This window comes from Methylobacterium sp. J-043, from assembly GCF_022829505.1.
Lineage (GTDB): Bacteria > Pseudomonadota > Alphaproteobacteria > Rhizobiales > Beijerinckiaceae > Methylobacterium > Methylobacterium extorquens_A.
Map to the genome: position 1 here is coordinate 1 of NZ_JAKSYB010000058.1, position 54,201 is coordinate 54,201.

64 protein-coding genes, 1 tRNA gene and 1 pseudogene (1 of these 66 only partly in view) are annotated in these 54,201 nt (G+C 62.1%); 36 read left to right on the plus strand and 30 right to left on the minus strand.

Annotated elements, in window-relative coordinates; translation table 11 throughout:
* Positions 1-816: pseudogene (locus MKK50_RS15065) on the minus strand (IS3 family transposase); the annotation flags it as partial.
* A gap of 177 nt (positions 817-993) precedes the next feature.
* On the opposite strand from MKK50_RS15065, the gene MKK50_RS15070 reads away from it, so the two are divergent.
* Entirely contained in the window at positions 994-1,899 is a 906-nt protein-coding gene (locus tag MKK50_RS15070; RefSeq protein ID WP_499023492.1) for an IS5 family transposase, read from the plus strand.
* A 52-nt stretch (positions 1,900-1,951) separates the two neighbouring features.
* Here MKK50_RS15070 and MKK50_RS15075 read toward each other — a convergent pair whose 3' ends face one another.
* From MKK50_RS15075 to MKK50_RS15090, 4 genes are all read right to left on the minus strand, one after another.
* Entirely contained in the window at positions 1,952-2,464 is a 513-nt protein-coding gene (locus MKK50_RS15075; RefSeq protein ID WP_499023495.1) for a YcxB family protein, read from the minus strand.
* Between the two features lie 136 nt (positions 2,465-2,600).
* Positions 2,601-3,032: a hypothetical protein gene (locus MKK50_RS15080; protein ID WP_499023497.1), complete on the minus strand. Its 432-nt coding sequence runs from the start codon at positions 3,030-3,032 to the stop codon at positions 2,601-2,603.
* Between the two features lie 255 nt (positions 3,033-3,287).
* Positions 3,288-3,458, minus strand: coding sequence for a hypothetical protein (locus MKK50_RS15085; protein ID WP_499023499.1), 171 nt, complete (start codon positions 3,456-3,458; stop codon positions 3,288-3,290).
* Positions 3,458-3,667 (minus strand): hypothetical protein, encoded by a 210-nt coding sequence (locus tag MKK50_RS15090; protein WP_499023501.1) that lies wholly within the window; start codon positions 3,665-3,667, stop codon positions 3,458-3,460. Before MKK50_RS15090 ends, MKK50_RS15085 begins: the two co-directional genes overlap by 1 nt.
* Positions 3,668-3,771: 104 nt before the next feature.
* Between MKK50_RS15090 and MKK50_RS15095 the strand changes: the two genes are divergently transcribed.
* The 4 genes from MKK50_RS15095 (at position 3,772) to MKK50_RS15110 (ending at position 5,225) form a co-directional block, all read left to right on the plus strand.
* Positions 3,772-3,960 (plus strand): hypothetical protein, encoded by a 189-nt coding sequence (locus MKK50_RS15095; protein WP_499023503.1) that lies wholly within the window; start codon positions 3,772-3,774, stop codon positions 3,958-3,960.
* A gap of 93 nt (positions 3,961-4,053) precedes the next feature.
* Positions 4,054-4,539 carry a hypothetical protein gene (locus MKK50_RS15100; protein ID WP_499023506.1) on the plus strand — a complete coding sequence of 162 codons (486 nt, stop codon included), beginning with the start codon at positions 4,054-4,056 and terminating at the stop codon, positions 4,537-4,539.
* A 163-nt stretch (positions 4,540-4,702) separates the two neighbouring features.
* The gene (locus tag MKK50_RS15105; protein WP_499023508.1) at positions 4,703-4,936 is read left to right on the plus strand and encodes a hypothetical protein; all 234 of its coding nucleotides are present in this window, start codon (positions 4,703-4,705) and stop codon (positions 4,934-4,936) included.
* A gap of 160 nt (positions 4,937-5,096) precedes the next feature.
* On the plus strand, positions 5,097-5,225 hold the full coding sequence (locus MKK50_RS15110) for a hypothetical protein (RefSeq protein WP_499023510.1): 129 nt from the start codon (positions 5,097-5,099) through the stop codon (positions 5,223-5,225).
* Positions 5,226-5,494: 269 nt separating this feature from the next.
* On the opposite strand, the gene MKK50_RS15115 is transcribed toward MKK50_RS15110, so the two are convergent.
* Positions 5,495-6,202, minus strand: coding sequence for an HAD family hydrolase (locus tag MKK50_RS15115; RefSeq protein ID WP_499023513.1), 708 nt, complete (start codon positions 6,200-6,202; stop codon positions 5,495-5,497).
* Between the two features lie 83 nt (positions 6,203-6,285).
* Here MKK50_RS15115 and MKK50_RS15120 point away from each other — a divergent pair, with 83 nt between their 5' ends.
* The 6 genes from MKK50_RS15120 to MKK50_RS15145 all read left to right on the plus strand — a co-directional run bounded on the left by MKK50_RS15120 (position 6,286) and on the right by MKK50_RS15145 (position 10,816).
* Positions 6,286-6,945, plus strand: coding sequence for an SOS response-associated peptidase (locus tag MKK50_RS15120; protein ID WP_499023515.1), 660 nt, complete (start codon positions 6,286-6,288; stop codon positions 6,943-6,945).
* A gap of 295 nt (positions 6,946-7,240) precedes the next feature.
* A complete protein-coding gene (locus MKK50_RS15125; protein WP_499023518.1) occupies positions 7,241-8,629 on the plus strand; it encodes a tyrosine-type recombinase/integrase in 1,389 nt (462 codons plus the stop codon).
* 186 nt (positions 8,630-8,815) lie between these two features.
* Positions 8,816-9,487: a division plane positioning ATPase MipZ gene (locus MKK50_RS15130; protein ID WP_499023521.1), complete on the plus strand. Its 672-nt coding sequence runs from the start codon at positions 8,816-8,818 to the stop codon at positions 9,485-9,487.
* Positions 9,488-9,499: 12 nt separating this feature from the next.
* Positions 9,500-9,784 carry a hypothetical protein gene (locus MKK50_RS15135; RefSeq protein WP_499023523.1) on the plus strand — a complete coding sequence of 95 codons (285 nt, stop codon included), beginning with the start codon at positions 9,500-9,502 and terminating at the stop codon, positions 9,782-9,784.
* Positions 9,785-9,920: 136 nt separating this feature from the next.
* Positions 9,921-10,295 carry a hypothetical protein gene (locus MKK50_RS15140; protein ID WP_499023527.1) on the plus strand — a complete coding sequence of 125 codons (375 nt, stop codon included), beginning with the start codon at positions 9,921-9,923 and terminating at the stop codon, positions 10,293-10,295.
* A gap of 203 nt (positions 10,296-10,498) precedes the next feature.
* Entirely contained in the window at positions 10,499-10,816 is a 318-nt protein-coding gene (locus MKK50_RS15145) for a hypothetical protein (RefSeq protein ID WP_499023530.1), read from the plus strand.
* Positions 10,817-11,055: 239 nt separating this feature from the next.
* Here the strand turns inward: MKK50_RS15145 and MKK50_RS15150 are convergent, their stop codons facing one another.
* The 8 genes from MKK50_RS15150 to MKK50_RS15185 all read right to left on the minus strand — a co-directional run bounded on the left by MKK50_RS15150 (position 11,056) and on the right by MKK50_RS15185 (position 22,637).
* On the minus strand, positions 11,056-11,448 hold the full coding sequence (locus MKK50_RS15150) for a hypothetical protein (RefSeq protein WP_499023533.1): 393 nt from the start codon (positions 11,446-11,448) through the stop codon (positions 11,056-11,058).
* Complete coding sequence (locus MKK50_RS15155; protein ID WP_499023534.1) at positions 11,445-11,837, minus strand: 3TM-type holin; 393 nt, start codon at positions 11,835-11,837, stop codon at positions 11,445-11,447. The genes MKK50_RS15150 and MKK50_RS15155 overlap by 4 nt, the downstream gene beginning before the upstream one ends.
* The gene (locus tag MKK50_RS15160; RefSeq protein ID WP_499023535.1) at positions 11,837-12,382 is read right to left on the minus strand and encodes a lysozyme; all 546 of its coding nucleotides are present in this window, start codon (positions 12,380-12,382) and stop codon (positions 11,837-11,839) included. The genes MKK50_RS15155 and MKK50_RS15160 overlap by 1 nt, the downstream gene beginning before the upstream one ends.
* A gap of 65 nt (positions 12,383-12,447) precedes the next feature.
* Positions 12,448-13,038, minus strand: coding sequence for a hypothetical protein (locus MKK50_RS15165; protein ID WP_499023537.1), 591 nt, complete (start codon positions 13,036-13,038; stop codon positions 12,448-12,450).
* A gap of 4 nt (positions 13,039-13,042) precedes the next feature.
* Positions 13,043-15,625 carry a hypothetical protein gene (locus tag MKK50_RS15170; protein WP_499023539.1) on the minus strand — a complete coding sequence of 861 codons (2,583 nt, stop codon included), beginning with the start codon at positions 15,623-15,625 and terminating at the stop codon, positions 13,043-13,045.
* A gap of 61 nt (positions 15,626-15,686) precedes the next feature.
* The gene (locus MKK50_RS15175) at positions 15,687-18,587 is read right to left on the minus strand and encodes a phage tail tip lysozyme (RefSeq protein ID WP_499023541.1); all 2,901 of its coding nucleotides are present in this window, start codon (positions 18,585-18,587) and stop codon (positions 15,687-15,689) included.
* 37 nt (positions 18,588-18,624) lie between these two features.
* Positions 18,625-20,313 carry a hypothetical protein gene (locus MKK50_RS15180; protein ID WP_499023543.1) on the minus strand — a complete coding sequence of 563 codons (1,689 nt, stop codon included), beginning with the start codon at positions 20,311-20,313 and terminating at the stop codon, positions 18,625-18,627.
* 11 nt (positions 20,314-20,324) lie between these two features.
* On the minus strand, positions 20,325-22,637 hold the full coding sequence (locus MKK50_RS15185; RefSeq protein ID WP_499023545.1) for a beta strand repeat-containing protein: 2,313 nt from the start codon (positions 22,635-22,637) through the stop codon (positions 20,325-20,327).
* A 175-nt stretch (positions 22,638-22,812) separates the two neighbouring features.
* Here MKK50_RS15185 and MKK50_RS15190 point away from each other — a divergent pair, with 175 nt between their 5' ends.
* Positions 22,813-23,106 (plus strand): hypothetical protein, encoded by a 294-nt coding sequence (locus MKK50_RS15190; RefSeq protein ID WP_499023547.1) that lies wholly within the window; start codon positions 22,813-22,815, stop codon positions 23,104-23,106.
* Here MKK50_RS15190 and MKK50_RS15195 read toward each other — a convergent pair.
* Genes MKK50_RS15195 through MKK50_RS15205 form a run of 3 tightly spaced genes read right to left on the minus strand, consistent with a single transcriptional unit; the run spans position 23,067 to position 25,452 of the window.
* On the minus strand, positions 23,067-23,366 hold the full coding sequence (locus MKK50_RS15195; RefSeq protein WP_499023549.1) for a hypothetical protein: 300 nt from the start codon (positions 23,364-23,366) through the stop codon (positions 23,067-23,069). The two genes, MKK50_RS15190 and MKK50_RS15195, sit on opposite strands and share 40 nt — an antisense overlap.
* 8 nt (positions 23,367-23,374) lie before the next feature.
* Positions 23,375-24,877, minus strand: coding sequence for a hypothetical protein (locus tag MKK50_RS15200; protein ID WP_499023551.1), 1,503 nt, complete (start codon positions 24,875-24,877; stop codon positions 23,375-23,377).
* Complete coding sequence (locus tag MKK50_RS15205; protein ID WP_499023554.1) at positions 24,877-25,452, minus strand: phage adaptor protein; 576 nt, start codon at positions 25,450-25,452, stop codon at positions 24,877-24,879. Before MKK50_RS15205 ends, MKK50_RS15200 begins: the two co-directional genes overlap by 1 nt.
* A gap of 135 nt (positions 25,453-25,587) precedes the next feature.
* Here MKK50_RS15205 and MKK50_RS15210 point away from each other — a divergent pair, with 135 nt between their 5' ends.
* The gene (locus MKK50_RS15210; RefSeq protein ID WP_499023556.1) at positions 25,588-25,848 is read left to right on the plus strand and encodes a hypothetical protein; all 261 of its coding nucleotides are present in this window, start codon (positions 25,588-25,590) and stop codon (positions 25,846-25,848) included.
* Positions 25,849-25,853: 5 nt separating this feature from the next.
* Here MKK50_RS15210 and MKK50_RS15215 read toward each other — a convergent pair whose 3' ends face one another.
* From MKK50_RS15215 to MKK50_RS15235, 5 genes are all read right to left on the minus strand, one after another.
* Positions 25,854-26,798, minus strand: coding sequence for an SU10 major capsid protein (locus MKK50_RS15215; RefSeq protein ID WP_499023558.1), 945 nt, complete (start codon positions 26,796-26,798; stop codon positions 25,854-25,856).
* A gap of 192 nt (positions 26,799-26,990) precedes the next feature.
* Entirely contained in the window at positions 26,991-27,833 is an 843-nt protein-coding gene (locus tag MKK50_RS15220; protein WP_499023561.1) for a hypothetical protein, read from the minus strand.
* Positions 27,834-27,863: 30 nt separating this feature from the next.
* The gene (locus tag MKK50_RS15225) at positions 27,864-28,145 is read right to left on the minus strand and encodes a hypothetical protein (RefSeq protein ID WP_499023563.1); all 282 of its coding nucleotides are present in this window, start codon (positions 28,143-28,145) and stop codon (positions 27,864-27,866) included.
* Positions 28,146-28,153: 8 nt separating this feature from the next.
* Complete coding sequence (locus MKK50_RS15230; RefSeq protein ID WP_499023566.1) at positions 28,154-30,250, minus strand: portal protein; 2,097 nt, start codon at positions 30,248-30,250, stop codon at positions 28,154-28,156.
* 50 nt (positions 30,251-30,300) lie between these two features.
* Positions 30,301-31,707: a hypothetical protein gene (locus MKK50_RS15235; protein WP_499023569.1), complete on the minus strand. Its 1,407-nt coding sequence runs from the start codon at positions 31,705-31,707 to the stop codon at positions 30,301-30,303.
* Between the two features lie 147 nt (positions 31,708-31,854).
* On the opposite strand from MKK50_RS15235, the gene MKK50_RS15240 reads away from it, so the two are divergent.
* From MKK50_RS15240 to MKK50_RS15250, 3 genes are all read left to right on the plus strand, one after another.
* Positions 31,855-32,130, plus strand: a complete 276-nt coding sequence (locus MKK50_RS15240; RefSeq protein ID WP_499023572.1) for a hypothetical protein — start codon at positions 31,855-31,857, stop codon at positions 32,128-32,130.
* Complete coding sequence (locus MKK50_RS15245; protein WP_499023575.1) at positions 32,114-32,581, plus strand: DUF5681 domain-containing protein; 468 nt, start codon at positions 32,114-32,116, stop codon at positions 32,579-32,581. Before MKK50_RS15240 ends, MKK50_RS15245 begins: the two co-directional genes overlap by 17 nt.
* A gap of 945 nt (positions 32,582-33,526) precedes the next feature.
* Complete coding sequence (locus tag MKK50_RS15250; protein WP_499023576.1) at positions 33,527-34,231, plus strand: hypothetical protein; 705 nt, start codon at positions 33,527-33,529, stop codon at positions 34,229-34,231.
* A 247-nt stretch (positions 34,232-34,478) separates the two neighbouring features.
* On the opposite strand, the gene MKK50_RS15255 is transcribed toward MKK50_RS15250, so the two are convergent.
* Complete coding sequence (locus MKK50_RS15255) at positions 34,479-35,039, minus strand: recombinase family protein (RefSeq protein ID WP_499023578.1); 561 nt, start codon at positions 35,037-35,039, stop codon at positions 34,479-34,481.
* A gap of 296 nt (positions 35,040-35,335) precedes the next feature.
* Between MKK50_RS15255 and MKK50_RS15260 the strand changes: the two genes are divergently transcribed.
* A complete protein-coding gene (locus MKK50_RS15260) occupies positions 35,336-35,605 on the plus strand; it encodes a hypothetical protein (protein WP_499023579.1) in 270 nt (89 codons plus the stop codon).
* Between the two features lie 655 nt (positions 35,606-36,260).
* Here MKK50_RS15260 and MKK50_RS15265 read toward each other — a convergent pair.
* Both MKK50_RS15265 and MKK50_RS15270 read right to left on the minus strand, forming a co-directional pair.
* Complete coding sequence (locus tag MKK50_RS15265) at positions 36,261-36,677, minus strand: hypothetical protein (protein WP_499023580.1); 417 nt, start codon at positions 36,675-36,677, stop codon at positions 36,261-36,263.
* A gap of 1,055 nt (positions 36,678-37,732) precedes the next feature.
* A complete protein-coding gene (locus MKK50_RS15270) occupies positions 37,733-38,248 on the minus strand; it encodes a hypothetical protein (protein WP_499023582.1) in 516 nt (171 codons plus the stop codon).
* Between the two features lie 250 nt (positions 38,249-38,498).
* On the opposite strand from MKK50_RS15270, the gene MKK50_RS15275 reads away from it, so the two are divergent.
* From MKK50_RS15275 to MKK50_RS15325, 11 genes are all read left to right on the plus strand, one after another.
* Positions 38,499-39,056 carry a hypothetical protein gene (locus tag MKK50_RS15275; RefSeq protein WP_499023583.1) on the plus strand — a complete coding sequence of 186 codons (558 nt, stop codon included), beginning with the start codon at positions 38,499-38,501 and terminating at the stop codon, positions 39,054-39,056.
* Positions 39,057-39,136: 80 nt separating this feature from the next.
* Positions 39,137-39,640 (plus strand): hypothetical protein, encoded by a 504-nt coding sequence (locus MKK50_RS15280; RefSeq protein WP_499023586.1) that lies wholly within the window; start codon positions 39,137-39,139, stop codon positions 39,638-39,640.
* A complete protein-coding gene (locus MKK50_RS15285; protein WP_499023587.1) occupies positions 39,640-40,116 on the plus strand; it encodes a hypothetical protein in 477 nt (158 codons plus the stop codon). The genes MKK50_RS15280 and MKK50_RS15285 overlap by 1 nt, the downstream gene beginning before the upstream one ends.
* Positions 40,113-40,337 (plus strand): hypothetical protein, encoded by a 225-nt coding sequence (locus tag MKK50_RS15290; RefSeq protein ID WP_499023589.1) that lies wholly within the window; start codon positions 40,113-40,115, stop codon positions 40,335-40,337. Before MKK50_RS15285 ends, MKK50_RS15290 begins: the two co-directional genes overlap by 4 nt.
* On the plus strand, positions 40,334-40,516 hold the full coding sequence (locus tag MKK50_RS15295; RefSeq protein ID WP_499023591.1) for a hypothetical protein: 183 nt from the start codon (positions 40,334-40,336) through the stop codon (positions 40,514-40,516). Before MKK50_RS15290 ends, MKK50_RS15295 begins: the two co-directional genes overlap by 4 nt.
* Positions 40,513-41,037 (plus strand): hypothetical protein, encoded by a 525-nt coding sequence (locus tag MKK50_RS15300; protein ID WP_499023593.1) that lies wholly within the window; start codon positions 40,513-40,515, stop codon positions 41,035-41,037. The genes MKK50_RS15295 and MKK50_RS15300 overlap by 4 nt, the downstream gene beginning before the upstream one ends.
* Positions 41,034-41,210 (plus strand): hypothetical protein, encoded by a 177-nt coding sequence (locus tag MKK50_RS15305; protein WP_499023595.1) that lies wholly within the window; start codon positions 41,034-41,036, stop codon positions 41,208-41,210. The genes MKK50_RS15300 and MKK50_RS15305 overlap by 4 nt, the downstream gene beginning before the upstream one ends.
* 404 nt (positions 41,211-41,614) lie before the next feature.
* Positions 41,615-41,812, plus strand: a complete 198-nt coding sequence (locus MKK50_RS15310; protein ID WP_499023596.1) for a hypothetical protein — start codon at positions 41,615-41,617, stop codon at positions 41,810-41,812.
* 3 nt (positions 41,813-41,815) lie between these two features.
* Complete coding sequence (locus tag MKK50_RS15315) at positions 41,816-42,172, plus strand: hypothetical protein (protein WP_499023598.1); 357 nt, start codon at positions 41,816-41,818, stop codon at positions 42,170-42,172.
* Entirely contained in the window at positions 42,172-42,348 is a 177-nt protein-coding gene (locus MKK50_RS15320) for a hypothetical protein (protein WP_499023599.1), read from the plus strand. The genes MKK50_RS15315 and MKK50_RS15320 overlap by 1 nt, the downstream gene beginning before the upstream one ends.
* 174 nt (positions 42,349-42,522) lie before the next feature.
* Entirely contained in the window at positions 42,523-43,083 is a 561-nt protein-coding gene (locus tag MKK50_RS15325) for a hypothetical protein (RefSeq protein ID WP_499023600.1), read from the plus strand.
* Between the two features lie 38 nt (positions 43,084-43,121).
* Here MKK50_RS15325 and MKK50_RS15330 read toward each other — a convergent pair whose 3' ends face one another.
* From MKK50_RS15330 to MKK50_RS15350, 5 genes are all read right to left on the minus strand, one after another.
* Positions 43,122-43,523, minus strand: coding sequence for a hypothetical protein (locus MKK50_RS15330; RefSeq protein ID WP_499023603.1), 402 nt, complete (start codon positions 43,521-43,523; stop codon positions 43,122-43,124).
* Between the two features lie 21 nt (positions 43,524-43,544).
* Positions 43,545-43,709, minus strand: a complete 165-nt coding sequence (locus MKK50_RS15335) for a hypothetical protein (protein ID WP_499023605.1) — start codon at positions 43,707-43,709, stop codon at positions 43,545-43,547.
* 628 nt (positions 43,710-44,337) lie between these two features.
* The gene (locus tag MKK50_RS15340; RefSeq protein ID WP_499023606.1) at positions 44,338-44,808 is read right to left on the minus strand and encodes a hypothetical protein; all 471 of its coding nucleotides are present in this window, start codon (positions 44,806-44,808) and stop codon (positions 44,338-44,340) included.
* 269 nt (positions 44,809-45,077) lie between these two features.
* The gene (locus MKK50_RS15345) at positions 45,078-46,133 is read right to left on the minus strand and encodes a hypothetical protein (RefSeq protein WP_499023608.1); all 1,056 of its coding nucleotides are present in this window, start codon (positions 46,131-46,133) and stop codon (positions 45,078-45,080) included.
* A gap of 530 nt (positions 46,134-46,663) precedes the next feature.
* Positions 46,664-46,738, minus strand: a tRNA-Glu gene (locus MKK50_RS15350).
* Positions 46,739-46,885: 147 nt separating this feature from the next.
* On the opposite strand from MKK50_RS15350, the gene rlmB reads away from it, so the two are divergent.
* From rlmB to trpB, 8 genes are all read left to right on the plus strand, one after another.
* Positions 46,886-47,692, plus strand: a complete 807-nt coding sequence (gene rlmB, locus MKK50_RS15355) for a 23S rRNA (guanosine(2251)-2'-O)-methyltransferase RlmB (protein WP_499023609.1) — start codon at positions 46,886-46,888, stop codon at positions 47,690-47,692.
* 414 nt (positions 47,693-48,106) lie between these two features.
* Entirely contained in the window at positions 48,107-49,819 is a 1,713-nt protein-coding gene (rpsA, locus tag MKK50_RS15360; RefSeq protein WP_135299677.1) for a 30S ribosomal protein S1, read from the plus strand.
* A gap of 224 nt (positions 49,820-50,043) precedes the next feature.
* On the plus strand, positions 50,044-51,237 hold the full coding sequence (locus tag MKK50_RS15365; protein WP_499023612.1) for a putative sugar O-methyltransferase: 1,194 nt from the start codon (positions 50,044-50,046) through the stop codon (positions 51,235-51,237).
* Between the two features lie 247 nt (positions 51,238-51,484).
* Entirely contained in the window at positions 51,485-52,450 is a 966-nt protein-coding gene (sppA, locus tag MKK50_RS15370) for a signal peptide peptidase SppA (RefSeq protein WP_499023613.1), read from the plus strand.
* Between the two features lie 41 nt (positions 52,451-52,491).
* Positions 52,492-52,800 (plus strand): integration host factor subunit beta, encoded by a 309-nt coding sequence (gene ihfB, locus MKK50_RS15375; RefSeq protein WP_253368098.1) that lies wholly within the window; start codon positions 52,492-52,494, stop codon positions 52,798-52,800.
* 198 nt (positions 52,801-52,998) lie between these two features.
* A complete protein-coding gene (locus MKK50_RS15380) occupies positions 52,999-53,367 on the plus strand; it encodes a LapA family protein (protein ID WP_253368100.1) in 369 nt (122 codons plus the stop codon).
* A 23-nt stretch (positions 53,368-53,390) separates the two neighbouring features.
* Positions 53,391-54,038, plus strand: coding sequence for a phosphoribosylanthranilate isomerase (locus MKK50_RS15385; protein ID WP_499023615.1), 648 nt, complete (start codon positions 53,391-53,393; stop codon positions 54,036-54,038).
* A gap of 123 nt (positions 54,039-54,161) precedes the next feature.
* Positions 54,162-54,201, plus strand: the beginning of a protein-coding gene (gene trpB, locus MKK50_RS15390; protein ID WP_253368104.1) for a tryptophan synthase subunit beta. It continues 1,202 nt past the right edge of the window; only the first 40 of its 1,242 coding nucleotides appear in the window; it begins with the start codon at positions 54,162-54,164; its stop codon lies off the right edge, out of view.

The window sequence follows — 54,201 nt, forward strand, 5'->3', positions numbered from 1 at the left end:
GCCCGGCACACCGCGTAGGATGAGCAGGTCGGACAGCACGTCGATGACGTCCGCCGCCTTGAGTTTGCGCGCCACCCGGATCGCCAGGCACTCACGCGTGAACGCATCGACCACGTTGAGCATCCGGAACTTGCGCCCGTCATGGGTGCGAGCCTCGACGAAGTCGTAAGGACCAGACGTGATCGCGATGCTGCGCTCGCAGTCGCAGGCAGGAGCCATCCCCGTCCCAGATGCGGTCACGCTGGGGCTGCTTGGCCGGGACCTTCAGGCCTTCCTGCCGCCAGATCCGCTCCACGCGCTTGTCGTTGACTAGCCAACCGGCGGCCTTCAGCAATGCGCTGATCTTCCGATAGCAGTAGCGGCCCTACCGCGCCGCCAGCTCGACGAGATCGGCTGTCAGGGCGGCCTCGTCGTCTCTGCCCCGCGGCGCCTTGCGCTGCGTCGAGCGATGCTGCCCGAACGCCCGGCAGGCCCGGCGCTCGGACACCTCCATCGTCTTCACGATGGGCTCGACATAGGCGCGGCGGCGCGCGGGGCTCGGAAGTTTCCCCGAGCCGCCTCCTGCAGGATCAGCTTGTCCAGCGTCAGGTCGGCAATCGCCTTGCGCAGCCGCTGGTTCTCGACCTCCAGGTCCTTCATCCGTCACACCTGATCCGTCTTCAGGCCGCCGAACTCCTTGCGCCAACGGTCGTACGTCACCTCCGTCACACCGAGGGCGCGGATCACCGCGCCCACGCTCTGGCCCTGCGCAATCAGCACGTCCGCCTGCCGCAGCTTGGCGACCACATCCTCCGGCTTGTGCCGGTTCGTTCCCATCCGTCCGTCCTCGTCCTGGCCCGCAGGCCGCCTAAGAGCCTGTTTGAGGTCCTCCGCCGGCCGTCCCCATCTGTCTCGTGTCACCAACACACGATCCGTCTGGCTGGACGGAGGAGAGAGCAGATGTGGACGCACCGGCATCGGACGCGTCATGAGACGCGCCTGAAGGATGTAGTGATGCAGGCGGGCCTGGATGAGGTGACCCGCTTCCTCGAACGAGCGGACCCGCCGACCCGGCCGAACGCCAATTCGGCGCGTGCGGTGATGGCGGCCGTTGCTTGGCACTTGCGTACAGGCGGCGGATGGCGGGCACTACCTGACGGTTTCCTGCCGTGGCGTACGGTCTATGGCTGGTTCCGACGCTGGGTGGACAGAGGTCTGTTCGAGACTCTGATGCGGGCGCTGGCACGCCGTCAGCGCCGTCGCTGCGGGCGGCGGCCGACGCCGACCCTGGCGATCATCGACACACAAAGCGTCAAGTGCATCTGTGAGCGCAGGCCGCGTGGCTACGACGGCGCCAAGAAGGTCATCGGCCGCAAACGCGTGCTGATGGTCGATGCCGAAGGGCACATCCTGGCACTCGCCGTGGTGCCAGCCGACGTGCAGGATTGCGATACGTTGCCGACGCTGGATCAGGCTAAGCCGCTCTGGCCGAACGTGCGCCGGGCCGTTCTCGACGGCGTCTTTCGGGCCAAGCGCTGCGAGGAGTGGTGTCACGTCCACGGCATGCGCTGCGAAGTCGTCAAGAAGGACCCCGATCAGACGGGCTTCGTCGTGCTGAAGCGCCGCTGGGTCGTGGAGCGGACCTTCGGCTGGTTCAGCCACTGGGGCGGCCTATTGCGCGAGCGGGCCGGCCGCCTCGATGTCGCGACCGGCCGTCTTGCCTGCGTCGCCTGCCTGATGGCCGCCAACGCCCTCAACAATCCAGCCTCAGGTTTCGTCCTCAAACAGGCTCTGAGCGCGAACCACTTCAATGGGGGCGGATCACGGTCGTGCTGCCGGTGCCTCGCGTGCGAGAGCCGATCGAGGAACCTCAGCGCGCGGAGATCGAGCCGGGCGACGATGCGGCTGCGCTGGGGTTAAACGAGATACGCCGCCCTGGTGGGGCGGCGCTTCACGAAACAGTTAGGCCGGGTCAAGTTGTCTGCTTCGAGAGAATATCCTGACGCTGCTCCTCCGTCAGAGCCCGCGTCGGGATGTAGTTCATACAGTACTTACTTTGTACCAAAATCAAAACATGCTGATCGTCGAGAATTTTGCTATAATCGCTCCATTCGTGCGTCATACGTCCTTTGATATTATTATATGTCACAGAATTTTGGTCCCACTCGACATCAACAGGGTACTGAAGGTGCTTATTCCTGCTCCAAATTAACCGTGTCTGTAGTGGTAGTACGGCGTAACCCATTACGAGGAATGCCAGCAGCCCTAGTAGTGCGCAGGAGGCAAACATCAGCATAGCGATCAGCGCAGTCAGCACTGATGCGTTTGAGCCATTGGAATACAGGACATAAACAACGACTACGACAATGATTGCGGCCCAAATAGATAGAAATTTTTTAGAGTAAGTGGTTCGGCAAAAATAGAGGCGGCTACACGCCAGCGCGTCATTGAGCGTAGGCTCATAAGAAGTCTGGTAGGTCGTCATTTACATTCTTGCTCGACCGAATTTCTCGCGGCAACGAGCATAGCTTGCACCTACCGATTGTGAAAGGTCGGCTAAGCAGAAACGAAAAACGCCGCCCTGATGGGGGCGGCGCTTCACCAAACAGTTCCTGGGAGGTTCAGGCGGCGATCACCGTCCCCGCCGTCACACGTGGGCGGTGGATGTGTAGGATCGCGACGCAGACGTACAATCCCACGAGGATGTCCCGGCACCGGAGCCGCCACGCCCCATCGAGATCGGCCCACGCCCAATCGCGTTCGAGGATGTCGCGGAACGCGCCCTTCAGGTGCTCGACCGAATTGTTTTCCAGGGCCGTCGCCATCGGGGCGAACATGCCCTCGCTCAGGATTTGGCTCGCATCGAGCGCCCGGCCGCAGAGGCTGGAGTCTGCGCCAACGATCTCCGCCAGATCGTCCGCCGCCGCCTGACAGACGGCGAACATGAGGGGGGAGATCGCAGGGCGCTCGACCCATGAGAACCGCTTGCCGCGATTGCGCACCCGGAGTTTGAGGGCGACGACCCGCTCGCGCCAGCTTACGTCGAAGAACATCGCCTCAAACGAGGATACAAACATGAGGTGGCAATGCAATTGTTTCATTATTCTAAATAAAATTGTAGGGAAATATCGAAGCGATTTGGTTTATTAGATTAATATCCCGGAGCGGTACAGTCCGATGGCTGTGGCGGCGACGATCGCGAGGAAGATGAACTCTGGCATTATTCGCTCCTCAGGTCTTTGCGGAAGAGACGGAGAAGGGCGACGACGATGAGCAGCGGCGCGAGGTAGGCGGCGAGGCGTAGGAGATCACTCATCGCGATCCTCCCGCTGTTGGGCGTCCCGCTTGAGACCGAGGCCGATGAGGTAGGCGGCGAGGAGGGCGGTGAGGGTGACCGCGACAAAGAAGGCGGTCGGGATGTAGCCCGGAGTGAGCCACCCAAGGCCGATGCCGATGATGACGATGAGGATGTACGCCATCAGGCGGCTTTCGCCGCGTTCTCAAGCTCCGCCATGTCCACGCAGTCGTGGAAGGCGAGGTAAGAAGCGTCGGGGGAGAAGCCCCACTCGCCCATCTGGCGAAAGGACCGGGCGCGAGCGGTCGTGATGACGACTGCCGCGCGGCGACCCTGGGGGAGAGCTTTGCGGAAGGTAGCGACGGTGCGGGTTTCGAGGCGGTGGCGGTTCATGTCTGGCGGCTCCGTGAGCGAGCTAGACAGTGATAATCGTCCCCGTTCCACCGTGCCCGGAGAGCCTTTTTGACACAGCCTCGCCCCTCGCTAAGCGGAGCCGTATGGGACGCCCCCCGCTCAACATCGAAGAGACCAAGGTCCGGCTGAGCACGGCCACGAAGGCGCGCATCGCCGCGATGGTGGGCACCTACGGGATGGCGCAGTACATTCGCACGGCCGTCGAAGTGAAGCTGGCCCGCGATGAGAAGCGTCCCGCGCCCAAGGCTTCCAACGATTCCGCCGACGCCTGAAAACCGAGCGATCGGCGCAACGGTCGCGCAACCGTTGGGGGGTATGGTCCGACATCCTCGCAAATGGTCGCCATGCCCCTACGGTCACGCCAGATGCTCGCCGTCGCGGTGATGTTAATCGTGACCGCCTGTGGAGAGAAGCCGCCGGAGTACGTCTCTCCTACGGGCTTCCGGCCGTTCGTCTTCCGCGAGGAAGGAATGCGAATCACCTACTACATGCTTGACGTGATTGAGGAAGATGGCCCCCACGTGCGATTTGTGACGAAGCTGTGGGCCGATCTTCGCGGACCGGCGAGCCAGTCGATCACCTACGCTACTCGCCGCGCTGACTGTGATCGGCTCCGCTATCAAACGATCGGCGTGGGCAAAACAGTTGCAGAGATGGAGCGGGACCGTCGCGACGAACGGTGGGTAGAGCCTGCATTCGATCCCGGTGAAGCCGCCGCGATGATGACGGCGTGCCGAGTGGCGAAGAAGCTAAAGTCGGCGATCGATCCCGCCCAAGGGTCTGAGCGGGATCGTCGGGGAGATGTTGGCCTTGGACGGTCAGGGACGGCATCACCGTCACATCCGTCATAAGCTGATCCGCCCCCATCGAAGTGGTCCGCCTTACAGCCGCGAATGAGTTTGAGACGGGCGAGGCCGCTGCGGTGAGCCGAACCCAGCCGTGGTTGACACCTTGACCGAACCATCCCGCCTGCTGCGCGTTCCCTCTTCGTTCTGGTCGGGAGACTCGAAGGGTATGCGCCAAGACGCTCTGCCGAACGCGCCGTTGCGTGCCACTCGTAGCGGTCTCGTCGAGGGCATCGCACGGGCCTACCTCGTGACCGCTCAAGGCGACGCTGAGGCCGCGCTTCACGCCGCCATCGCGGACGCACTGGCCGACCTCTGCGAAGCCGAACGCCGAACGCGTCGCCAGGATCGGCTCATCTCCCGTGGCTACGTGCGGGCGGCCCTTCACGGGCCCGTTCGGTAGCACCGTCATGCGCGCGCCTATCCGGCCTGACGTCCCCTGCCTCGCGGCTTATCCTTACGGCATTGTGCGCGCGGCGTGCCCGCATTGTCCGAACCGCAAGGGCAGCTACCGGCTCGCTCGCTTGGCCGCTCGGCTTGGCCCTGAGACCCCGCAGGAGGATGTGCTTCAGCGCATCGCCTTCGACTGCCCATGGCTCGATGAGCGCCACCCCAGGGCCAAGAGCCAGTACGTGCCGAAGTGCAAGGCCCACTTCCCCGACCTCGAAGCGGCCAGCCCGCGGCCCCCCTGACATACCGCCTAGGCTGATGAAGCTCCGAGTGGTCCAGAGAGGGAAGGCGTAGCTGTGCCAAAAATTCCGCCTTCAGAGTGCCTTCCGCTTGGCCGTCGTCCGGCGCCGCTGGGTTCTCCGCTTCGGCTTGCTCAGCGTGCCCGTAACGGGCTTCAACATTTCCGTGAGCGCCGCACGTTGCTGGCGGCGCACCGCGTTGGCAGCGTGGCCTCCCCACCATCCGAGCGCCCCGTTGACGGACGAAAGCCATAGGCTGAGTGCGGGGTTCTTCATGGTGCGACCTCCGAGGGGGCAACGGGCTCGGCGGGGATCGAGTTCACCAACTCTAGAACCTCCGACAGGTGATCGAGGCTGGGGCCGGGGTTCGAAGCGGCACCTTCCGGCCACTGAGCGCACCCTCGGAACCAAGCCGTCTGCATTCCAACTGCGTGAGCGCCGAGAACGTCCGCGGTGGGGTTGTCACCCACGAACAGGCATCGAGATGGCTGGGTCCGGCAGAGGTTCGCCGCGCGGAGAAAGAGTGCCGCGTCGGGCTTCCGTAGCCCCTCCCTCTCCGAGATAAGGACGGCATCAACCAGCCGGTCGAGTTCGAGCGCTTCGATATGCTTCGACTGAAACGCCGTTTCACCGTTCGTAACGATGCCGAGCGAGAGCCCTCGCGCGCGCAGCGCTGTTAAAAGCTCTCTCATCCCGTCAAAGGGTTGGGCGAACCGTGAACAGCGGGAGCGATAATCAGCCAACAGCGCGTCAGCGTGGTCCGTACGCCCGCCGAACTCACTCAGGATGGCCGGGTAAACGACCGACTTGTGGACGTGCCCCCGTCGATCCAGCACGAGAAAGCGCGCGCACCACTCGTCAGACTGAACGTCGCCCAGGTGTTCGGCGTGCCACTCGAACTGTTCCCGTAGAAACGCCTTCAAGGAGTTGGTGCGATCCAGCAGCGTTTCGTCCAGATCGAAGAGAACGGCGTTGATCACGGTATCGAAGCGCCCCCGCACGGCACATGCCAGCCACCTAGAGGCGCGTGTCCGCCTGCCCATACGACCATCAAGCTGGCCCCATGTGCAACCTCTACAGCCTCACCCGGCCCCAGGATGAGATACGGCGCTGGTTCGACGTGAGCCACGACAGCGTCGGCAACCTCCCTCCCATGCCCGGCATCTTCCCGGACCAGATGGCCCCCGTGGTCTTCGCGGGTAGAGAGGGCCATGAGCTGACCATGATGCGGTGGGGCATCCCTGGTCCGAAGACTTACGGGGAGCATCCCGTCACCAACGTCCGCAACGTGAAGAGCCCGCATTGGCGCCCGTGGCTCAAGCCTGAGTTCCGCTGCCTCGTGCCTGTCTCATCGTTTAGCGAGTACGCCGACACGAAGCCTCGTAAGACCCCCGTGTGGTTTGCCCTGGACGATGACCGGCAACTGTTCGCCTTCGCGGGTATCTGGCGTCCCTGGACGGGCGTGAGGGGGACCAAGAAGGAGAACCCCGACAGGATCGAGGAGAAGCACTGTCTGTTCTCCTTCCTCACGACGGAGGCCAATGGCGTGGTCGGACCCGTGCATCCGAAGGCCATGCCCGTGCTGCTTACGACGAAGGAGGAGTGCGGAACGTGGCTTGAGTCGCCCACGGAGGAGGCGCTGGGGCTGCAACGTCCGCTGTCTGATGGGCTGATGAAGGAGGTAGCGCGCGGCGAGCGTCACGATGGAGAGGCCGCCGCATAGATGCGTCGTGCGCTTCGCGGTGACGCGAGAGGACAAAAAGTTGTTGGCCCGGCGGCTCCGAGCTGGGGTTCATATCAACGCAATTTTGGGGTTCACGGCCAGAAACCATGAGCCATAAGGCGTTGCAAATGAATGTGGTTTTCGTGCCAGAGGGGAATGGCGCGCCCTGCGGGAGGGCTTTCCAAACAACCTGTGGAGCAAAAAAGTAAACGAAATCAGTCATCTAGCTTGTGGCTAAAACGGGGTGCATAGTTGTGGCTAAACCCCACGGCTAAACGCGACCGGAGCCCTGCCAATGCGCCCGCCTGGACGTCCCGGCAACTATGTATTCCTGCCGCCTAAATCGACCGTCTATCACATCCGTTTCCAGTATCCGGCCACGGATAGCCATCCGAAGGCTGAGAAAGTCGTGATGTCCCTGGGTACGCGGGATCATCGTGAAGCAATCCGTAAGTCGCAGAGCTTCATTGACGCTCATATTGCCGCTTTGGCCGAACGTAAGCGTGGGCCCGCGACCAGTGAGAAGCGCGCCCAAATGACGATCCAGCGGCAGCGCTACAACTTAGGGGTCAACATTCTCGAAGATGGCCGCTGCGTCATCGTGGCGCAGGACAACCCCACTGTGGCCGAGATCGTGGACAAGACGGGGAAAAGGACCTTCGAAGCAAACGTAGTCGATGAGCCTATTCCGGGGGCAACAATATCGGAGCCCGAGTATTGGGCGGCGATCGAGGTTGACCAGCTTGTAGTCGAAGACCCAGAAACCGGGCTCGACATTGATGCAGACTGCCCAGAGTGGCGCGACAGAGCCAAGGCGAAGAAGGAAGTCCGTCCGCCGGTCGTCAAGCGCGGCGACGATCCCGACTTAGAGCTACTGGAGCTATGGGTAAAGAACCAGTCGGTGACCCCGCATATCGAGCGGGAAGCCCGGTTGGTGTTCGAGACCTTCAAGCGGCTGACCAACAACAAGCGCTTCGAACAGTGCGGCTACGTCGATGGCGTGGCGCTCGCCGATCACCTGTTTCTCACGAACCGCTGGCCGACCGTCCGGAAGAAGGTCGGGCACATGCGGGCGATCGTGAACTTCGCCGAGAAGCGCGGTCTCTTCGACGGCCGGAACCCATTCGCGAATGTGATGCGTAAAGAACGCCCCGGAGACATCCGGAAGCGCTTCGCGCTTACAGACGATGACATGAAGCTGATGCGCGATCTTGGCCCTACGCTGCTGAAGGCTGACGAATGGCTGCTCTGGGTGCTGTTGGCGACCACCGGGATGCGCCTCAGCGAGGCAATCCAGATCAGTGGCGAGCGGGTAGAGAAAGGAATTCGTTACATCGAAATCGCAGACGGGAAGACGGCACAATCCCAGCGGCGTGTGCCGCTTCCGAAAGATGTCCTTCCTCTACTCCCGCCGAAGATCACCGGGCGGATGTTTTCGGGCAGGACGATACCAGCTTGGTCGAAGCACCTGAATCGGATGATGAACACCATCGGCATCGAAGACACGTCGAAGGTGGTCCACTCACTGCGTCACCGGGCCAAGGACCGCCTTCGGGCAGAGGGTGTCGGGATAGTGGATCAGTACGAAATCCTGGGCCACGAAAAGAAGACGGTGGCGGCAGGCTATGGACACGGGTCACCGCTGACGCTGCTGAAGCCCATGATAGACAGGATCGGCTACTGACAACGGTGCGATACCCGGCACCCAATGTGGCGCCCCGGTAGTAATTCGTTTACGAAAATGACTCACGCGTAGAGCCGTGGGTTTGCCCACTCGTGAGAAGGTGGAACAGTCCACTTTCTTGTTCGTGGGGGCGTGATCTCGTGTTCGAGCCCACGCGTAGATTCGTTGGATGGTGGGGCGCGTAGCATGAAAACGGTAGCGGTGATTGGCCTGAAGGGCGGCTCCTCCAAGAGCACCGCCGTCCTACATCTCGCAGTCTGCGCAGAGGCCGCCGGGCTATCGGTGGCGGTGATCGATGCCGATCCGCAGGCATCGGCGCACAAGTGGTTCGAGCGGCGCGAGGCGGAGTCGCCTTCCATCATTCGCGAGATCGATGGGGACGCCTTCCCCCGGCTTCAGGGGATCGCGAAGAAGAACGGCACCGACCTCCTACTGATCGACACGGCGGGTAAGGCGGAAACGACAGCACTTGCGGCCTGCGAGATCGCCGACCTCGTTCTGGTGCCGATCCGGCCCACACAGTTCGATCTGGAGACGCTGGGGACGGTGAAGCGGACCGTGCGCATCGCCGAGCGCTTGAACAACACCTGGGTGATGCTGGCCCAGGTGCCCACCGGTAGCAACGCCCGCCGCATGATCGAGGAAGGGGAAGCGGCAATCCATGCCTATGGCCTGCAATGTGCCCCGGTCCGTATGGCAACGCGCGCTGACTTCGCCTACGCGATGTCGGCCGGTCTGACCGCCACCGAGTTCGAGGCATCGGGTAAGGCCGCCGCCGAAGCCGACGCGGTGTACGCGTGGGTAAGTGAGCTTTTAGACTTCTCCACGAAACCGGTCCGTGAACTCGTGGGCGCGTAAGGGAGTACACCCGTGGCAAAGAAGGCGACGGCATTCGACATTCCGGACGACGAGCGCGACGACGGTGCAGCCCAGGGGACTGCGACGCTCGATGTCGCTGAACAGACGGCAAAGGCTGCCGCTGCGCGTCCTGCCTACCGCGAAGGTCGGAAGAACCTCTCGTTCTGGATCGATGAGAAGGCGTTCCGCGCGTTCAAGGCGATGGTCGCTGAGGAAGGCGGCACGATGCAGGACTACCTGATCAAGATGATCAACACGGAGTTCGCAAGGAAGGGTCGCCCGCAGATTGCCAAGTGAAAGGGGACGGGTCCGCCCGTCCTCTGTCAAAAAGTCCACTCTCCCACGCGTGGAGTAGTGAGTTGGTGCACGGAGCCACTAGCTCACTCGCACGCACTGCGCTAGGGTTCGCTGGCGGATCAGACGAGGGATGTTGATGGCATATCAGGTCACGGGGGGAGGGCGTCCAGCCACCCTGTACGCCAGCGCCGACGCGGCGGTGGTCGAGGCACTGGTGCGGATCGAGGGCGAGCCGGTCGCCTGGGGGGACGGTAACACCGCGACGGATGCGCGCCGCCGGTCCAGCCACAAGCGCGGCTCGCCCCGCATTCGTGTCGATAGCGGGCACATCTGGGCCTACAATGAGGCGTATGGGCGGTGGGTGCTCACGGCGCCGGTCGCCAAGCTGCTGGGCGTCCTGGGCCAGGGCGCGGGAATGAACGGGGTGCGGATCATCAGCACCGCGCCGCCGAAATCCTCAATGGCGATTCGGCCCGCATATCACGACGTCCGTCAGGACCTCACGCACTGAAGACGTTTTATGCTCGAAGCATAAAAACATGTATTTCGCGAGTGCTTGCCGGGGACCTCACTGAGAATTTCGATCTCCAAGTATAAAGTTTATTACTCCGTTATATTTGCGAAGATAAGAATGGCGTTGATTGCCTTTCAGACTGCGATATATTCATGGGAGGAAGATTTAGGGGTATCGCAGTGAGTGAATCTGGAAACGAAATGCGTGGAGCAACCGGCATCAGAAAGAGCGGCAACGCAGTTCTCCTGACGGGCTCGTCAATGAGCACCGGGCCCGTCGATCCCAGCCGCGATATTAGTAAGCTGGTATCGGTGACGATGAAGGAAACGGATCGCGCGGACATTGTTAGGCGTGCGGTCGCGCTGAAAGAGTTTACGAAATACAACCTTCAGGATGGATCGCGGCCGACTAAGCGGCAGGCAGCAGAATTGCTGACTGAACTCAATAGCTACGCGTCTCGCATAGTGAGCATTCTCGGTAGTACCGAAAATGTTTCGAAGCCGACGATCAAGAACTAACTAAATACACAGAGCGACCATCCTCAATAAGTGTCGCCTCGCGGTCGCGCCATCAGGCCGCCGTTACCTAGCCGCCGGTTGAGCATGTCTCCTGGCGGCTTTCTTCAAGGGCGGGCTCGATAGCTGAGAACGGAAAAGGCCGACCCCTACGGATCGGCCTTTTCTGTGTGCGGCAACCTTTATCGAACAAAGGCTGTACCTTGCTACGGAAGCTGCGATAGGTTCCGCAGAAGTATTTATCAACCGATGTTGAACGCCTTGCTGACGATACCCCAGATCATCGCAACCAGACCGATTCCGCTCGACGCAGCAAGACCAATTGCCCACCGCCCATAGTGGCGGATACCTTCCTCGATAGACTTGACCCGATCGGACAGAGCTTCGCGGTTCGAGTCGCAGTGCGACCGGATGAGTTCAAGCTTCTGTTCGATCTCTTTGGCGGGCATGAACGTCTGTTGGACCGCCTTCACGTTGTTGAGCTTATGGTCGTACTCGTCGCGGAAAGTGCTGAACTGGAGGGTGACGGACTCCTTCAGCCCGGCAATTTCCTTCGATGAGGATACCTGCCGCTCTTCGATGCGGGCGAGGGCCACCTTCACGTCGGTGGCGAAATTGCTGTCGAGGTCGCTCACTTGCGCACCGCCTTGGCGATATCAACGCCCGACTTGCCCAGGATATACGCGCCGATGCCGTAAGTCGTCAGGTCCCAAAGCTGCTGCGGGATGCCCTTGAACGCGGTGGTGAGATCGGGCCCAGCGCCGAACAGCGACGCGACCATGAAGCCGGTGATCATGGTGAGAGACCAGAAGACGACGGTCGGCCGGGCATTGCGGGTCATCCACGATTCGGATGCGGCGTCGGCCTTCATGACGTCGGCCATCGAGCCCATGATCGCGGATTGGCTCTCGGAGACGGCTTTGATGAGTTCGGCCTGGGCTTCCGCCTGCGCCTTCGGATCAGGGATCACGCGCGCGAGGATCGGGCCAACGGCCTGGAGCAGGATCGGGATGAGGGAGAGCATCAGGCTTTGCGGAACAGGCCCAGCAGGGCCGCTAGAAGCCCCGTGGGGGCGCGTGAGGTCGTCGGGGCCACCGAAGTGGCCGGATTGGTCGAGGCGCCTGCGACAGGCCGCCTGAAGAGATCGGCTTCAGCAGCACGGCGGCGGGTGAGCCCGGTCAGCACCTTCCCCTTGGCCTTGTTCCATCGGGCGAACTGGTCGGCAGCACCGTCGTAGTCGCCTGCGTTGAGCTTCTTCAGTAGGGTCGAAGAGCCGAGATTGCCTTCGCCCAGGTTGAACGCGAAACTGACCAGCGCGTCGAATTGGTTCTGGGTGACCGGCACCCGAACCAGCCGGGCGACCGCGTCTTCGAAGCGCACGAGATCGCGGGCCAGGATGTCGTCGGCTTCCGCCTGGGTGATCCGCATCCCAGCCTTCACAGCGGGTTTGCCCGCCGCCGAAGTATGTCCGATGCCGATAGTCCAGATACCCGCTGGGCACTTGTAGGCGGAGAGTTCACAGCCTTCGAAATCGGTGATCAGGCGCTTGCCGGTTGTGGAAGTTCGCATCCACTATTTAGACGGAGGACTTATACAGCCTTAATCCCGCCTGATCTCTACGTTCCCACCGCACGTCAAGATGCGGCGAGAAGTTCTTCCGCCCGTTTCTTGCCGAACGCAGAGACAAACCCGGCTTTCAACTCCACGAAGAACGGGTCTGCGTGGTCGAGGTAGGTCGCCTCGTTGAAGATGCGCTGCTTCCGGGTGGTCTGCTGCGCCAGCACGACTTCAATGGTCTCGGCCTCCGGGTCAGTGGCGCGAACCCAGATGTCTTTCTTGAAGGTGACGATCGGTTGCGGGGCCACCGGGATGTCGGTGAAAGTCTTCGCAACAGGATCGAAGATTTTCATTCCGAACTCGTTGTGCGGCTTCTCGCCTTCCCAGCCCTGCAACTCAATGAGCATCTGGTTCTGGGGGAACATTCGGCCGAAGTCCGCGAAGACACCCTGCGTGATCCAGCCGAGATCGGTCTTAAGGCAGGCAACGAGTACGCTACCAGGGGCGAACGAGTCCTCAGCACGCGAGAAGTCGTACCAGTCAACGTCGTCGCTCTCCCGTTTGCAGAACATCGTTCCAGCCGGGACGAGCGGGTAACCCTCCGGGCTAACGACGGCTTCGCGTGTATAGGGCACCCACGTGCCATGATCGATAATAGTGTAGGTCATAATCTTAGACGTATCCAACCGTGTACCAATTTCCATATGAGTCTTGCTTCTGAAGATACCTCCAGCGACCACCCTTCCATGAGTCAATAATGAACTGGTTGGACTGCACGTAGCGCGAGGTCAGAACACCACCACCGTAAGGTTCGGCGTAGGACTGATCTTTGTTCCAATCGTTCGACAGGTCGCCCGCATAAGCGAGGCGCACGTCGATAATCGGATTGATCCAGTTGCGCGTGAGGATGCGTTCAAGCTGAAGGTCATCGACCTGAAGGCGGCACGCACCGGCTGGGCCGTCCCATCCGATACGGATTTTGTTGCCGCTCATGTAGTGACCACCACCCTGTTCGACCGGGGTGAAGCCAAGGTTTGCCTGACGGGTTGCAGCCCAAGCATACGAGCGATCTTCGATGCGCTGGTTCAGGTCTCCGAGTTGCTTGGTCCAGACTGCACCACCGGGAGAAATGCGAAACTGGTCGCCGTCGCCTTCATTGTGCGAGTAACGAAAGACACCATCATTGCCGACCCAGAGACGACTGGCATACACTCCGCTATAGAAGAAGTTGAGCGAGGGGTTGGCCTTGCTGATGGTGAGATCGCCCGTCATCGTGTCGCCGGTCTTGGCGATACGCTGGTTTGCCCAATGCTGACCCCAAGCCGAACCACGATCCTCAATGCGAGTGTTCAGCCAACCAAATTCTTTTGTCCAGATGCCGCCACTTGTGTTGACGTACATGAAGTTATCGCCAGTATCACCATTCTGAAGAATGGTATTGCCGAGGCTATCGACCACCCAACGCGCGCGAAGCACACCACCGCGCACAATGTCGATAGCGCTTGCATTGAACGATGGAATGTTGTTGACGATTTGCTGCGTGCCGGTCGCCTTGTTGAAGTAGTTGTTGGCCGTGTTGGTGTTGGCTTCGTCTCTACGCGTTGCGCTCCAAGCGTTTGCGCGATCTTCGATGCGGGTGTTGAGATCACCCAACTGGCGCGTCTGCACATCGCCACCAGGGCCGATGTAGACGTTCCACGTGCCTGCGGTGTGATCCCACAAGTAGGTGCCGCCGTTTTCACGGACTTGCCACTCAACATCTCGCACGCCCGGATAGAGCATACGAACACCTGGGTATGCCTTCGTGATCTGAAGGTTACCGCTCATTGTATCGCCGGTCTTGGCAACACGAGCGCCCGCTTCCTGCCGTGCCCATGCGGCACCGCGTTCGTCACCGTGTGCGTAGGCGCGGTTTTCTATACGGGTATTCAGATCGCCAAGCTGCTTGCTCCAAATTGTGCCGTCATCGGCGACCTGCATCACCCAATCGCCGCCCTTGCCGAGGAAGCCGATGCGGTTGCTGTTGTTGTGAACGTAACGGGTGCCTTCGTCGCCGTCGCGCATTTGGATAGTTGAAGCGTTCTTGCCCTCGCCCACGATCAGGTCGGCCGTGGTGCGGAGATTGCCGTCCGCGAGAATATCGGCGCTGTAGGTACGGAACACATCGCCCTGGAGCGCTGCGTACCTGTAGGGGGTAGCACTTTCTCCGGTTCCGGAACGCATGACGACGTTGTGAGCGCCAGGGTCGCTGTAAATGTAGCCCTGTCCGTTGCCGAGAAGCGTACCAGCGAAGCGAACGGTCGAGTTGAGCGTCGCCTTCAGGTCAGGATTAAAATTGCCCGCGTGCCAGATTTGGTTGCCGCTAATTTTCGGCGTTCCGTTGACGAAGTTGTAGTCACCCCTTTCCGCAGCGATATCAATCGTGGTTCCATTACCCCAGCCGATGTAGCCGTGACGCGCGCCGTCCTTGTCTCGAAATTCGACGTAGCCGGACCGGTCAGCACTTCCCCCCACCAGCGCGGACTGCCCAATACCGGCGGCAGTCTTGACCGTGACGCTACCCGTGAACACGGACCCCGCGAGATCGGCCTTTAGCGCCGGATTGAAGTTGCCGGTCGTCCAGATCGTGCCGCCCGTGCCGCTCTTGAGAACGAAGTCTTCTGAAGCGCCATCGCTAGGACGAAACTGGCGGAATAGCCAATCGTTGCCGCCGCCGACGTTGCGGCTGCTGTAAATCGCCTTGCGTCGGAACGAGGTGGAAGGCGCACCAACATCTTCGATTGAAACGATCGCGTCGCCATTCAGTCCCACGTTTATGTGTGACTTGAAGTCTTTACCGATAATGTTCTGCGCCAGGAAGTTCGTGCCGTCGAACGCGACCGTGATGACTTGTCCGATGACGACTTCACCCGCAGCGACGGCGGAGCCATCGGCGCGCAGCAGAGCACGGTTGCCCAGGTCATTGATGTTGAGCGTGGATGCACCCGTGTTCGTGAAGTTGGCGAAGAACCGGAAGACTTCGCCCTTGGCGTAGGCGGTAGGGCCCACGCTGTAGGCGATGGCGTAGGCGTTGGCCGATCCGGTGCTGGTCACCATCACGTTGCTGCGCGAGTGGGCCCGCTTCACCGCACCCATGACGGCGCGCATGGAGCCGCCGAGTTCGGTGGGCAGGATGCCCGGCGGGACACCGTTCGGGCTGGGCTGCGTGTTGTTGGCATCGGCTTCACTCCACGCGGAGTTCGTAATATCGGCCATCGTTCTCCGTTTTATTCTTGTCGTTGGAGGCTCCGGTATTTATCGTCGGAGCCTCGGCGGCTTATCTCTTCTTCGTCTTGATCTGTGCTTCTTCGATGTCGCGCGCCAGTTCGGTCACGCTCTGACGGAAGCCTGCTTCAAGACCGGGGGTTGCCGCGTACTCAAGCAGCCCTTCGACAGTCCGCCGAACGCCACCCCGCTGCACCTGGGCGCGCGGAAGTCCCGCGAGGTATCCAACCACCGTGGGCGAGGTCAGCAGGATGTCGGCTGTCTTTGTCGCTGCGGCCGATCCTGCCGCGCCACCTGCCACCAGCGCGGCTGACGTGAACTGCGCGGCTCCGACCGCGCCGCCGAAGAGCCCGACCGTGTTCAGCACCTTTTGCATCCCGGAGACATTGGCGGTGTTCGAGTGATTGGCCGAGCGCGCATACCGCTTGGTCTGCGCGGCGATCCGCGCGAGCCGGTCGAGATCGGCGCGGTACGTCTCGTTGGCGGTGCCGGAGAACAGAGCGTTCTTCGCCTCGTCCGACATTCCCTGCCAGCCCTTCAGGAACTTGTTCGAGTTGAAGCCCTCCGGGGTCGAGCCCAGCCGTTCAACGGCCGCCGTCTGAAAGGCGTCCCACGCCTCGTTGCCTTGGCCCTGGACGATCTGGCGACGAGCCGACGCGATGCGGGTGCCGCCCTTCTCCACGCCCTTCAGCATGTTCGTCAGCACGTCTTCATCGACCTTGGCCGTGAGGATGGGGGCAAGATTTTCGTTGACGTTGACCGGGGAGCCCTTGGCGACGCCTGCGCGGTAGGCAGAGTCAGCCGTCTCCCACGCCGCCCGTGCGCCACCACCGGCAGCATCCGCCGCCTGCCCCATCTCGGCCGAAAGGGCATCGTACATCCGGCCAAGGTAGCCCTGTTCGGCGCGGTTCGTCGTCTCGCGCAGCATCGCACCGATTTGGGTCCGGGCCTGCTTCATCGCCTCGAAGGTCGCGCCCCCCGTGATGTCGGTGTTGAGTGCCTGGACCATGCCCACCGCCTCATTCAACTGCGACCCATAGGTGCGCTGACCGAAGGCCGAGATGCCCGCCAGTTCCTGGGCGAGTTCGGCACCGAGTGCACCCATAGCGTTGCCGGGCACCGGCTGGTCGCCAGTGAGCGAACCGACCGCGCCGTAATTGGCTTCGGCCGTCTGCCGGAATCGATCCTGTGCTTCGCCCGCCGCACCCTTCAGGGCCGCGCCGACTTCCTGCGCCGTGCCGGGGGTCGCGGTCGGGGTCGAGGCGGAAGCCATGCCCGCCAGGATGCGGTCATTCTCCGCCGTCATCGCGGCGAAGGCGCGGTCACCCGCTGCTGCCGTGCGCGATCCCGCGACCGGAACGGCACTGACCGCCCGTTCGAGAAACTGCGTCGGGGCGTTGCCGGTGACCATGCCCAGCGTCGGGTCGATGCCGATCGCGCGCATGTCGGTGGCCGCCGCCTCAGTGGCCTGCGTGCCGAAGCCGAGACCGCGACCGGCGGCGCCGATGCCCTTCGCTACAAGACGACCCGCACCTTCACCGACTGCGTTGGCGCCTGCGGTGATCGCCGCGTCCGTAAGCTGCTCACCCGTGGATCGCGTATCTGCGTTTCCGTACCACCAGTTGATACCGCGCTGCGCCGCCTCACGAGCGGCCGTGCCGCCGATCCCCGCGCCTGCCATCGCTCCGGCCGGAACCGCCGCCGGAGCGGCCGGGCCAGCAAGTGCGCCGAGAGCGCCGCCGCCCAGGGCACCGAGACCACCGCCGACCGCTTCGACCAACGAGGGGGCGGCACCAGCGACGTCACTCCACGAGGGCACCCAGCCCTTGTTGTTGTACTTCTGCCACTCGCCCTGTTCGTTCTGGTAGACGAAGTTGTCGCCATCGTACGGCATCGCCGTGGGGTAGTGGCGGCGGAGAGCCGTCAACTGGTCCTCCGGCTTGTTCAGGGCATCGACCTCGAACCGAAGGCGAGCGGGCGCTTCAGCGGTGTCATTGAAACGGTACTGCGCCGTTGCCGAAGGCGTAGCGCCACTCTGACCGGTGACGATCGCCGGTGTTGCGACGCCAGCGTAGGGGTTCGAGGTCTCGGCCTGGACAGGCGCGGCCTGGATCACGGGCGTAGCGAGCCCCGCATAGGGGTTGCCACCCGGAGTCGTGGTGCTGGCTTCGGCGGTCTGAACAGGCGTCGGCGGGGCAGCCTGGATCGGCGCGCCAGGAACCTGGGTCACACCCGAGATGGCGCGCACCGTCAGCGCGTCGGCCTGCCGGGGATCGGCTGCCGCCAACTGCGCGACAGGCTTGGTCGCATCTGAGGACCCGAGGCCGCCGAGCGCGATCATTCCGCCCAACGGATCGGATGGCAGTCCGAAGTTGCCCGCCGATGTCATCTCTCGAACGGAGGGGGAAGGGCCGCCGCTGCCGCGCCCTGAACTGGTCCGGGGCTCCGGCGGCGCCGTGGGGGTCGCGGCGGTGATCGCCGAAATCTGCTCCGGGCTCATCGCGCCGATCTGTTGAGCAAACGAGAGACCGCCGCCCAGACGCTTGCGGGCTTCCGCCCCGGCATTGGCCGGGACTTCATACTGCCGTGTCCAGATGTCGTTACCCGCTCGAACATCATCGCCCGCCGCAAGCAACGCCTTCAGCACGTGGCGGTGACTGCCCTGCAACTCATTGCCAATGTGGGCCACCTGAGCGCGCGGGTCGGTCCACGGTAGGCCCATCTCAGCAGCAGTTCGCTTCAGGGCCGTCGCACGACCCTGGTTCCACTGCCCCATGCCGATACTGTCGCTGCCGTCCGCACCGTCGCCACGGTTCACCGCAGCGGTATTCAGTCCAGCACCGGATTCACCCATGAGGGACCCGATCATTCCAGACGCGGTGCCGCTTGGAATGCCCAATTCATTGAACTTGTTGAGCAGAAGCAGGGCGGTCGGATTGGTCTTCGTAGCCATTCTTGTGCGTGGCCTTTCGGTCTTTTCTTTCTTCTAGTTAGTTGATCGTGTAGACCTGACCGTCCGTCCCCATGAACTGGTCACCCTTCTTCATGCTGCGAAGCTTGGGATCATTCGGGGCCAGCGTCGGCAGGCGCGGAGTGCCGCCACCGAGGCCCGCCGGAGCGTCGGCCGGACGGCGACCGCCACCCAGAACCGGGTTACGGGCAGCCGCAGCCTGGGCGGCGCGCTCCGCCTCCAGTTCCTGCGGCGACTTCCACGGTGCGTGCAGTTCGGCGATATCCGGGATGACCATGGTCGGATCGATGCCGCCGATCTTCCCAGCAAGCGTCCGCTGGTTGTCGCGCTGCTTCTCGTATGTCTTACGCTGATCCTGATACTTGCCGTCCATGTTCTTGAGCAGCTTAGCCTTGTTCTCGGCGGACATGCCGCCGCCGCCGAGTGCCTGATTGACGGAGGCAACCAGTCCTTCGCTCAAGCTCTGGGTCTTCACGCTCAGGGTTTGCATCTCGTTCTGCGAGACGACCGAACCCGGATCGTTGAGCTTGTACCAGTCGAGCACAAGCTGAGCGGTCGCGAGGCCGCTGTTGTCGGCATAGGCTCGCTCGAAACCCGCACGGATGTTTGTCGCCTTAAGAAACTGCTTGTTATACTCGTTGGCGTTCCACGTAGCATTCATCGACTGCGCGCGTTCATCGAACTTTGACTTGTCGCCAGACTGGTCCTTCAACGCCTGCTCTTCACGGCGAAGCTCGCTTTCCTTCTCCATCTTCAGCAGATCGGTCGGAAGCTGGCCCCCTGCCTTGCCCGCAGCTTCGGCCTGAGCCGTGGCGCCGATGCCTGCGGCGTAGCCGGGTACGTTCGAGAACGTCCCATCCGGGTTCATGTACATGCCCTTGCCTGCGGCATGCTTCTCGTATTCCAGGGCCTGGGCGCTGTACTGGCGTGCCTCTTCCTCGTAGCCAGCAGCGCGCGCCTGCCGAGCCTTGGCGTTCAGTTCGGCGATCCGGGCGATCAGCGGGCTGTTCGGCTGGGCGTTCGGCGCGGCGACGGGCGGACTGCCCTGCTGCGGAGCCGTAGGGGCAGCCTGCGGTGATCCGGCTGGGGCCGGGGGACGAGCAACCGGGGGACGGATGTCGAGCGGCTGACCCGGAGCCTTGAGCGGCGCCGGAGGCTGACCGGGACCGCCGAGACCTGCCGGGGCGCCCATAGGCGCGCCAGGGACGCCAGGGGCACCAGCAGGCACGCCCGGACCTCCAAGACCTGCCGGAGCGCCAGGACCTGCCGGAGTGCCAGGGATGAGCGGACCGGTGCCCGGCGGGGGCGTGGTGCCGTTGTACGCGGCGCGAGCCTGGGCTTGGGCCTGAGCCTGGGCAGCCTGAATCTGGTGAAGCTGAGTGTTGGCGCCCATGTTGCCGATCTGCGCCTTCAGGTACTGGCGCTTCAGCGCATCGTCGTCACCGCCCGCGTAGACCTTAGCGAAGCTCTGCATGCCGTCGCCGAGAGCGCCGAGGAAGTTGTTCGGGGTGTACGAGGGGCCGCCTGCCTTCATCATCGATCCACCAAGCGCGATGAGGCTCTGACCGAGACGGCTCCGCTTGTCGGGATCATCGAGGCCAAGACGGCTGAGAAAGCCGCCGGTCTGGTTTGGCGCGCCGCCGGGCGCGGCAGTGCCGTTCGGTGACGCTCCGCCGCCGGTCAGGCCGAGTAGGTCAAGGAAGCTCATAGGTTACTCCGTTACTTCGCCATGAGGCCAGCAATGGAGCCAATCGCACCCGTCGCCTGCGCCATGTTGTTCGTGTAGATCGGCTTCGTCTGCGTGCCGCTCATGTTGCTGAAGTTGCCACCGTTGAGGATGTTGGCCTGATTGATAAGACCCTGCCACACGGCATTTTGTTCTGCGTTGTGCTTATTGATGTCATCCTGAAGGAATGCACCGTCACGGTTCTGGTAAGCTTGACCAACGCCAAGCAAAGCGTTCGCATCAGCGTAGTCATTGGCGCGCAAACCAGGGGCCATACCTGCTGCCTGAAGCTGCTGGGCAACCTGATTGTTGTTGGCGGCAGTCTGACCATTCGCCGCGTTCAACTGAAGGCCCGCGTTCGAGAGACGGTTCGCAAAATCCTGGTTTGCCAGGGTCGCGCCGTTGTTCATCGCATTGATGCGGTTCGTCGTATCGAACTTGTACTGATCACCGAGGGCATTAAGGTAGTTCAGATTGTTGGTCTGTTGCGCCGCCGACTGGTTGCCCAACTGGTTAGCGGCATTGAGCCAAAGGTTCGAAGCGTTGTTCGACAGGTTGCCCGCGTTGAGAAGGGCGTTGTTATTCGTGGTCTGCTGCTGGGCGTCGATGTTCGCGATGTTCTGTGAGGCGTTAATCGAGTTCTTCGCAACGTTGTCGGCGATGTTGCCGACGCCCGCCCAAGCGTTCAGACGCTGCTGCTGCTCCGTGTTCGACAGATTGCCGAGGTTCTGGTTCGCGGCGATGGCGTTCTTTGTGGCGCTGTCGGAGAAGTTCCCCACACCAGTTAGAGCCGCGAGACGCTGGGCCTGCTGCGCCTGATCAATATTGCCCACGTTCTGGCTGGCATTGATCGAGTTCTTCGCGATGCTGTCGGCTGTGTTGCCCATACCGGTGATCGCGTTGAGACGGGCCTGCTGCTGCTGCGCATCGATCGAGGCGGCATTCTGGTTGGCCGCGATCTGGTTCTTCGTCGCCGCGTCGTTCGCGCTCGACAGGCCGGACAGACCCGCAAGGCGCGCGGCCTGCTGCGCTTGATCGGTGCTCGAAACACTGTTGAGGGCGTTCTGCGTGTTCGTAACGTTGGTGTTGTACAGATTCCCGATTGCGTTCTGCGCGTTCAACTGGTTCGTGCGCTCGGCCGCATAGTTGTTGTACTGCATGTTACCAGCGTTCTGAGCCATGGCGTTGGCCGTGGTCTTCTCAGCGCTGTTGCGGAGGGCAGCATAGGCACCGGAGCCGAGACGCCCCGCCGCCGCCATCTGTGAGTCGATGCCCGGCGCGATGGTCGAGTTGAACTGATCGGTGAAGCTCTTGTTGGCGTTCTGGATCGCCTGATCGAGATACGGGTTCGAGTTCAGGAAGTCACCGTTGGCCGTGCTCTGAAGCGTCCCAGCCGCAGGGTTGCCATTTGTCGCCAGATACTTGGCGAACTCCTGCTGAGCACCGAGGGCGCTGTTGTTGTAGTTCGCGGCATTCTGGAAGCCGGGGATCGCCGAGTTCTGCCCAGCCGTGGCCGCGATCTGGCGAGCCTGATCGAGAGAACCGTTGGTGTAGCCGGTCTGACCCTTGAACGCATCGAGCGCCGGGTTGTTCTGGGCGAGGGTGTTCGCCTGCTTCGCGAGATCGAGACCGCTGTTGGTATAGCCGGTCTGACCGGCGAAGCCGTCCACCGCTGGGTTCGTCCCCGCCGTCCGTGCGAGGTCGGCCGCGCCGGGCGTCGCCGCGTTGGTGAATCCTGTCTGGCCCTGGTAGCCTGCGAGCGCGGGGTTCGAGCCCGCCATCTGCGCGGCCAACTGCGCCCAGGACATCCCGGCATTGGTGCCGTTGAGACCGTTCTGCATGAGCGCGTTGCCCGCGCCGTTGTTGATCGTGCCTGCGGCGCCCGCCGTCGCAGCGACGCCCGGATTATGCCAGTTCGAGCCCGCGATCAGCGCGTTGGTGCCGCCGAAGCCGTTGGCGAGCGCGCCGTTCGCCACCGAACTCATCATCGCCGAGTAGGGGTTCGACGTGGGGCTCAGGCCCTGCTGAAGGTTCTCGAAGGTGTTCTTCGGGGTGCCGTTGTAGGCGCCGCCGGTCATCACTCCGTTCGCGACGTTCTGGGCATTGCCGTTCAGCGACGATCCAGCGCGAGCCGTCGCCTCCATCTGCCCGTAGGCATCCTGGGTCGGCTTGCTCCAGTCGATGACCGTGCTGTTCGGGTACGGCGACGGGGTGCCGCTCTTCCGGGCATCCTCAGCCGACTTGTACAGGTCCGCATAGTACGGCTGTGCGCCCGCCCAAGGTTCGGTCTTCTGGTTTGTGGTCACGGTCTCCGTACGCGTCTGGCTTGCCATAGTAAACTCACAACTTTTTAATCAAATTAGTTGAATCAAAACCGTAGCCGAGGGGTCTCAGCGCGCGTTCCCAGCCTCGACGGCCACTCAAGATGATGCTGGTGCAGCCCATATCGGCTGCCCATCGTTCGACTACGGGACCAGCAATGTGTTCGATCTCGTTGAGATCGCCCCCCGCCAAGAAAATGAAGAGCGTCTTGCTGCACGAATTTTCGTTGATCTGCGTGACGCCTGCGCTATTGTCAGTCCGCCAGAGTTGGTAGTTTCCGCGAACAAGCTGCGCGACGAGAAACGCCTCATTCACTCGACCATCGCCATGCGCGAGAGCTTCGAGGAGGATCGGGCGGCATTCGAAATAGTTCGTCAGGACTTCTTCGACGCTGGAGCTACAGAACCGGACGCTCAAACCGCCACCATGAACGCGAAGGTGCGATCGGTCTGACCCAGGTTGCGATGCGTGATTGTGAAGGTTCCAGAGCCGTAGGCGCTCACGAAGCAGGCGCCTGAGACGAGTTCCGCCGCCGCCGTCGCCGTCATGGGACTGAGAACGGCGGTCGCGTCGAAGCCACCCTGAAGAACCGTGACGACCGTCTGAGTCGTTCCGGGGGAAAGTGTGACCCTTCCTTTGATGTTGGTCTTGCGCTCAAGACGGTTCGACTGATCGATCACCTGCTTGAGCGTGCCATCTGCACGCGTAGACATGCAGGTATTTATCTGTACCCGGTCACCACCGCGTCGATTTCCAGACCCATGGCCTGGGTCCAGCCTCCGGACAGGTTCACCCGGTAGCGGTGATACCGAGCGTCGTTGCGCTGCGGGCACCAACCGTTGGCGTTGACCGGGGTGGCGGGACCGAACTGCACCATCGCCTGCGGGGTCACTCGGCCGCTCACCTGCACGGTGATGGAACCGGCACCGTGCACCTTCGGGCTAACTGAGCGGATGAGGGCGCGGTCGCCCGTAATCTGCTGGGTCATCTCTGCAACCTGCATCGCCGTGGGGTATTCCCCCGTCTCGATGGTGGCGGGCATGCTGGCACCCGAGAATGAGAACACCCGGCCGGAGTCATCCATTCCTGCGAGGAAGGCGCGACCGCCGGTCCAAACAGGGGAATCGAGCGAGGCCGGTACGTTCTCCAGGCTGCCGTAGCGGTCCAGGGCGCGCAGCGTGATCGGTAGGGAAAGTGCGTTGAATAGGAAGGTCGCTGGGCTTGTGCCGGTGCTCCAGGCGCCCGTGTCGTAGTTGTAGATCAGCAGCGTGTCGGGGGTCAGGTTCGTGCTATCGACGCTGGCAAAGGACCAGATCACCAGCTTGTTCAGCGGGTCGATGCTGACGGTCATCCGTCCGTGCGCCGCCTGATTGCATTTCGCCGCGAACCAGTTGTCTACCTTGCCCTTGCCGATCGCGGTGAGCCGGTCGTTCTCAAGCTGGTAGAAGCCGTCTTCGCCGTAGAAGAAAATCTTGCCGTCAGCCGTGATGACGCTCTGCGGGATGGCGCAGCCCTTGTTCTGATAGATCGTCTTGAACTCGAAGATCGCGGGCGATCCGACGTAGACCATCTTCACGATCTGGCTTTTGAGCAGGATGGTGCCTTCCTCACCGCCAACGACCGCCTGGACGGCTCCACCGCCCAGGATGTCCTGAAAGTCGGCTTGGGTGGTCGCGGAGAAGTTCCAATCCTTCGGGTTGCCGATCGCGCTCCACCGGACACGATAGGGCACTGCGCCATCGAACTGGTCGAAGGTGTTTCCCAGCAGCACGAAGTCACGCAGCGTGGCGATGTAGCGCCCCTTCACCAGGGTGGTGAGATCGCCGAACCGGGTGCCACGCGTGGTGTCGATGTACTGCAAATTGTCGCTGTAGTTGGTCCCGATCGCCATGCCGTACGCCTCGGTAAAGCGCCAGCCTTCGAGATCGCTGGTGGTGTAGGGGGTGGCACGGCCGATGTCGGTCCAGTTCCGGGTATCCGGGTCCTGGGTGAAGAGCTTGCGCTGGGCCGCCGCATAAACGTGCGCGTTCCCGCCGTTGTCGAGCATGCTGATGGCCGCATAGGGGCGGCTGGGCAGCGAGGTCGCGGCGTACGGTTCGGCGGAGGGGAACGGCTTGTAGAACTTGCCGGAGCCAGGAACGACGTTGATGGCGCGGGTGATGCCGGGATTGTTCAGGGCGGGCTGGTCAGGCAGCCATTCGCCGAACGGAAGCGGGAGGCTCATCAGAACCTCCGCGTTTGGAGGGTCGAGCCGGAGAACGCGCTGCGGGTGTGATCGGCCGACAGGTTGCCCAGGGCAACGCCTAGAAGCGCGGCGTAGCTGGCCTGCTTTTCCTTGTCCTGGGCCCAGATAGCGTACTCGACCAGCGCGGCGTAAAGGTAGACGTCGGGGAAGGTGGCGCTGAGCCAGTTCGAGGGCGCGGCCTCGGTGAGGGCCGGAACGCGGGCATAGTAGGTCAGCGCGATCTTCGCCGACTCGGCCGGGCGGCTCTGAAGGTGAACGTCGGTGCCGACGATGGCGTATCGATCAGTGCAGCCGGGGGCATTGTCGAGGTCGTCGATGCTGGCGAGGGTCAGGGGACGGCCGTCGAGCTTGATCGAGCGCGCCTCACGGAAGTCGGCCGGGAGCGGGAAGGATCGCGCGCTCTTGGCGACGGCAATCTCGACCTGACGCTCGCCAAGACGATGCTTCACGCTGGAGGCAAACTTGCTCTCAGCGAGGGAAATCAGGGTGGTGATGGGAAGGTCGCTGCGGGCAGTGTAGTCCGCGAGAGCGGTGCGAAGCTCAAGCAGGTTCATACCTTACACCCGCAGGCTGTTAGTGCGCAGGTGACGATAATCGCTGTCGTTAAGTAGTCGGTCGAAGGCTACATCGTCGTCTAGGATGCCCTTCGCGTGCCAGTCCCAATAGATACCCTGCGGAATCTCGGCTACTTGGACAAGCTCACCAACACCCGAGTTGCGGCTGAAATCAGCCTGAGCCGACTTGTTGGCGTCAAGCACAAGATCAACCTTGAGCCATTCCGTTTCGATGATAAGGTTCTCTCCCTCTCGGATGAGGTAGACTCGCTTATCGGCTGTTTCTTCCCAAAGAACCCTGTTACTCACACCGAACCCAACCAAGAAAACACGAACTGCATGCGCAACAAGGCGACGCCAACGAAGATGTGGGGCGGAATTTTCCGCCCCACATAAGACTATTAAGAAGCCTTCAGATCGGCGATCTTGGCGTTGCCGCGCTCATTCTTGCTGACCAGGGTCCATTCGGTGAGAATGGCCTTGCGATCACCGTCAGCGGTCTTGGCAAGGTCCTCAGTCTTGAAGTTACGACCCGGAGCCGTGGCGATCGCCCAGAGGTCCGGGTCGAAGCCGATCACAGTACGGGTGCGCATGTACGGGTGCGGCATGAACTCGTGCCGACCGAAGTCAGAGACATAGATGCCGACACCAGCGTTGACAGTGCTGTCCTTCGCATCAACGTACTTGGTAGCGTTGCCAGTGAAGGTAGACATGACCTGCTTCAGAGCGGGCGGGGCAATCCACTTCTTCAAGTTGGCGTTGTTCGTGTAGCCCTGCTGCACCGATTCCTTGAACATGGTCTCAGTGAAGACGCGGGTCGTGCCGTCCACCGGAGCCGGGGTAACAGCGGCATTGAAACCAGCCGTCGAGCCGTTGGTCCCGTGCGAAGCATTGGTCTTGATCCAGGCTTCCATACCAGCCGAACGACGGGCGACGGAGCCGCTACCAGCGTTGCTGGCCGAGTTGCCGACGATCGCAGACTCGATGTCGCGACGAATCTCGACACCAGCCTTCTTCACCTGCCGAACGAACTCGTTCTTCGAACCAGCAGTATTGAACGCCTGAAGCGAACCAGCGACGTTGACGACCTTCTGCGAAATCTGGGTGTAGTTTGCCAGACGCTCCGGCTTCGTCATGTCGCTGTCGGTGAAGGTAGCGTTTTCGACGAATGCGTTGTCCGGATTCGGGGTATTGAGCGTTTCCGTCATGAATTCATGACGGGCATTCGTAGCCGTCGTCTTTTCGAGCATCGAATAAACCGGGGTGGTTTCCCGATCGATGATGTTGATGACGTCGGCGAGGTCTTCACGAATGTGAACGACCTGATTGGTGGTAAGCGCGGCCAATTTATGGCTCCTTTTTGTTGGGCTTCTCTTTCGTTACTTGTTGAAGAGAATACCTGCGATGAGACTGTCGGCGTCTTCTGAACGCCCGGTTCGTTTGAGACGCGCCATCTGATTCTTGAAGTCGGTCTGTGCGGTCGTGGCCTTGCTCTGGGTAACACCCGGCTTAGCCAGCGGAGGCTTGTTCGCTACGGCCTAAATAGTCTTGCTCTTCTGCGCTTCCTGGCGACGATACCGCATGGCATCGTAGAGGATGGAGAAAATACGAGCGTCGTCTACCTGATGAAGCAGTTGTTCGGACAGACCCACCTCTTGAATGGCGAAGCTGACCAAGTCCGTTGCAACGGTAGAGATTTTTCCTTCGGCGTTACGAGCGAATTCCGGGTGCATCTGCACCAGATCGTCGAATGCCCTGGCCTGAGCCTGAGCAGCGGCAGCCTGCTGGTATGCCTGCTGTGTCTGCTCCTGCTGTTGCCGCATGTGCCGAACTCCATTGAGATCAGCGTGGCGCTTGTTCCAGGCTTCCCGCTCAACCGCGTACTGCGCAGGGTTGTCCTGGGCGAGTTCGAGCCAGTTGGGTTCCTGGGGGAAGTGGTCAATCAGCTTCTGCTCTACTTGAGCGAGATACTGAGTGGCCTGCGCAGTGAGTTCGTAACGAACCTGACTTTCGGTTTGCTGGCGCTGCTGCGCCAGTTCCTGAGTCTTGCGCGTGTAGTCGGCATGACGCATGTAGCCAGCTTCAAGGTCTTTGCCCTTGATACGCTCGCCCTTCACCAAATATTCGGCTTCTTCACTAAGCGTGAGTTCGCTCGAAACTTCCGACTCTACATCCTCGGTGGGCTGCTCTTCCTCCGTGGAGTCCGTTTCCGGGTGTTCCTCGGTGGCTTCTGCTTCCTCGTGGGACGGTACTTCAGCCTCAACGGCCGGTGCAGTCTCACCGTCATCAGGTTCGAAACCCAAAAGAGCGGCGATCTTGCTGTCTGCTTCTTCAGCAGAAAGACTCGCAGTTCCCTCGACGGGATTGTTGCTGTCTGTCATCGATTTCCTCGATTTGTTGTTGTAATTTATTTAGTCTAGCGCGTCGTTGCCGCGCTCGTTCTGTAGCTTGACCATCGCTTCGAAGCGGGCCTTGTCGATCTCACCGCTGGCGATGACGTTCGCGACAAAGGCGTCGAGCTTGTCCATCAGGCCGAGATAGCGAAAAATCGTCTCTCGGACCTCGTACTCGCCCGGCTGCGTTGTCTGCCAGCGGGCGACGAAGGCGGCACGCACCTTGTCCCAGGGCTCCCGAAACGTCGGGTCTTCGGTGTAGAGTTTGTACGTGTTCGCCTTGCGGATGTTGTCGTTCATACGTCTACTTATTCAACGTCCCGGATTTGGGGCTGAACGTTCTGCTGCGACATGATCTGCATGCCCTTTAGCTGGGTCTCGGCACCGATTTCCTGCTGACGCATGGCCTGCTGAGCCTCGAACTTCGCCCACTCAAGCTGCATTTTCTGGTCGTGGCGCTCCTGCTCCATCCTTAACGCGGCCTGATGGCGGGCCTGCTCCATCTGCAACTCGATCTGCATCTTCTGCATCTCCATCTGCATCTTGGCCTGAGCCGCCTGCGCCTCCGGATCGGGCTGCTGGCCCTGCGGCGGCCCTTCAGGCTGCTGCATCTTGGCCGGGTCGTTCCAGAACCGTTCGGGGTTCTTGAAGCCGCTGTTCTCGGTGATGAGCGCCAGGGTGTTGTAGACCTTGTCGATGCCGGTGATCGGGGCGCCACGCTCCATGGCGAACATCTGCTGTTCGAGGATGCCACGGGCAGCCGCCAGCTTCTGAGGCTTGTCGGTGATGCCGAAGGTGATGTTCGTCTTGATGTCGAGATCGGGGTCCCACTGGTCCGTACCGTAGGGCACCCAATTGCCGCGCAGCTTCATGGTCATGCTCTGGGTGTCGGCCAAGTTCGCCATCAGCAGGCTGGTCACCACCCGGAACAGGTAGCGGTAGCCGGTCTCAGCGAACAGGCGGGCCATCAACTCGACCCGCAACCCGCTCATCGTCTGGCGCTGGGACGCGGCGGTCGCCGTGGTGTTCTGAAGCTGGCTGGCGTCCACACCCATCAGGTTCGGGCCGACGCCAGTCCGGTGCTCGATGCCCTGGTCCAGCATCTGGAGCATGCCGAACGCCTGCTGGCCCACGAACGGGGTGGTGGCGAACGAGAGAGCGTCCTTGTCCTTGACCCTGATGATGCTGTCGGGACCGCTGTTGAGGAGGTCGTCGAGGTTGACGCCTTCCACGTCCGCGATGCGCTGTGGACGAAGAACCTGCTGGAGGTTGTCGTTGATGCCGCGCACGAACATGCTCTTGAGCCGCTGGTCCTTTCCGACCAGATCACCCACCGACATGCCGTTGAGGCTGTTCGGCATCATGTAAGGCACGAACGCCGCGAGAGGGGCGTATTCCACCTCTTCGTGGCCCAGCAGCACGGAACCGCCTGAGGGGGCGCCGCCGATCGTCAGGTGAAGAAGCTCCCGCACCCCGTCGCCGTTGGCGTCCAGGCGCATGAAGACCTCGTAGACCTCGACCTCTTCCTCAACGTCTCCAGTGCCATCCGTGTGGCCCTGGTCGCGGTTGCGTTCCTGGCTGTAGTCGGACGGGTCAGAGGCAGCAGCGGGGATTTTCTCGACCTTGGCCGCCTCATAGCCCATCTCCAGTAGCTCGGCGCGGGGGAGGGTGCGCTTGTAGCCCTGAAGGGCGGCGGTGATGCCGCCGGTCTGATAGTCGAAGTGGGCATCCTTCGAGACGAGGAAGTCTTCGAGCGGCAGGGTGCTGATACGGACGCGGCTGCTGGTGCGGGCCTGCCGCACCTTCAGATCGCGCAGTTCCATGCCAGGAATGGCTTCCATGCCCGGTGCCGGGTACGGCTCGCCAGCCTCAACGATCTCTTCGTTCTCGGAAGTCGCCAGTTCCATCAACTGGTTCATGCCGACGCCTTCGAGAAGACGAGCGGGTTTCCAAGACTTCTCGCGGTAGTATGCAGCCGTGACGATGCCAAGACCAGCGATGAGGCCGTTCTTGAGCCAGTCGTGCAGAACGAGGGCGTGGTTGTTGCCCTGGGTGACCACGAAGTTCACAACGTCGGTCTGCTGCTCTGCTAGGGCTTCGTCCTCCGGACCGCTGGGCGAGAACTGAACGACCCGCTCTTGCGCATCGAAAAGCTGCATCAGGTTGGCAAGCAGCCATTCTACATTGTCGAAGGTGTCGCTGGTGACGTAGGTGCTCCGGCCCTCAACGCGCTTGTCGCCAGGAAACGGGTCGCGGTTGTAGAGACGAAGACCGGCAACCCGCTTCTGCTCGATGTCGCTGATCGTGAAGTTCTGGCTCTTGCTCAGCCCCACCGTTGCGCGGTTGAGTATATCCTGCTCACTCAGGCCCTTGGGAGCCTTTTTCTTCTTCTCGGGTTCGTCCATGGGCCTTTCGCGGGGGTCTTGTTTCGTGTATTTATTTGACCGTCCCGGTTTCAGATGATGGACCAGCCCCGATTCATCTCGATGGGTTTGCTCCAGGCGTACTTTCCGAACTGCGTGTGTCGGGCATCACTCGCGAAGGTCAGGCAGAGCGCATCGGCCAAGTCGGGGCTCTTCCGGCCCTGCTTGCGTATATCTTTCTTGCTCTGAACCTTATACTTCGCGCCCACGAACTCGTACGATGGCAGGCAGAGTTCAGTGACCAGCACCGGGTTGTTCGGGATGCTGACGTTGCCGGTCGCGAACCAGTCCTTCGCCTTGAACCAAAGCTCGTCTCGAAGACTGTAGAACCGGTCCGGGTTCCGCGCCTTGTTCGAGACAACGACGTCCTTCACGGGCAGGCCCATCACGCGCAGCAGGCCCGCGATGCCGTGGCCCACGCCCAGGGCATCGACGCAAATCTCGGCCGGGCGGTCCGCTTTCGGGGTGCGGTCGAACTCATCCCGGATGCGGGCAGCCAACGACTCCGGGTCCATCGTCCCGTAGACGATCGGATCGCCAAGCAACTGGTTGTCGCGGCGCTTCACCAGCACGCTGCGATCTTTACCGGTGCCGGAGGGGTCAAATCCCCAGATCACCGGATACCCAGGCGTCGGAGAGACATCGCGATTGATGGCCTCGACCACCGATTCGCGGGGAATCACCCCGTCTTCGTCCTCAAGCGGGAACTCGCCCAAGACCTTCACCCGGTACTCGTTCGAGCCCACCCCGCCGAAGCTGGCGGTGATGGCCTTCAGGCGGTCAGGGGTGATCCCAGGATTGTCGGTGAGCTTCCCGTGCACCTTGGTCCAGACGGCCGCGACGTCAGGGTGCTCAAACGTCTCGAAGAAGAACCCGCTGGTCTTCGACGGGTTCGAAATCAGGCAGAGCTTCGGGTTCGGGTCCGTGAAGATGTTCTGAAGCTCGGCGAATACCTGATCGGGAACACCCGTCGCCTCGTCCACGAACACGAAATTGTTGATCTGGTGGATACCGCGCGCTGTCTCGACGTTGTCTTTGTTGGCGAGACGGGTTTCGGCGAAGGCACCAGTCGGCTGCGACACCCGATACAGGCGGGTAGCGGTGTATTCGAGTTCTTCCTTCAGGTACGGCGGCAGCTTGCCGTAGAGATTGCCGACTTCCTTCCAGATACCCGCCCTGATCTGGTCCTCTGACGGGCCAAAAATCGTGACCTGTACGTCGTTGTGGCAGATGAGCGCCCAATAAATGAGGACGGCCATCGAGAACGTCTTGCCGAAGCCGATCCCACCCCGAAACGTGATCTGGGTGTTGTTCTGGTAGGCTGTTACGAACTCGACTTGCTTCGGGTTGAGGGTCGATCCGAATGCTTGCTGGACGAAGAATGGGATGTCTGAGCGGAACTTTTCCAGCAGCAGCACGAGGTCACTGGTTGAGGGCATCAAATCCTGAAAACGATCTTGTTTTCAGTATTTACTCGCCGTTCTTCGATATGCTTGATGCGTGAAGTCTAAATCGGTCCAGTCGCACGATTGAGGTCTTGATCTGGTAAATACTGGCGTATCAAGCCAGCAGAAACACGGAGAATTATGGCGACGACTATTCGCGTTCAGATCGCAAACGGCTACCGCCCGCAGGTGGATGCCTACTTCGAGGCCCACCCTGGCCTAACGAGGGACGATGCTACCCGAGCCTGGGTGACGGAGCGCTACGGCGCATGGATCACCGGCAACATCACCGAGACCTTCGAACTGGTGCGGGTCACCGCCCAGGACTTTGATGTGATATTCCAGGATGTCGAACACGCACGCGCGTTCCAGGCCGCGATCGGCGGGGCGGAGGTCAGCGATGGCGCGACGCGATAACCCCCACCTGTCCCCGGAAGCGTGCCGGGCTCGCGGCTGGAAGAAAGGCCAGAGCGGGAACCCGAAGGGCAAGCCGCCGGTCATCCGCGAGGTCGTGGAGCTTGCCAAGCAGCAGACCGAGAACGCGATCGAAGCCCTGGTCAGCATCATGGGGAATGAGAAGTCGAACGCCTCTGCGCGCGTCCAGGCGGCGGTAGCCCTGCTGGATCGTGGCTGGGGTCGACCGAAGCAGAGTGTCGATGTGAAGGTCGATCACGATGCCAGCGGACTGGCGGCGGCTCTGCTGGCTCTGCGAGAGCGCGAGACAATGGCCGTTGCGGACCAGCGGCCGATCATCGAGGCCGAAACGATCGAGGCGACAGTGGTGGAGACGATCGCCACCCAGGATGAGCCGATGCCGGTGCCGAAGCGTCGGGGACGGCCGCCGAAGGCGAAGGTGGTCGAAGAGTGAGGGGGACGGTTGGGGGCGACAGCGGGGAAAGGCGGTCAGAGCCGAATTCGGGATTGATTAACAGGCTTAGGGATGGATTCATAACACCGACAAGCGGTCCCCTACGAAATCAGGTGACCGTATGAGGGGCTCCTCAGAGTAGATAGCGGACTCAACGAGCGTGCTGGGTCCGCGTCATAACGCCCGGCAGATGTTGTTCTGGCATCATACGAAGACCACGGAGGACCAGCCTTTGATCCCTGCGCGACCCATCCCGATCAATGGACATGGGAATAACGATCATATGGCGGGCACCGCCTTTCTGGTTTCGGGCAACAATAAGGTCTGGTTGGTAACGTGTGTCCACAACGTGACCGGGCTGAGGGAGACGCCTATCTCGGCGTTCGACACGCGATCGTCGATCGACGTTCTGGGTACTGGTGTGACGCTCTTGAACCTCGGCAACCGAAATCCTGGGATTGTTCGCTTGAACGACACCCCGATATTAGTGGACTGCATGAGCATTCGGCTGACCTCAGACGAGGCGAACGCTCTAGCCTCGTTTGGCTCGTTTCACCTATCGGATGTGATTCCTCCAGCACTAAATTGCGGCACGACTTTCACTGGATTTCCGGGAATGAGCACCCGCCCGATACCGTCATCTTCAGTGACAGCCAGTGTTATACGATTCGTCGGAGTCTCGATTGAGCTATCTGAACCGGCGGTTCCAGGCTATTCCGGCGGTCCCCTGTTCACTGACGGCGGACTGCTAGGAGTCATGCATGGAGACGTCGGTATAGCACCTAATTACACGAACGGGTTAGCCATTAGTCTCGCCGCCGTCCGCGATTTTTTATTTGCGTGATTATAACCCGTAGAAGTTAGAAGTGAATTTCGGACCTGATCCGGCCCAAATCGTGGTCAAGCTGATTGATCCCAAACCCGAACATTCTGAAGGAGTTGAGCGTGAGCCAGATCAATTTGTCAGATACAGAAAAGGCGGCGCTCTCGAAGATTGATGACAAGGAACTGGATCGGGCGATCGAACAAGCTATGTCCGAACGAAGCTCTTCCGCCCTGTACCAGTTTCGCCTCTCAGATTGCGGGCCATACGTCGATAAGGAGTATCGGAGATTTGGCGAAGCGCTCTCCAAGTACAACTTGGCGAAATCGTCCCGAAAGGTTGAAGAGACGTACGATCGCCTTCGAAAGGCGGCTTGGGACCTCGACTTTGCAGTCGGGCAGATGAAGCACAGACTGGCGGAGGAGGAAAAAGACGGGGAGTTATTCTACGTCTATGACGACATCTTGCCGATGTACAATCCTTCGAAGAGCATGAGCGTCACAGTTCGGTATCGTTGGCGCAAAAATCCGGCTGACAGTTGGTCTCACGGTCACATCACATTCCATCACGAGTACGAGGAGCGCCCTCAATATGGCCTGCCCACATCGCAGCGGAAGTTGAGCGCCGCCAAACAGCGGGAGCAGCTTGAGGAGAAGCTGTATGTGGAATGGGACTTCCTAGTGCGCTACGCGCTCTATGCAGTGCGCGACTATTTCCGCGAGGGCCTGGACGGCGCTGACATCCCTGAGAAGTACCGGGTGACGATCGATAGCTATAACCGAACCCTGAACAACTACAGCGCCGTATTTTGGGGCGATAAGGCATGAACCGGTGCGGCGCGGCATTGAAAAATGCCTCAAAAATGTATCTGCACTATCTCGTTGACGTGGAAATCTGAAAAGGGGGGTGTGGCCCCTCCCGGCACCCACCCCTGCCGGGCCCTCCGCCGGAGCCCGGCCGGGCTGTTAGACTTCACTTCGTCATGACCTCGATACGAATGCTCGCCGAGTTCCATCTATGTCTTCGATTGTACAGCATTCCAGACTTTGCGCAAGTCCATTTGACAAATATTCGTCAGATATCTGCGGTTTGTTCTTGGATCACCCGGTAGACCGACGCGCGACTGACGTTCAGCGCCTTCATGATCTGCGGCACGGTCTTGCCTTCGCCCTTCAGGCGCATGATCTCGGCCGACTGGCGGCGCGCCGTGGGCACGCGACCCTTGTAGCTTCCCGCTTCCTTGGCCGCCGTGATGCCGATGCGCTGGCGCTCAAGCATCATCTCTCGCTCCCACTGCGCCACCCCGCCCAGGACGCTCAGCATCAGCCCGCCGTTTGGAGTCGCCGTGTCGATGCCCAGACCGACGATGCGGATGGTCACGCCCTTAGCCTCCAGGCGCTTCACAATCTCCCATAGGTGCACGACCGAGCGGGCCAGACGGTCGAGCTTCGTGACAACGAACACATCATCAGGGCGGACGAACTCGATGGCCTCTTCGAGGATGTCGCGCTGCTTCACCGATGAGGCTTGCTCGATGAAGACCTTCTCACACCCGAGGGCTAGAAGCTCGGCTTCCTGGGCAGCGAGACCGGCTTTCTGGTCCAGGGTCGAGGTGCGGGCGTAGCCGACAATCACGGTGCGTCTCCATTCGTATGAGACACTATGTGAGAATTTCTGCTTGCTTGTAAAGAGACATTCGTGCGAGACAGATTTGAGGCCATTCGAACCGTCTCGCACAACCCTGGCCATGCGAGACAACCGGATGCATCAAATGACAGCTTCGCCTGATCCAAGGGCGAGGCGAGCCCCGGCGGCGGCGCGGCATTGGGCGCGGTCTGTGCCTGCCCGGAAAATGTATGTATTCTGGAGAAACATTGCTGTACCGATCGGTACAGTGTCGGATAACACTAGACAGAACCCTCAGCCCCATCGTGCTCCAAATCGTCGCCGCCATCATCGCCCTGACCCTTACGGCACTGCTGGCCCTGCATCAGACCATCGTCTTCGTGCGCGAGTGGCGCTTCTACCGACGACGCGGCTGGGACTTCACGGCCGACAGTGGGCTCGACCGGATCGATGAGCGGATCACGCACTACCCGTTACGCCTCACGAACTGGCAGCGTCTGTTCGTTTTCAGGCCGCTTTACATCCTAAACCTGTACGTCTTCCTTGGCCTGATGATCTCGGTTGCGATTGGGTGACGATCAGGCAAGGGCGCGGAGACGTTCGGCCCCAGGTTGTGGATTAGATCGAGCGGACTACCTAGACGCCTTGTCCCTGAACCGACTGACGCCGAGCTTCGAGAGCATGAGGCATCTAATGGGCGGGGGATCACGGTGAGGGACCAGCGGCGTAGGAGTCACCAGTACCAGGGCTGGACGATCATGGTGAGCCGATCAGCGCCGAAGTGGGCAGCGTTCGCCTATCGGCCGGGGTCGAGTGTGGCCGAAGGACCGTTCGTCGGCGATACCCCAGAGGAAGCTGTCGCGGCAGCCAAGGCGTTCATCGACGCGGACCTAGACCCGGCCACAGCACCTTCAGGGCCGAAGTAGCGGACCAAGACAACAAAAAGCCGAGACCTTTCGATCTCGGCTCTTCTTCTGCACAATGTCTTAGGAGTAATACTGATGACTTTTCGGTTCAGCCTGCGCGAGGCAAGATCACCATAACGTTGTCTTGTCGCGTCGGCAATATTATTTATTCGGGGTCTTGAACTTCACGATCTCAGCAGGCGGAGGTCTTGAATGAGCGACGGCGGTTGAATGTCTCTCAGATCGGACGCCTTTCGAAGCGGTTTGGCGTCGGTGCGGGGTTATTCATCGAGGCGTGATCGGGGCGCCTCGATCTGACACGATGTTACGGCTTGGTCTTACCAGCGACCTGCACCTGAAACAGCGAGTCGATGATCTGGTCTGGGATGAGGTAGGGTGAGGCACAGAAGAACATCACCACCAGCCCGAGAATGACCTGAACGACGCGAGATGCAGTCCGCAGTTGAGGGGGCATGCCAAGCGTTTCGGGATCACGCATGAACAGATAGAAGGCTTGAAGCAGTAGCGACGTCACGAAGACGAAGCCCGCAACGATCTGGAGCCCATAGAGGAACTGGTTGCCCGATACAGTCGCCGCATACCGTAGCGCGACGATGATGATGATCCACGACACGAACTTGAAGAATTTGTCTGCGGCCTTGAACGCGACGGGTGCCACATAGTGGATTGCGTCATCTGGGTGCATGGTGCCCGGCCTCATCTGTGGGTTGCGCTCCGCCATAGCTTGCCGATTTGCGTGGGCCAACCCAGGTGGTGTCGCTGCCCACATGTTCGGGGCTTGATCTGGCACGCATCGGATTTCCCCGACACATATGGGTGAAGACACGAGGCCAGAGGGCGGGAGCCTTTTGGCGTCGAGAACACGAACGCGAAGCGGCTTCTTCGAAGTGAACGAGATCGAGCGGAGCGAGGTCGAGGGAACGAGAAGAACGCACGGGCGAGCGCAGCGAGCGCGGGCGTCAGGTACTTGGCGAACAAGCACTGAGGACTTCACGTCCTATCTGCTTCGTGATCGATGTCTTGTCGGGCACGCAGAGACTTCGTGATGCACTTGTCGAAGGCCAACCTCACTTCGTTCGGTCGTCCTTTCGTCTTCGTTCACTCGCTCTCGCTGCGCTCGGCTTCGTTCACTCGCCGAACTCAGAGAGACATCAGGTGGAAGATGAAGGTCATCAGGAAGTGATGAACATCTTAGACATGGGCCGTCCGCCCCCGGACCGAAAAGGCTTCGCGTACTGACTTCTTCTCCCCCGTCCTTCCCAAGTATGATAGTTCGAGCGTCCATAGCTCGAACATCCTGGGAAGAACGGGGAAGAGAAGCTAGTGTAGGGAACGTCCGAAATAGGAACGCTATACAGGGTCGAAGCACTTAGGTAGAGGTTTTCTCTACCAGCAGGCGGTTGCCCTGTACCTGCATTCGGTGCCCTTCTCTAAGCTCGTGGAGAGCTTCAACGGTTACATCTTCTCAAGGCATGACCTTACCCTAAGAAGACCATCGGGTGACGCAAGTCAGAGCCGATGTCCTTCAACCATCTGTCGAGAGCGTTTCTCGACTATCCCCGATATGGTGTCTTGACCAGGGTGTCCGTGCGAGAGGGCCTGGAAGACGTGACGGGGCGAAGTGCTCACTTCGATCATGAATCCGGTCGGTCGGCTATATTTCAAGCCTTGTAAATGTCCCGGTGCATGGGTTGGTCCGGGGGCGAGACCTTCAGCATCCCCCTGAGCGATGTACTGGACTACTATCTTAGTTATCGTTCCGTGAAATGTCCATTTCTACGGAGTTTTGTTGCGCGAAATCAAGCGCACTTCGGACGTGAAGGCGTTCTCCGCTTCAAGTTGCAGGTAGCTCTTGCCGTGAGACCGCTTCGAGGTCCGCGCGCGGTGGCTCCGCATGGGGGTGCCTGCGCTCCCCTTCCTGGGCGTCGAGGGCTGCGCGTAGGGACTGCGCCAATCGACTTCGTCTTCCCAGGTGCGAGGCTTCGGCTTGGGCTGCGGCGGCACCTTGCTCTTGATCGTGATGCCGCGCTTGTCGAAGTAGCGGGCATTCTGGTGGAGCAGCGCCTTCCTCCAGCCGGTCGGAGCAGGCCACGGGATGCCCCACCCCGCGAGCGTGGCCCTGCTGTAGCTGACCGTCGAGGCGGTGCCGATCTCGGCGACGCTGGGCCAGTTGTGACCGGCGGGAATCGGTTCGGGCTTCGGTTCCGGCTTAGGTGCGTCGAGGTCGGTGCTCAGACCCTCCCGCTTCAGGATGGCGTTCCAGCGCCGGGCGATGTCGTTGGGCGGCTTCATAGAAAATCTCCGGGTTGAATTCAGCCGGTCCCCTCAAAATGCACGGGGCGGCTCAGGGCCCGTCTTCCGGCATCGTCGCGGCCGAAGTCGATAAACTTCGACAGGGGCGCCTATTGAGGCCGCCACCCGGACCAATTAAGTCCGTCCACAGTTCGAGGGCCTGTTCGATAAATACTTTCAGGACGCATGAGAGGCATGCGCCAGTATACCTGAAAGTCTATCCCTCGATATGTCGAAACCTACCCACGGGATGTGGCGCACGACCACCCATAATTCTTGGCGCGCGATGATCCAGCGCTGCGATTACAAGAGCCACGATTCGTTTAAGAACTACGGCAAGCGGTTCATCTCGTACGATCCAGCCTGGAAGCTGTTCGAGAACTTCTTTGAAGACATGGGCGTCCGCCCTGAAGGCATGACCCTGGACCGGATCGACTCAAACGCGGACTATTGTAAGGCGAACTGCCGCTGGTCGAACAATACGACACAGCAACGCAATCGACGCAACAACATGCGCGTCACCTACAACGGTGAGAAGCGCTGTCTTTCTGAGTGGGCCGAGATCACCGGCTTCCCCTACACCACCCTCTACTCTCGACTGCACAAGCTGGGCTGGTCGCCAGACCTCGCCTTCTCCACGCCCTGCCAGGAACAGCGCGAAATTTACCTGACCCTGGGTGACACGACCCTGACGACCTCCGAATGGTCTCGGCTTGTCGGCGTGGCGAACAAGACCATCCGCAACCGGGTCATGGCCCTGGGCTGGGACACTGAGCGCGCACTGCTGACGCCCGTTCCAAAGAAGTAAATTGATCGCCTGCCGCAAGGTCAGGTACGCTTCAAGCCATATTTAAGACTGCACCATTGTTTGAAGGATTTTGCTCCACCATGTTCAAGTTCATTCTCGAACGCATCTATCCGGATGCACCCAAGGCCGTATCTGCGACTGAGATCGTTCAGGGCGCCGTCATCGAAGCACTCACCGCGCATCTCGCGCGCCTGGGGCATCAGGTCTCCGCTGTTTCCGTCCCGGCCAGCGCCATGAACACGGACATCTGCCGTTTCACGACTGCCGCAGGCTCGTTCTGGGTGCAGCCTGGGCTCGACCCGTTCGGCGACAACGTCATCACCAGCGCGCTGCCCAGCGGCACCGTCACGAACAGCACCACCGCCAGCGCCAGCGTCGCGGCCGATACGGTCTCGACGTCCTCCGACGACGATCTGGTGAAGCTGATCGAGGCGAAGATCGTCGCATCGGCATCGATCGAGGGAGGGTCCCACTATCTGGGTGCCTTCCGTCCGCCGTACCTGCGGATCGATGGCGATCTGGACGTCACGAAGCTTGCGACCGCCGTCCTGGGCAAGCTCCGCAGCGCCGAGATGATCCGGTGATGTCCGACTGCGCCCACAAGCACCATGCAGTTATCCAGGCCCTGGCTTCGCGCCTTGCTGACCTGGGCCATCCTGTCTCGGCCGTTCGACTGCCCGCCAGTCTCGCAAGCGACGGCGAGGGCGAATTCTACGTCCCGCTCCACGCCTCGAACACCTTCGAACACATGCTTCACGTTTGCGAACCTGACGATCCGTACGCCATCGAGGCGCTGAACCAGCGTCAGGCGGATGCCCTGGCGAGCGCGAATGCGGCGAAGCAGTCTGACGACGATCTCGTTGAGTTGATCGATGAGGCCGTGATCGAGTTCTTCGAGGACGGCGGCATGGGAAACTTCTTCGAGCCTGATGGAACCTTCGGGAATGGCACCTACGTGCCGCTTTCCGAAGCCACGATGCAGATCGATGGTCACTACGATCGGATCGTGCTCGCCCGCGCCGTCCTCTTAAAGCTGCGTGCTGAGGGAGTGATCCGGTGACCACCGTGCCCACCACCAAGACCCACGCCATCGGCGTGGGATCGTCCGAAGACACCATGGCGACCCTGGTCCGGCTCCGCATCGAACGCGAGGCGGACCTTCAAAAGATTTTTTCAGTGCTCGGCTTGAGCCGAGACCAACATACGGCAGACGACGCGGTCGAGATCATCCGCGAAATCCTGCTGGTTCTTACTCAGTACGAAAGTGATTTGTCGAAGTGATCGACGTCTTCATCGCCTTGGCCCTCGTGCCGTTCGCTGTCGTCGGTGCGATCCTGGCCCTCAGCTACTTTGCCCAGGTCGCCCACGCATCGGTTTTATTCTTCGCGGGCGTCATCGAGATCATTACCGACGTCTTGACGTCCATCGGTCGGGTATTCTCGCGGGAGGGCCAGCCGTGAACAACGAACGCGTTATTCTCTACCCGGACCCCGACCAGAAAGTCGAAAATCTTTGGTTTGAGATCGGGCACTTCCTGGGATTCCAGAACGTCGAGGGCTACCGGATCATTCCGTCCGACGCGTCGCTCTTTTATAGTCTGCCGGTCGGCGCGATGCATCCGCCTCCTGAGCATCCCCTTCAGGGTATCGAACTCGATGCAACGGCCGCGATGTTGCTCAAACTGCGATTCCAGACGATTACCCCAGAAGCCTACTGCGAACGTCTGAAGTTGCGCTGGGACCAGTATGTACCCTGGTCAAGCCTGAGTAACGTGGTTCAGGCGAAGCCTGGGACGACGACGATTTCGGGCAGCGGGCCGGGCGCCATTACGACGATCACTGCGCCGTCGTTCGGCGGTCGGCTCTCACCCCTCGATTGGTTCGGCGAGTACGTCGTTACCCCGGCGATCGGGATCATCGCTGCCATCGTGGCATGGCATCGGCGCCATTTATCCTGGCTCAAGTCGGGGCGCCGCCCATGACTTCACTCGTAGAGACTATCGAGGCAGCCATCCTCGAAAACTTTGCCCGCGAGAGCATCGTGATCTTGTCGGACGGTCGCGAGATCATCACGCAGGCCGATCCTGTGGCGGTGCGGGAACTTGCTCGTGAAGTAGAAGCGGCGATCCTGGCGCGGGGAGGGCGTGAGGCATGAAGAACGGCACCCTCGATCTCGCGCCAGACTCTAGGCCGTACATCGGCCGACATGTGTTACACGGTCTCGTTTTCTACATTGGCTGGGAAAGCTGCTTAGCTTGGGATTCTCTCAACCCCGGCGAGTTTGGTCCTACAAGGCTACGAATCGATCCAATAGATACTAATCACGACCCAGACGAAGTGCTCGAATGGTGCCAGCATAACGATGTAGCTGTCACCTTCCTCGGGCAAGATGACTTCCCAGCGTTTCACTCCATTTTCAGGGCACTCGCAGCCTTCGACCTATCTGACCAGAATGTAGCTTTTCATTTCAAGATGCGTTGGTGCTGACAGCCCGCCGAATATTGACACTATATTTTTAAATCAGTCATAATTCAAACGTTCATCGCACAAGGACTTTAGATGACCAATTCGAACATTCTCGGCCACTACGTCAGGGAAGCCCCTCGTAAAGACCAGAAGCGACGCTACGTCGTCACTCGTTACATTCAGTCCGACAGCGGCGTCATCACGCAGGCTCTGTCCGTTACCGGCGAATGGGTCGATCGTCCCGAAGCCTTCGAGTTCGATGACGAAGTGCTGCTGAAGGCGGCGGGTTGAGTGATGGCGAAGCAGTCGCGCCCTATGGGGTTTTACGAAGTTGCCGCGCTTGCGTCGGGGATGTTGGTCCTGGGCGTCTACGACCGCCCGCGCGTGAAACGGCACGCCGTGTATCTCGGTGCCATCCCGGATGGCGTCGAGGTCGGTGGTCAGCCGTTCGACCTTGCTGCCCACGTCGAGGAGCAGCGCGCCGAGATGCTGACCTGGGCACGGGAGCACGGCGGCAAGCTGCGGATGCGCCGAGTGACGTCGCCCCCATTTATTCGAGGTCGAGGCCAGCCGCGATCTGGCATGACGGTCGCCGCAATCGTCTTCGACCGGCCGGAGATGGCGTTCTGGTTCAAGATGCGTTGGGCCTGATGACTTCACTCGTTGAGACTATCGAGGCCGCCATCACGAAGAACTTCACGCGCGAGAGCATCGTTCATCTTGCCGATGGTCGCGAGATCATCACGGCCCCCGATCCGGAGGCGGTGCGAGAACTCGCCCGCGAAGTAGAAGCCGCGATCCTGGCGCAGTCGGCCGCCGCGTCCTGATACGGGGCTTGAGGCCGACCTCTTCGAGGATCGATTTGGCGCATATAGTGTCCCAAGTTGGGCACAACTGCAAAAACCGAACGAGTATCGGTGGATAGGGTGAATAATCAGCGATTTCGCTCTTGAAGTCCGCGTCGGCGCTTCCCTACTTTATTGCACCGAGAGGGAGGTTCGATGCTTTATACGCGCAACACGTACCGTTTCGAGATCGAGGCTGCTCATTTCATCGAGCTACTCGACACAGATGCTCCAGAGACATCAGTCGCCGCCGCTTTCGACAAGCTCTGCATGACACACTTCGGCTACACCAGGGCCGAACTCGTTGAGCCGGTGCCGTGCGCCGTTCTGTCCGGACTGGACGACTGGTCCTACGAAGAGGTCTTGGCGCTCGGTCAGCGCCATGGCTGCGACTTCCGTGATCTCATCGAGGATGTCGAGCTTGACCCCGATTATGGTGTTCTCCCCACCGGATGGGAGTTTTGGGCGGAGATGCTGATCGCGAAGGAAGCCGGGCTTCTGCCTACGACATCCGAACAGCGGATGAAGGTGAAGTTCGACCGCGACGCCAAACAGTTTCAAGAACTGGCGCGGCGCCAGCGGGCACGTCCCGCCGTCGATCCCAACGAAGCTGAACGAGTGTTCGGCCGATCTGATTCCCGCCGCCAAGACGCTCCCCCGCCGCGCAGTGGGTCGCGGGAGGTGAAGGTTGAAGTTATCCGGCGTCGCCCCCGTTAAGAAGTGTAGGGCCCCTGGATCACCGTCCGGGGGCTTTTTCATTTCAGGAACGGCAGGTGCAAGAGCACAAGGGCGATCACCGCCAGGGCAGCCGCCGTGATGATTCCGACCGTGCCGGACGCGGAAGTCTCGAACCCGGTCCAGCCGAGCTTGAACCGAAAACTCGGTTCGTCGTCGCGTCGCTTCCTGGGAAGTTTCATTGGGGCGCACCTCGCCATTAAATTGGGCGAATGAGGTGCGATCCCTTCGGGATTGATAAGGGCTGCCCGGAGGATCGGTGTCAACCAACAACGCGGGTGCATCGCGCCAGTGTCACCGGGGAAACACAGGGTCGAAGTCACGATCTGACAACCATTTACGCGCAAATAGGCGTGGGTCGCGACGTGGAACAAGACCGCCAAGACGAAGGCGTTCGACTCGACGAGAATGGTGATGCGCACCTTGGCGCTCGCGGCGGCCGATCACCACAAGAACGGCAGTCGCACGAGGACGATCGCCAGGACGGCAAGCAGAGCCGCCGCGACAACGGCGACTGACCCTGAGCCGGACGTCTTCAAGCCTTTCCAGCCTAGCTCGAAGCTGAACTTCGGCTCGTCGTCGTCGGGCTTCTTCTTCGGGACTTTCATCGGGGCGCACCTCGCCATTAACAGAGCGATTCGGTGCGCTATCCCTTCGGGATGATGACCCTCTCCGTTCGACCCAAGTCAAGCGGGGCGCCGTCGCCGTCCCGCCTTTGCCCTAGATGTTGTGGTACAAGACCGAGATGGGTGTCGGCCAAGCCGCTGATCCCGAGAGGAAATTCGAGGCATAACTAGTCCCTTCCTAGTTTGCTCGCCCGCCCCATTCACCGGGCGCCATGCCCGTTCCGCTTGCCCGGCCCCACCGCCGTGCTAGATAGAGAACGAAACAGGAACGATTATGGCGCGACACCCACTGAACACGAGGTTTGAGAGGGCCACGCTCTCCGACTATCCGGCTAACGTGGTCACCATCGAGTGCGCTACCTGCCCAGCACGATACGGCCGGTTCAAGCTCGGGAGTCTCGTGCAGCGCCTGGGCGCCAATGCCCTGCTAGACGACGTCTACGACGACCTAATTGACTGCCGGTACAAGCGTGCACCCTGGGAACGGCCGCCCAGGAAGCACGAGCCGCGCTGTTTGGCCCGATTCGTAGAGTGGCGCGGATGAAGTCGCCCAGGGAACGGCTGAAGGGCTTCCTCGACCGGCGGCGGAAGGCGCGGCTTCTGCGGTCGATCAAACTTTCAACTTCTTCAGCCTGCGCATCTCGCCCAGCAAAGTTTCGAGTTCGAGATACTTGACGCTCGAACGGCTCCAGTTGTCGAACTTCACCTTACTTGGATCGACAAGCTTGTCGTGGCTTCGACCTCTGAAGACAAGCTCGGGCCAGTCTATAGAGACATCGAGCCCATCATTGACGTCGGTGCCATTCAGAGGCTGATCGATCCTATAATTCGGATACTTTCCATCGCCCATGAGACCGATCGTCAGAGTTGCGTTCGGATTCTTTTTGTACTCTGGCCTGAAGTTATTCAGCGCCTTGCGCACATATTCGTCCTTCTCAGCCAACAAATGTGAGATGGTGACGACAGTCGAGCCTTCAGGAAGTGGCATAAGTACCTCGTGCTTGGCAGCGGATACGTGCCAACGGAAAGCCTGCCGGAGCGGACCAGCACGGGAGGACCGATTCGGCTCAGCCGCGATCAACTTCCATCCTAAGCCTCACCTTGTCTATCGAGACCGTCTCGGGGATCGTCGGGGGCTGTGACGTCCCCGAGACGGCCGTCTGCCCGGAGACACGCTCCAGGACCTCGTTAGCGAAGCGCTGGGCCTCACGCAGCCGTGCTCGCTCCCGCCGGGCCTCTTCGAAGATGCTTGGCTGGACGGCAATCGGCATGCTCATACGGTCAAGCTAGGGCGTCTCGCCTTACGGCCAAGCTTGTGCTCGCGATCCCGTGATCGTGGTGTTACGCTATCTATGTCTCCCTCCCCAAACGACGCGCTTCCTCGGCTTCGATCTCTGGGCGCAGCCGCGCGATCAGGGCATCGAGGGGCGACGGCCCGGCCTCCGCCACCGGCTGCACCCGCAGACGCGCCACGTTGCCCAGGGGCGGCAGCGGACGGCGATCGGCACCAACCCTAGCCGGAGCGGGGGAGGGGCCTTCCTGGGCGCTCCCATCGTCCCGATCCGAGGGGGTCATGCACGCCTTTGCATGACTAGGCGGGCTTCTTTTTTCTCTCCTGTTTTCAAGAATCTCATCCGAAGAAAGAGGGTGCCGGTTGGCTTCGAGCAGGCGCAGCCAGCCGACTAGCTCGGGATCGAGCGGGGTGATGATGCTCGACTTGCCCCTGCGGTGCTCGACGGCGATCAGGCCCAGGTAGGAGGCGGCGGCGACGGCTTCAGCGACTGATCGAACGCAGACGGCCGCGCTCGCCGCGATGTGCTTGTAAGTGCGTCGGCACTGCCCAGCCGCTCCCTGGGCGATGTCGAGGACGATGATCGAGAGGGCGGCGCTCTCCGCGACGCTGTAGTCCTGAAAGAGATCAGCCGGGATTTTCGCCAGCTTTGCTTGCCGACGCCGCTCGCGCGCCTTCGCGACGCGCCGATCCCGGAAGCGCTCAGCCGGTGACCGTTTCGAGCGGCGGGCTAGTCGGCGCGGACGATCTGGCGTCATCTCGACGGGGGCGGGCTGGGCTACCTCCGGATTCGAGACGACGACCCGTGGAGGCGCGACCGGTGCCGGGCGCATCCGATCCACCATCGGCATAACGATGCGGCCGACCGCGCCGCCGATAGTGTGTCCGTCTCGTTTGCGAAGCTCGACCTTTTCTGTGGCCGCCTTCGTTGTCCGCTGGTGGCGCGCCTGGATCGCGTCGTTCAGGCGCTCTGCCCGCTCATCGGTGATGCGACCTTCCTCGACCCAACGAAGCAGATCGCGGTTGATGTCGGCGGCACGCTCGCGCCAGTCGTCGCCATCGAGGCCCCGAATGAGCGCTTCGATAGCGGCGTCAGTCCATAGCTCTCCGTTCACGGTCCCCGTCCCTGTCTAGGACGGCCGCACCTGCGACAATACGTCTCCGGTCCCGCAAACCGATTAGAGTGAGCAGGTGGCTAGACGCTTAGGATTTCGGGGGGTACGGTCGCGGTGTAGTTCGGTTTCCGTACCCGTTCGGGGCTCCTGGCCTCCGAACCGCTCGAAGCCCCTGGTTCCAGCCGGGGGCTTTTTGCGTTTCAGGGGCTATCGCTGCGGCTTGGCCGAATCCTCCGCCACGCGCGGGGCTCCGCGCGGACTTCCAACGCCCATCGCTGACACAGCGCGGCCCTACAGGTCCAGAGGCGTCGGAACGGGCGCGCAGGCTCAAACCGCCTTGCGGGTCTTGGATTTAGGCGGGATTCAGCCGGGTCGAGCGTCGGCCACAACCAGAGCGCGCACTGAGCGCTATTCTTGACTGGTCGCCAGAGATACTTTTGCCATCGGAGCCGCACGAGCGCCCGCCAAGTGTGGCTAAACGCTGTGGCTATATGTGGCTAAACGGCCGCTAACCCATTGAAAAGGCAGAGTGGCGCGCCCTGCGGGAATCGAACCCGCCTTTTCAGCGTGAAAGGCTGACGTCCTAACCGATAGACGAAGGGCGCTGTCTCGCGGCGACCGGTCTATAGTCGGGTTCGTCGCCGACGGCAACGGCTTTGCCGCATGATTCCGCGACTTGACGCGGAGCGGTCCCATCGGCTTCTCGGACATCCGATCCGCCGCATCCTTTTCTTGCCCTGAAAGACCCGCCCATGACCCCGCCGCGCGACCGCCCGGCCAAGCCGTACGGCTTCCGGCCCCGCCCGCGAACCCAGCCTCCGGGACCGGCCGCGCGGGAGGGGAGGGACCATGTCGTGCTCTATGGCTGGCACCCCGTCTCGCAGGCCTTGGCCAATGCGGGCCGCCACTTCCATCGGCTGCTCGCCACGGAGAATGCGCTGGCGCGCCTGAAAGAGGCCGGCGTCGAACTGCCGATCGAGCCGGAGATGGTCCGCCCGAGCGCGATCGATCGGCTGCTCGGTCCGGACGCGGTGCATCAGGGTCTCTACGCGGAGGCCGAGCCGCTGGCTGCCCCGGCCCTCGAGGCGATGCCGGACGACGCGCTGCTGCTCGCCCTCGATCAGATCACCGATCCGCACAATGTCGGCGCCATCGTCCGGACGGCGGCCGCGTTCGGGGTCACCGCCATCGTCACGACCGCGCGCCATTCGCCGAATGCCACGGGCGTGCTGGCGAAATCCGCGTCCGGCGGCCTGGAGCACGTCCCGCTGGTGATCGTGCGCAACCTGGCCGAGGCGCTGATCACGCTCGGTGAACGCGGTTTCACTCGGATCGGTCTCGATTCGGATGCCGGCACGACCCTCGAAGCGGTCGGCCCCCGCCGTCCGGCGGTGCTCGTGCTCGGGGCCGAGGGCAAGGGACTGCGCCAGCGCACCACCGAATGCTGCGACGTCCTAGTGCGCATCGAAGCGGCCGGCGCCATCCGCAGCCTCAACGTCTCGAACGCAGCGGCGATCACGCTCTACGCGCTGACGCGTTCGGCCGGGACGCCAGCCTGAAACGCGATCCCGGCGCCGGACGGCGCTGGGCATCGACCGCAGAACGACACGCTCCGGCCCGGTCGCGACAAGATCCCGGGCGAATCGTATCCGCCCGAACTCAGCTCTCGCGGTGGCGTTCGCGTCCGAGACCCCGGCATTCCAAGACGTTTCAAGACGTTGCGTCGCGCACGCGGATCCGGTATCGCTCGCACCGATTTCCTCATCGATACCGTCAGGATCCGGGCTTTCTCGCCCGGCGGACGCATCGCCGGGGGGATCGAGCCCTCGACCATCGCTTTCAGCATGCGTCGGCCCTCCGAGAGGAGGCGAGCCCGGCCGGATCGTCCATCCGGCGGGCGGCGGTGACGGGGGTCCTTTGCAACACGAGCCGCCGACGCAGGCCTCACGAAATGGGGCCATTCAGGAGAAAGAATGTCAGCTGGTCTGAACGCAAGCTCTTCGGCCCGCGAGGATTTCGCGGCCCTGCTCGAGGAATCCTTCCTCCAGCATGAGATCACCGAAGGTTCGGTCGTCAAGGGCACCGTCGTCGGCATCGAGAAAGATGTCGCCGTCATTGATATCGGTGCCAAGACCGAGGGGCGCGTCCCCCTCAAGGAATTTACCGGCCCGGGCCGCGAGGGCGAGCTCAAGGTTGGCGACGAGGTCGAGGTTTACGTCGACCGCATCGAGAACGCGCTGGGCGAGGCCGTCATCTCGCGCGACAAGGCGCGCCGCGAGGAGTCGTGGGTCAAGCTCGAAAAGGCCTTCGAGGCCAACGAGCGCGTCACCGGCACGATCTTCAACCAGGTCAAGGGCGGCTACACCGTCGATCTCGACGGCGCCGTGGCGTTCCTGCCGCGCTCGCAGGTCGATATCCGCCCGGTCCGCGACGTGACCCCGCTGCTCGGCACGCCCCAGCCGTTCCAGATCCTCAAGATGGATCGCCGCCGCGGCAACATCGTCGTGTCGCGCCGCACCGTGCTCGAAGAGAGCCGCGCCGAGCAGCGCTCGGAGCTGGTGGCCAACCTTGAGGAAGGTCAGGTCATCGACGGCGTCGTCAAGAACATCACCGAGTACGGCGCCTTCGTCGATCTCGGCGGGATCGACGGCCTGCTGCACGTCACCGACATGGCGTGGCGCCGCGTGAACCACCCGTCCGAGGTCGTGACCATCGGCCAGACGGTCAAGGTCAAGATCATCAAGATCAACCACGAGACGCACCGCATCTCGCTCGGCATCAAGCAGCTCCTGGCCGATCCGTGGGAGGGCATCGCCGCCCGTTACCCCGAGGAAGCCAAGCTCAAGGGTCGCGTGACCAACATCACCGATTACGGCGCCTTCGTGGAGCTGGAGCCGGGGATCGAGGGCCTGATCCACGTCTCCGAGATGAGCTGGACCAAGAAGAACGTCCATCCGGGCAAGATCGTCTCCACCTCCCAGGAGGTCGAGGTGCAGATCCTGGAGGTCGATTCGGTCAAGCGCCGCATCTCGCTCGGTCTCAAGCAGACCCTGCAGAACCCGTGGGATGCCTTCGCCGAGAAGCACCCGGTCGGTTCCGAGGTCGAGGGCGAGGTCAAGAACAAGACCGAGTTCGGCCTGTTCATCGGCCTCGAAGGCGATGTCGACGGCATGGTCCACCTGTCGGATCTCGACTGGAACCGTCCCGGCGAGCAGGTCATCGAGGAGTTCAAGAAGGGCGACATGGTGCGTGCCCAGGTTCTCGACGTCGATGTCGAGAAGGAGCGCATCTCGCTCGGCGTGAAGCAGCTCGGCGGCGATCCCTTCGCCGAAGCCGGCGAGGTCAAGAAGGGCCAGATTGTCACCTGCGAGGTCGTCGAGGTGAAGGATTCCGGTCTGGAGGTGAAGCTCGTCGACACCGACATGCAGACCTTCATCCGCCGCGCCGAACTCGCCCGTGACCGTGGCGACCAGCGTCCCGAGCGTTTCGCCGCCGGCGAGAAGTTCGACGCCCGCGTCATCCAGTTCGATCGCAAGGCCCGCCGCGTGCAGGTCTCGATCAAGGCTCTGGAAGTCGCTGAAGAGAAGGAAGCGATGGCCCAGTTCGGCTCCGCCGATTCGGGCGCGTCGCTCGGCGACATCCTCGGTGCCGCCTTCAACAAGAAGAAGGGTGGCGACGAGGAGTAAGCCTCGCTGCCTTCCGATAATGCCTCGGGGCCGGCTCTGCCGGCCCCGAACTTTTTTGGGCTCTGTTTTCGAATCGTCCCGAAGCGAGTGCGATGACAAACCGCCTCTCGAACTTAGGCGCCAGCCTGCGACGGTTGAGGGGCAGGCGCCCCGGACGCCGTTCCGACGCGCTCCCATCCCATTTCGACTCCGAGCTTTATCTCGACCTCAACGCCGATGTGGCGATGGCGGTCGAAACCGGCCTAGTCGCCTCGGCGCAAGAGCATTACCGCGTCTTCGGTCGCCGTGAGGGCCGTCCATTCGAGGTCCCGTCCGCGACGGACGAGCTCGGCGGCGGAATCGCCGGGCCGTGGACCTACCGATACCCCTACCGCACTTGGCCCGAGATGCCGGCCATCGCCTTCGCAGTGCCTCGGCCCGGCCCTGAGGACGATGCCATCGCGCGACGCCTCATCGCCGCCTGGCAATCCGGTGCCGGACGCGCCCCGGTCCAGGCCGACAGCGAGGGCATGTGGGCGGCCCGGAGCCGGGGCTTTCCCGATTTTCATCATGCCCTGCAGAACGGCGATGCCGCGGCGCTCGCCGGCCTGCTGAAAAACCTGTTCCAGTCCCATCTCGCGCACGGCATCGCCATGGGGCGCACGATGGCGACGCTGGCGCGCCACGCGCCGACGCCGTTCGCCGCAAGCTGGTGCGACCGGCTGCTGAGACTCTCGGAGGCGGTCGGCCTCGCCCCGATCCGCTCACCCGAGCAGGGCGATTTCGCGGCCGCGCTGACTGGCCCCCTTGCCCACACTGTCGAGTCGGCTCGCCTCGAGGCCGAACTCGGCTTCCCCCTGGCGTTTCCCGAGGTCGGTGCTCCGTTCGGCGTGCGTTACGGCGCCGGCATCCTGCCCGAGCACGCCTTGACCCACGCCTACGCCGCTTGGCGGATCGGACAACTCGGCCGCTTCGACCGGGTGGTCGAGATCGGCGGCGGCTTCGGCGGGCTGGCTTGGTTCCTGCGCCACCCCGACCGGCACTACACGATCCTCGATCTGCCCTTCACCAACGTGCTCCAGGGATGGTTCCTGCTGAAAGCGGGCCTCGACGTGTCCCTCGCCGGCGAGCCGGACGCCGCGATCCGGGTCCGGCCGTGGTGGGAGATCGAGCGGAACGAGCGCTACGATCTGGCGATCAACCAGGATTCGCTGCCGGAAATGCCGCCGGAGACGGCCGCCATGTATATCGCGCGTATCCGCGCCATCGCGCCGCTGTTCTACTCGATCAATCAGGAGGCGGCGGCACCGAACACCGAGGCTTTCCGGCAGGCCATCGTCGCCGATCTGGTTGCACGGGACGGTGGCTACCGCAGGCTGGGCCGGCATCTGTTCTGGATGCGTGACGGCTACGTCGAGGAGATCTACGCTCGACGCTGAAAGGGTTGCCTTGCGAGAACAGGGTGTCCGACGACGACTGCTGCCGGTTGTACCAGACCAGTCGGAACGGGCTCTTGCCCGCGTGCCTTGCGCGGCGCTAAACACGAGCGCAGCAACCGAACCCAAATCCATCAAGGGTTTGGCCGGCATCCGGATCGGACAGGGCCGTGCTCCGGCAGGGCGCGCGTGAACGGTCCCAAAGAAACGACGGCTGCACCGCGCCGCCTGGAGAGGAGTATATCGTCGGATGGCTGCAGACGCCGAGTTTCTCATCGACCGCCGTCGTCTGCGCCGCAAGCTCACGCTGTGGCGGCTGCTCGGCATCGGTGCCGCCATCGTCGCCGTCGGTGCGTTGGGCTACCGCGCGCGGGTCGGCGAGGGCCGGCTGTTCCCGGCCACCGAGAACCAGATCGCCCGGATCTCGATCGGCGGCTTCATCGCCGGCAGTGAATCGACCCGCAAGCTCATCGAGCGGGTCGGCGAGTCGAACGCAGTCAAGGGCGTGGTGATCTCGATCTCGTCGCCGGGCGGCACGACGACCGGCTCGGAAGAGCTCTACCGCAACCTGCGCGCGCTGGCGGCGAAGAAGCCGATGGTCGCTTTCGTCGATGGGACGGCAGCCTCGGGCGCCTACATCACCGCGATCGCCGCCGACCACATCGTCGCCCGCGAGACTGCGCTCGTCGGCTCGATCGGCGTGCTGTTCCAGTATCCGGACGTCTCCGGCCTGCTCGACAAGGTCGGGGTGAAGGTCGAGTCGGTCAAATCCTCGCCGCTGAAGGCGGAGCCCTCAGGCTTCAGCCCGACCTCGCCAGAGGCGCGCGCCGCCCTGTCCGCGATCGTCCTCGACACCTACGGATGGTTCAAGGGCCTCGTGGCGGAGCGCCGCGGTATGGACGAAAGTCAGATTGCCGCCGTCGCCGACGGCCGCGTGTTCAGCGGCCGCCAGAGCCTGCCCCTCAAGCTCGTCGACGAACTCGGCGGCGAACGGCAGGCCGTGGCGTGGCTCGAGAAGGAGAAAAAGGTCCCCGAGAAGCTTCCGGTGAAGGACTGGAAGCCGAAGGCCGATGGCGGGTTCAAGCTCTGGTCGGCTCTGGGGCTCGGCGCCGACCTTCTTGGTCTCGAAGGGCTCGCCGGACGTCTCCGTACGGTCGAGGACGAAGCCGCCGGGCTCTCCGGCGGACTCCTGGCCGTCTGGCGGCCGGCCCCCTGAGGTCTCGCCCCGCGCCCGCCCCGCATCCGGAAGAGAGCCGCATGATCAAGTCGGAACTCGTGCTCAAGATCGCCGAGCAGAACCCCCATCTCTACCAGCGCGACGTCGAGACCCTGGTGAACGCGATCCTCGACACGATCGCCGACGCCCTGGCCCAGGGCGACCGGGTGGAGCTGCGCGGCTTTGGCGCCTTCTCGGTCAAGCGCCGCGAGGCGCGCCGCGGGCGCAATCCGCGCACCGGCGAATCCGTGGCCGTGTCGGAGAAGGCGATCCCGGTCTTCAAGACCGGCAAGGAGATGCGCCTGCGCCTCAACCGCGCCGGCATCGGTGAGGAGCAGCCCGGCGCCTGATCGCAGCCGGGCGGTGATAGCGGCCGCGAGCACGGTCTCCACATCTCGTTTGGATGCGCTCGTTTCACCGTGTCCTTGCACCGAACCGGCATCCCCTTCGGCGGGAAGCGCTCTAGTTCTGCGGTCTGAGCCTCGAAAAGCCCTTAGCGGCACCGGTGGGTCCTTGAGGACCCACGCCGTCCGTCGGAGACCTTTTGCATGATTCGTTTTCTGAAGGCGCTGGTGCTGCTGCCGATCGCGGTGGTGGTGGTCCTGCTCGCCGTCGCCAACCGCGACGCCGTGACCCTCTCCTTCGATCCGTTCTCGCCCGAACCCGTGTTCAGTCTCGTCCTGCCGCTCTACGCCGTGGTGTTCGGCTCGGTGGCGCTCGGCATCCTCGTCGGCGGCATCGGAAGCTGGCTCGGGCAGAGCCGAACCCGCCAGCGGGCGCGCTATCATCGCCGCGAGGCCGACCGTCTCGCCAAGGAGACCGCGGAGCTGAAGACCTTCGGCACGCCGGGTGTCGAGCCGGGCTACGCGAGCGCCGGCACCTACACCGCGCTGCCGGCCCCGGCGGCGGCGCGCTGAGGGTTTCGAGCGGCGTCCCGCCCATGGCAGACATCTGTGTCAAGATCTGCGGCCTCAGCACCGAGACGACGCTCGATGCGGCCGTCGAGGCGGGCGCCGACCTCGTCGGCTTCGTCCACTTCCCCAAGAGTCCGCGCCACGTCACCCTGGAACGGGGCCGAGGCCTCGCGCAGCGGGTGCGGGGGAGGGTGCAGCGGGTCGTGCTGCTGGTCGATCCGGACGACGCCCTGCTCTCTGCCGCCATCGAGGCGCTCGATCCCGACCTGATCCAGCTCCACGGCCATGAGACGCCGCAGCGCGTGGCGGAGATCCGTGCCCGGACCGGCCGGCCGGTCATGAAGGCGGTCGGCATTGCCCTCGCCGCCGATCTGAGCGCGCTCCCGGCCTATGCCGTTGTCGCCGACCGGCTTCTGCTAGATGCCAAGCCGCCCCCCGGTGCCGATCTGCCGGGCGGCAACGGACACCGCTTCGATTGGGACATCCTGAACGGGGCCGAGTTGCCAGCCGGTACGATGCTGTCGGGCGGCCTGGATGCCGGCAATGTCGGCGCGGCGCTGGCACGGACGGGGCTGGTCGCCGTCGATGTCTCGTCGGGCGTCGAGATCCGGCCGGGTGAGAAGGATCCTGAAAGGATCGCGGCCTTCGTCGCCGCCGCCCGCCGCGGAGTCTGACGACGACCGGACGGCGTCCGGCGATGGCTTCGGCGCGTTTGTCCGGCTGTGCCGCATTGCGGCGACCCGCGCATGGGTCTAGCACGCGAGCCAACGATCAGATCTTCGCGAAGGACCGTCCCCGTGACGCTGAACCCCGCTCCCAATTCCTTCCGCACCGGGC

Coding starts and splice junctions, on each gene's coding strand:
- MKK50_RS15095 (WP_499023503.1), top strand. CDS start 3,772: ATGGGACGCCCCCCGCTCAACATCGAAGAGACCAAGGTCCGGCTGAGC.
- MKK50_RS15175 (WP_499023541.1), bottom strand. CDS start 18,587: ATGGCTACGAAGACCAATCCGACCGCCCTGCTTCTGCTCAACAAGTTC.
- MKK50_RS15265 (WP_499023580.1), bottom strand. CDS start 36,677: ATGGCGGAGCGCAACCCACAGATGAGGCCGGGCACCATGCACCCAGAT.
- MKK50_RS15270 (WP_499023582.1), bottom strand. CDS start 38,248: ATGAAGCCGCCCAACGACATCGCCCGGCGCTGGAACGCCATCCTGAAG.
- rpsA (WP_135299677.1), top strand. CDS start 48,107: ATGTCAGCTGGTCTGAACGCAAGCTCTTCGGCCCGCGAGGATTTCGCG.
- MKK50_RS15365 (WP_499023612.1), top strand. CDS start 50,044: ATGGCGGTCGAAACCGGCCTAGTCGCCTCGGCGCAAGAGCATTACCGC.
- MKK50_RS15155 (WP_499023534.1), bottom strand. CDS start 11,837: ATGCTCTCCCTCATCCCGATCCTGCTCCAGGCCGTTGGCCCGATCCTC.
- MKK50_RS15280 (WP_499023586.1), top strand. CDS start 39,137: ATGTTCAAGTTCATTCTCGAACGCATCTATCCGGATGCACCCAAGGCC.
- MKK50_RS15385 (WP_499023615.1), top strand. CDS start 53,391: ATGGCAGACATCTGTGTCAAGATCTGCGGCCTCAGCACCGAGACGACG.
- MKK50_RS15245 (WP_499023575.1), top strand. CDS start 32,114: ATGGCGCGACGCGATAACCCCCACCTGTCCCCGGAAGCGTGCCGGGCT.
- MKK50_RS15160 (WP_499023535.1), bottom strand. CDS start 12,382: ATGCGAACTTCCACAACCGGCAAGCGCCTGATCACCGATTTCGAAGGC.
- MKK50_RS15310 (WP_499023596.1), top strand. CDS start 41,615: ATGACCAATTCGAACATTCTCGGCCACTACGTCAGGGAAGCCCCTCGT.
- MKK50_RS15180 (WP_499023543.1), bottom strand. CDS start 20,313: ATGAGCTTCCTTGACCTACTCGGCCTGACCGGCGGCGGAGCGTCACCG.
- MKK50_RS15075 (WP_499023495.1), bottom strand. CDS start 2,464: ATGACGACCTACCAGACTTCTTATGAGCCTACGCTCAATGACGCGCTG.
- MKK50_RS15070 (WP_499023492.1), top strand. CDS start 994: ATGCAGGCGGGCCTGGATGAGGTGACCCGCTTCCTCGAACGAGCGGAC.
- MKK50_RS15125 (WP_499023518.1), top strand. CDS start 7,241: ATGCGCCCGCCTGGACGTCCCGGCAACTATGTATTCCTGCCGCCTAAA.
- MKK50_RS15325 (WP_499023600.1), top strand. CDS start 42,523: ATGCTTTATACGCGCAACACGTACCGTTTCGAGATCGAGGCTGCTCAT.
- MKK50_RS15200 (WP_499023551.1), bottom strand. CDS start 24,877: ATGAGCCTCCCGCTTCCGTTCGGCGAATGGCTGCCTGACCAGCCCGCC.
- MKK50_RS15235 (WP_499023569.1), bottom strand. CDS start 31,707: ATGCCCTCAACCAGTGACCTCGTGCTGCTGCTGGAAAAGTTCCGCTCA.
- MKK50_RS15120 (WP_499023515.1), top strand. CDS start 6,286: ATGTGCAACCTCTACAGCCTCACCCGGCCCCAGGATGAGATACGGCGC.
- MKK50_RS15305 (WP_499023595.1), top strand. CDS start 41,034: ATGACTTCACTCGTAGAGACTATCGAGGCAGCCATCCTCGAAAACTTT.
- MKK50_RS15080 (WP_499023497.1), bottom strand. CDS start 3,032: ATGTTCTTCGACGTAAGCTGGCGCGAGCGGGTCGTCGCCCTCAAACTC.
- MKK50_RS15240 (WP_499023572.1), top strand. CDS start 31,855: ATGGCGACGACTATTCGCGTTCAGATCGCAAACGGCTACCGCCCGCAG.
- sppA (WP_499023613.1), top strand. CDS start 51,485: ATGGCTGCAGACGCCGAGTTTCTCATCGACCGCCGTCGTCTGCGCCGC.
- MKK50_RS15170 (WP_499023539.1), bottom strand. CDS start 15,625: ATGGCCGATATTACGAACTCCGCGTGGAGTGAAGCCGATGCCAACAAC.
- MKK50_RS15275 (WP_499023583.1), top strand. CDS start 38,499: ATGTGGCGCACGACCACCCATAATTCTTGGCGCGCGATGATCCAGCGC.
- MKK50_RS15105 (WP_499023508.1), top strand. CDS start 4,703: ATGCGCCAAGACGCTCTGCCGAACGCGCCGTTGCGTGCCACTCGTAGC.
- MKK50_RS15085 (WP_499023499.1), bottom strand. CDS start 3,458: ATGGCGTACATCCTCATCGTCATCATCGGCATCGGCCTTGGGTGGCTC.
- MKK50_RS15285 (WP_499023587.1), top strand. CDS start 39,640: ATGTCCGACTGCGCCCACAAGCACCATGCAGTTATCCAGGCCCTGGCT.
- MKK50_RS15335 (WP_499023605.1), bottom strand. CDS start 43,709: ATGAAAGTCCCGAAGAAGAAGCCCGACGACGACGAGCCGAAGTTCAGC.
- MKK50_RS15195 (WP_499023549.1), bottom strand. CDS start 23,366: ATGTCTACGCGTGCAGATGGCACGCTCAAGCAGGTGATCGATCAGTCG.
- MKK50_RS15165 (WP_499023537.1), bottom strand. CDS start 13,038: ATGACCTACACTATTATCGATCATGGCACGTGGGTGCCCTATACACGC.
- MKK50_RS15100 (WP_499023506.1), top strand. CDS start 4,054: ATGCTCGCCGTCGCGGTGATGTTAATCGTGACCGCCTGTGGAGAGAAG.
- MKK50_RS15225 (WP_499023563.1), bottom strand. CDS start 28,145: ATGAACGACAACATCCGCAAGGCGAACACGTACAAACTCTACACCGAA.
- MKK50_RS15090 (WP_499023501.1), bottom strand. CDS start 3,667: ATGAACCGCCACCGCCTCGAAACCCGCACCGTCGCTACCTTCCGCAAA.
- MKK50_RS15230 (WP_499023566.1), bottom strand. CDS start 30,250: ATGGACGAACCCGAGAAGAAGAAAAAGGCTCCCAAGGGCCTGAGTGAG.
- MKK50_RS15145 (WP_499023530.1), top strand. CDS start 10,499: ATGCGTGGAGCAACCGGCATCAGAAAGAGCGGCAACGCAGTTCTCCTG.
- MKK50_RS15320 (WP_499023599.1), top strand. CDS start 42,172: ATGACTTCACTCGTTGAGACTATCGAGGCCGCCATCACGAAGAACTTC.
- MKK50_RS15220 (WP_499023561.1), bottom strand. CDS start 27,833: ATGACAGACAGCAACAATCCCGTCGAGGGAACTGCGAGTCTTTCTGCT.
- MKK50_RS15140 (WP_499023527.1), top strand. CDS start 9,921: ATGGCATATCAGGTCACGGGGGGAGGGCGTCCAGCCACCCTGTACGCC.
- ihfB (WP_253368098.1), top strand. CDS start 52,492: ATGATCAAGTCGGAACTCGTGCTCAAGATCGCCGAGCAGAACCCCCAT.
- MKK50_RS15315 (WP_499023598.1), top strand. CDS start 41,816: ATGGCGAAGCAGTCGCGCCCTATGGGGTTTTACGAAGTTGCCGCGCTT.
- MKK50_RS15205 (WP_499023554.1), bottom strand. CDS start 25,452: ATGAACCTGCTTGAGCTTCGCACCGCTCTCGCGGACTACACTGCCCGC.
- MKK50_RS15130 (WP_499023521.1), top strand. CDS start 8,816: ATGAAAACGGTAGCGGTGATTGGCCTGAAGGGCGGCTCCTCCAAGAGC.
- rlmB (WP_499023609.1), top strand. CDS start 46,886: ATGACCCCGCCGCGCGACCGCCCGGCCAAGCCGTACGGCTTCCGGCCC.
- MKK50_RS15380 (WP_253368100.1), top strand. CDS start 52,999: ATGATTCGTTTTCTGAAGGCGCTGGTGCTGCTGCCGATCGCGGTGGTG.